At 41.1% G+C, this 57,671-nt stretch carries 47 protein-coding genes and 1 tRNA gene (2 of these 48 cut by a window edge); 39 read left to right on the forward strand and 9 right to left on the reverse strand.

Features of this window, described 5'->3' with window-relative positions; all coding sequences use genetic code 11:
* From BLO53_RS10000 to glf, 5 genes are all read left to right on the forward strand, one after another.
* A protein-coding gene (locus BLO53_RS10000; RefSeq protein WP_092061077.1) for a hypothetical protein crosses the window boundary here: on the forward strand, positions 1-975 show its 3' portion. Its footprint begins 774 nt before the window's first position; only the last 975 of its 1,749 coding nucleotides appear in the window; the start codon falls outside the window, past its left edge; its stop codon occupies positions 973-975.
* Positions 976-1,176: 201 nt separating this feature from the next.
* Positions 1,177-2,772 (forward strand): glycosyltransferase, encoded by a 1,596-nt coding sequence (locus BLO53_RS10005; RefSeq protein ID WP_092061079.1) that lies wholly within the window; start codon positions 1,177-1,179, stop codon positions 2,770-2,772.
* Between the two features lie 69 nt (positions 2,773-2,841).
* A complete protein-coding gene (locus BLO53_RS10010; protein WP_092061081.1) occupies positions 2,842-3,570 on the forward strand; it encodes a hypothetical protein in 729 nt (242 codons plus the stop codon).
* A gap of 328 nt (positions 3,571-3,898) precedes the next feature.
* Complete coding sequence (locus tag BLO53_RS10015; protein WP_026490486.1) at positions 3,899-4,243, forward strand: hypothetical protein; 345 nt, start codon at positions 3,899-3,901, stop codon at positions 4,241-4,243.
* Positions 4,244-4,360: 117 nt separating this feature from the next.
* Entirely contained in the window at positions 4,361-5,566 is a 1,206-nt protein-coding gene (gene glf / locus BLO53_RS10020; protein WP_092061083.1) for a UDP-galactopyranose mutase, read from the forward strand.
* Between the two features lie 168 nt (positions 5,567-5,734).
* Here glf and fliD read toward each other — a convergent pair whose 3' ends face one another.
* Positions 5,735-7,039: a flagellar filament capping protein FliD gene (fliD, locus tag BLO53_RS10025; protein WP_176757240.1), complete on the reverse strand. Its 1,305-nt coding sequence runs from the start codon at positions 7,037-7,039 to the stop codon at positions 5,735-5,737.
* Between the two features lie 315 nt (positions 7,040-7,354).
* Between fliD and rpmG the strand changes: the two genes are divergently transcribed.
* The 6 genes from rpmG (at position 7,355) to BLO53_RS10055 (ending at position 11,858) form a co-directional block, all read left to right on the forward strand.
* Positions 7,355-7,504, forward strand: a complete 150-nt coding sequence (gene rpmG / locus BLO53_RS10030; RefSeq protein ID WP_013281689.1) for a 50S ribosomal protein L33 — start codon at positions 7,355-7,357, stop codon at positions 7,502-7,504.
* A 44-nt stretch (positions 7,505-7,548) separates the two neighbouring features.
* A complete protein-coding gene (secE, locus tag BLO53_RS10035) occupies positions 7,549-7,827 on the forward strand; it encodes a preprotein translocase subunit SecE (RefSeq protein ID WP_092061090.1) in 279 nt (92 codons plus the stop codon).
* A 35-nt stretch (positions 7,828-7,862) separates the two neighbouring features.
* Entirely contained in the window at positions 7,863-8,507 is a 645-nt protein-coding gene (nusG, locus tag BLO53_RS10040; RefSeq protein ID WP_026490482.1) for a transcription termination/antitermination protein NusG, read from the forward strand.
* Between the two features lie 232 nt (positions 8,508-8,739).
* Positions 8,740-9,165, forward strand: coding sequence for a 50S ribosomal protein L11 (gene rplK, locus BLO53_RS10045; RefSeq protein ID WP_013281686.1), 426 nt, complete (start codon positions 8,740-8,742; stop codon positions 9,163-9,165).
* Between the two features lie 13 nt (positions 9,166-9,178).
* Positions 9,179-9,868, forward strand: coding sequence for a 50S ribosomal protein L1 (gene rplA / locus BLO53_RS10050; protein ID WP_026490481.1), 690 nt, complete (start codon positions 9,179-9,181; stop codon positions 9,866-9,868).
* A 661-nt stretch (positions 9,869-10,529) separates the two neighbouring features.
* Positions 10,530-11,858, forward strand: a complete 1,329-nt coding sequence (locus BLO53_RS10055; RefSeq protein ID WP_092061092.1) for a CapA family protein — start codon at positions 10,530-10,532, stop codon at positions 11,856-11,858.
* Positions 11,859-11,871: 13 nt separating this feature from the next.
* On the opposite strand, the gene BLO53_RS10060 is transcribed toward BLO53_RS10055, so the two are convergent.
* Positions 11,872-12,408: a flavodoxin family protein gene (locus tag BLO53_RS10060; RefSeq protein WP_176757241.1), complete on the reverse strand. Its 537-nt coding sequence runs from the start codon at positions 12,406-12,408 to the stop codon at positions 11,872-11,874.
* Positions 12,409-12,935: 527 nt separating this feature from the next.
* Between BLO53_RS10060 and trkA the strand changes: the two genes are divergently transcribed.
* The 5 genes from trkA (at position 12,936) to dtd (ending at position 18,784) form a co-directional block, all read left to right on the forward strand.
* Positions 12,936-14,297, forward strand: coding sequence for a Trk system potassium transporter TrkA (trkA, locus tag BLO53_RS10070; protein WP_092061098.1), 1,362 nt, complete (start codon positions 12,936-12,938; stop codon positions 14,295-14,297).
* Between the two features lie 3 nt (positions 14,298-14,300).
* Entirely contained in the window at positions 14,301-15,746 is a 1,446-nt protein-coding gene (locus BLO53_RS10075; RefSeq protein ID WP_026490478.1) for a TrkH family potassium uptake protein, read from the forward strand.
* A gap of 111 nt (positions 15,747-15,857) precedes the next feature.
* Positions 15,858-16,445, forward strand: coding sequence for a hypothetical protein (locus tag BLO53_RS10080; protein WP_026490477.1), 588 nt, complete (start codon positions 15,858-15,860; stop codon positions 16,443-16,445).
* A 93-nt stretch (positions 16,446-16,538) separates the two neighbouring features.
* A complete protein-coding gene (locus BLO53_RS10085) occupies positions 16,539-18,140 on the forward strand; it encodes a GH25 family lysozyme (RefSeq protein WP_092061100.1) in 1,602 nt (533 codons plus the stop codon).
* Positions 18,141-18,349: 209 nt separating this feature from the next.
* Positions 18,350-18,784: a D-aminoacyl-tRNA deacylase gene (gene dtd, locus BLO53_RS10090; RefSeq protein WP_092061102.1), complete on the forward strand. Its 435-nt coding sequence runs from the start codon at positions 18,350-18,352 to the stop codon at positions 18,782-18,784.
* Between the two features lie 680 nt (positions 18,785-19,464).
* Here the strand turns inward: dtd and BLO53_RS10100 are convergent.
* Entirely contained in the window at positions 19,465-20,271 is an 807-nt protein-coding gene (locus BLO53_RS10100; protein ID WP_176757242.1) for a TraX family protein, read from the reverse strand.
* A gap of 38 nt (positions 20,272-20,309) precedes the next feature.
* Positions 20,310-21,470, reverse strand: a complete 1,161-nt coding sequence (locus BLO53_RS10105) for a DUF3048 domain-containing protein (RefSeq protein WP_092061108.1) — start codon at positions 21,468-21,470, stop codon at positions 20,310-20,312.
* Positions 21,471-21,679: 209 nt separating this feature from the next.
* Between BLO53_RS10105 and feoB the strand changes: the two genes are divergently transcribed.
* From feoB to BLO53_RS10190, 17 genes are all read left to right on the forward strand, one after another.
* Positions 21,680-24,046: a ferrous iron transport protein B gene (gene feoB / locus BLO53_RS10110; protein ID WP_092061110.1), complete on the forward strand. Its 2,367-nt coding sequence runs from the start codon at positions 21,680-21,682 to the stop codon at positions 24,044-24,046.
* A 21-nt stretch (positions 24,047-24,067) separates the two neighbouring features.
* Positions 24,068-25,672: an MBL fold metallo-hydrolase RNA specificity domain-containing protein gene (locus tag BLO53_RS10115; protein ID WP_092061112.1), complete on the forward strand. Its 1,605-nt coding sequence runs from the start codon at positions 24,068-24,070 to the stop codon at positions 25,670-25,672.
* Between the two features lie 72 nt (positions 25,673-25,744).
* Positions 25,745-26,596, forward strand: a complete 852-nt coding sequence (gene thyA / locus BLO53_RS10120) for a thymidylate synthase (RefSeq protein WP_092061114.1) — start codon at positions 25,745-25,747, stop codon at positions 26,594-26,596.
* Positions 26,597-26,610: 14 nt separating this feature from the next.
* Positions 26,611-27,099, forward strand: a complete 489-nt coding sequence (locus BLO53_RS10125; protein WP_092061116.1) for a dihydrofolate reductase — start codon at positions 26,611-26,613, stop codon at positions 27,097-27,099.
* A 34-nt stretch (positions 27,100-27,133) separates the two neighbouring features.
* Positions 27,134-28,039, forward strand: a complete 906-nt coding sequence (locus tag BLO53_RS10130; RefSeq protein WP_176757243.1) for a diacylglycerol/lipid kinase family protein — start codon at positions 27,134-27,136, stop codon at positions 28,037-28,039.
* Positions 28,040-28,236: 197 nt separating this feature from the next.
* Entirely contained in the window at positions 28,237-29,427 is a 1,191-nt protein-coding gene (locus BLO53_RS10135) for a DUF362 domain-containing protein (protein ID WP_092061120.1), read from the forward strand.
* A 16-nt stretch (positions 29,428-29,443) separates the two neighbouring features.
* Positions 29,444-30,382 carry a leucine-rich repeat protein gene (locus BLO53_RS10140; protein WP_092061122.1) on the forward strand — a complete coding sequence of 313 codons (939 nt, stop codon included), beginning with the start codon at positions 29,444-29,446 and terminating at the stop codon, positions 30,380-30,382.
* Entirely contained in the window at positions 30,355-31,239 is an 885-nt protein-coding gene (locus BLO53_RS10145) for a TIGR01212 family radical SAM protein (protein ID WP_092061124.1), read from the forward strand. Before BLO53_RS10140 ends, BLO53_RS10145 begins: the two co-directional genes overlap by 28 nt.
* Positions 31,236-32,678 (forward strand): MATE family efflux transporter, encoded by a 1,443-nt coding sequence (locus tag BLO53_RS10150; RefSeq protein ID WP_242875357.1) that lies wholly within the window; start codon positions 31,236-31,238, stop codon positions 32,676-32,678. The genes BLO53_RS10145 and BLO53_RS10150 overlap by 4 nt, the downstream gene beginning before the upstream one ends.
* Before the next feature lie 67 nt (positions 32,679-32,745).
* The gene (locus BLO53_RS10155) at positions 32,746-34,068 is read left to right on the forward strand and encodes a replication-associated recombination protein A (protein WP_092061126.1); all 1,323 of its coding nucleotides are present in this window, start codon (positions 32,746-32,748) and stop codon (positions 34,066-34,068) included.
* Between the two features lie 17 nt (positions 34,069-34,085).
* A complete protein-coding gene (locus BLO53_RS10160) occupies positions 34,086-35,897 on the forward strand; it encodes a DUF5722 domain-containing protein (RefSeq protein ID WP_092061128.1) in 1,812 nt (603 codons plus the stop codon).
* Positions 35,898-35,912: 15 nt separating this feature from the next.
* A complete protein-coding gene (locus tag BLO53_RS10165; protein WP_092061130.1) occupies positions 35,913-37,076 on the forward strand; it encodes an NAD(P)-dependent malic enzyme in 1,164 nt (387 codons plus the stop codon).
* Positions 37,077-37,101: 25 nt separating this feature from the next.
* Positions 37,102-37,620, forward strand: coding sequence for a DUF4364 family protein (locus BLO53_RS10170; RefSeq protein WP_026490462.1), 519 nt, complete (start codon positions 37,102-37,104; stop codon positions 37,618-37,620).
* Between the two features lie 94 nt (positions 37,621-37,714).
* A tRNA-Thr gene (locus BLO53_RS10175) sits at positions 37,715-37,787 on the forward strand.
* 316 nt (positions 37,788-38,103) lie between these two features.
* Positions 38,104-39,888 carry an ABC transporter ATP-binding protein gene (locus tag BLO53_RS10180; RefSeq protein WP_051197352.1) on the forward strand — a complete coding sequence of 595 codons (1,785 nt, stop codon included), beginning with the start codon at positions 38,104-38,106 and terminating at the stop codon, positions 39,886-39,888.
* A gap of 14 nt (positions 39,889-39,902) precedes the next feature.
* Positions 39,903-41,690 carry an ABC transporter ATP-binding protein gene (locus tag BLO53_RS10185; protein WP_092061132.1) on the forward strand — a complete coding sequence of 596 codons (1,788 nt, stop codon included), beginning with the start codon at positions 39,903-39,905 and terminating at the stop codon, positions 41,688-41,690.
* Positions 41,691-41,833: 143 nt separating this feature from the next.
* Entirely contained in the window at positions 41,834-42,493 is a 660-nt protein-coding gene (locus BLO53_RS10190) for a PilZ domain-containing protein (protein ID WP_092061134.1), read from the forward strand.
* A 70-nt stretch (positions 42,494-42,563) separates the two neighbouring features.
* On the opposite strand, the gene glmS is transcribed toward BLO53_RS10190, so the two are convergent.
* On the reverse strand, positions 42,564-44,387 hold the full coding sequence (gene glmS / locus BLO53_RS10195) for a glutamine--fructose-6-phosphate transaminase (isomerizing) (RefSeq protein ID WP_092061136.1): 1,824 nt from the start codon (positions 44,385-44,387) through the stop codon (positions 42,564-42,566).
* A gap of 303 nt (positions 44,388-44,690) precedes the next feature.
* Here glmS and BLO53_RS10200 point away from each other — a divergent pair, with 303 nt between their 5' ends.
* Together BLO53_RS10200 and BLO53_RS10205 are read left to right on the forward strand one after the other, a co-directional pair.
* Positions 44,691-45,755 carry an SH3 domain-containing protein gene (locus tag BLO53_RS10200; RefSeq protein ID WP_176757244.1) on the forward strand — a complete coding sequence of 355 codons (1,065 nt, stop codon included), beginning with the start codon at positions 44,691-44,693 and terminating at the stop codon, positions 45,753-45,755.
* A gap of 252 nt (positions 45,756-46,007) precedes the next feature.
* Positions 46,008-47,318, forward strand: coding sequence for a sugar phosphate nucleotidyltransferase (locus BLO53_RS10205; protein ID WP_092061140.1), 1,311 nt, complete (start codon positions 46,008-46,010; stop codon positions 47,316-47,318).
* Between the two features lie 96 nt (positions 47,319-47,414).
* Here BLO53_RS10205 and BLO53_RS10210 read toward each other — a convergent pair whose 3' ends face one another.
* The 4 genes from BLO53_RS10210 to BLO53_RS10225 form a co-directional block, all read right to left on the reverse strand.
* Positions 47,415-48,284, reverse strand: a complete 870-nt coding sequence (locus tag BLO53_RS10210; RefSeq protein WP_092061142.1) for a carbohydrate ABC transporter permease — start codon at positions 48,282-48,284, stop codon at positions 47,415-47,417.
* Positions 48,284-49,333: a carbohydrate ABC transporter permease gene (locus BLO53_RS10215; RefSeq protein WP_092061144.1), complete on the reverse strand. Its 1,050-nt coding sequence runs from the start codon at positions 49,331-49,333 to the stop codon at positions 48,284-48,286. Before BLO53_RS10215 ends, BLO53_RS10210 begins: the two co-directional genes overlap by 1 nt.
* A gap of 103 nt (positions 49,334-49,436) precedes the next feature.
* Positions 49,437-50,774, reverse strand: coding sequence for an ABC transporter substrate-binding protein (locus BLO53_RS10220; RefSeq protein WP_092061146.1), 1,338 nt, complete (start codon positions 50,772-50,774; stop codon positions 49,437-49,439).
* A gap of 335 nt (positions 50,775-51,109) precedes the next feature.
* Entirely contained in the window at positions 51,110-52,123 is a 1,014-nt protein-coding gene (locus tag BLO53_RS10225; RefSeq protein ID WP_092061148.1) for a LacI family DNA-binding transcriptional regulator, read from the reverse strand.
* 223 nt (positions 52,124-52,346) lie between these two features.
* On the opposite strand from BLO53_RS10225, the gene BLO53_RS10230 reads away from it, so the two are divergent.
* The 4 genes from BLO53_RS10230 to BLO53_RS10245 form a co-directional block, all read left to right on the forward strand.
* Positions 52,347-53,327 carry an adenylylsulfate kinase gene (locus BLO53_RS10230; protein ID WP_092061150.1) on the forward strand — a complete coding sequence of 327 codons (981 nt, stop codon included), beginning with the start codon at positions 52,347-52,349 and terminating at the stop codon, positions 53,325-53,327.
* A 61-nt stretch (positions 53,328-53,388) separates the two neighbouring features.
* Complete coding sequence (locus BLO53_RS10235; RefSeq protein ID WP_092061152.1) at positions 53,389-55,047, forward strand: alpha-amylase family glycosyl hydrolase; 1,659 nt, start codon at positions 53,389-53,391, stop codon at positions 55,045-55,047.
* Positions 55,048-55,278: 231 nt separating this feature from the next.
* The gene (locus BLO53_RS10240) at positions 55,279-56,817 is read left to right on the forward strand and encodes a vWA domain-containing protein (RefSeq protein WP_176757245.1); all 1,539 of its coding nucleotides are present in this window, start codon (positions 55,279-55,281) and stop codon (positions 56,815-56,817) included.
* Positions 56,818-57,054: 237 nt separating this feature from the next.
* Positions 57,055-57,671, forward strand: the 5' end (the start) of a protein-coding gene (locus BLO53_RS10245; protein WP_092061156.1) for an ATP-binding protein. It continues 925 nt past the right edge of the window; only the first 617 of its 1,542 coding nucleotides appear in the window; it begins with the start codon at positions 57,055-57,057; its stop codon lies beyond the right edge, outside the window.

The following is a 57,671-nucleotide window of genomic DNA, read 5'->3' on the forward strand; positions in this document are numbered from 1 at the left end:
GGATATCTTTCAGCCTTTGCAAGACCTGAAGAGATAACTCTTTTCCAGTGGACGGATCTTTATGAAAATAAGCTTGTGACACCACTTGGGCTTCAGTTTTCCAGAATTGACAGAATGCTTGATAAATGCGGTGATCCTGTAGGAATTCCGGCTTATATACCATATGCGTCTCAAGGCGAGAATCATGTTGAAGACTTTCTTGGAATGCAGGGATTTGCTCTTAACCCAACTACAGTCTTTCCAAAAAGCGGTAAAGTTCTTTTGACCCAGAGCTCACTTTGCGATACAGAAATCTTTGCTAAGTTAAAAGAATTTCTTTTGGCTGGTGGACAGGCCTTTGTAACAACAGGATTTCTGGCAGATGCAGATAAGGATCAGTGGAAGGATCTAAGTAGTGTATACCTTACTGGACGTAAGCTTGCAGTCACAAGATATTATAAGACAGATGACCCTGCAGGATATCTTGAAAATGTGGAGCCGGTTTCTTTTGCGGACATCCAGCATTCCAACAATAGTTCCTGGTCTCTTTTAAATGGAGGAAGCGGAGAATATCATTCTACTCTTTTCCTCAAGGAAACTTATGGCAAGGGACAGATGTATATCATAAACATTCCAGAAAATCCATCAGATCTTGCAAAAGTGCCCCAGTGGGCTATGGATGCAATAAAACCAGTATTTAACTATGATGGGGTATATGTTTCTGCTCCTAATGTATCTCTTTTCCATTACGATAACGATACATTTATTGCCTATGCGCATGTGACAGGACAGGCCCATCCTATCCACGCTACAATCCATGTACAGAGCTCTGATGCCGGGCTGACACAACTCTTCCCTAAGAGACCACCATTTCTTAAAGATCAGATTAACGCTCAACAAAATAAATTTACCTATGACTTCAAGCCTATTGAAGAAAAGACCTTTGACCTCATCCTAAACCCTGGAGAATTCTATGAATTCAAGGTGGAGAGATGATTGATGAGACTGCCAAGACAGAAAACTAATGGTTAAAGCGAAAATATTATTAGGTATGGAATACAGAAAAATAGGATTCATGACGATATTACGTATAGTTAAATATTCTATATTGAATTATAATTATATCTATAATATCATTGTAAATTAGGCTATCGTGACCACAAATCTGGACTTTTGTACTTAATACGAGGTGAGAAGGTGTTTGAGAAGCTTGCAGAGCTTATAACAGAAGGAGAAATGCAAAAAGCCCTCTATGAATTTCAGGATGAGTACTTGCACATCCAGGAAATGCTTCCTTCTGATGCTTCAAAACTCTGCGTATTAGAAGCTTCTATCTGGGAAGCCTTAAACGATGGCACAGCAGAGCTTAAAGCCCTCTACAAGGGTCTTAACTACGACCACTCTAATTATGAGATTTATTATATGCTGGGTCTATATTACACAAATATAAACGTGAATTGGGCCTATTTATGCATGGAAATGGCTCTTGATCACTGCACAAATGAGGAAGATGCAAATGTGATCAGGAGCTCTTTTGATGGCATGAAAAACTCACCTGGCCTTAGAGTCAGGGGGACGACAGTCATGGTACTAAGTTACAATGATAAAGAGCTTATAAAAAAATGCCTTGAGTCAGTGGAAAACTATTCACCATCTGCGACTACCGAAGTGGTAGTTGTGGATAACTCATCCACTGAGAAGGAAGTTATTGACTATCTTAATGAAATAGAAGCAGGCACTATTAGTTACAAGCTGCCTATCAAGATCATATTCAGCCTGGAAAATCTGGGCTTTCCAAAGGGCTGCAATATTGGCGCAGACAAAGCTGATAAGGACAACGACATTTTCTTTTTAAATAATGATGCAATCCTTACGCCCCTTGCGCTTTTCTGGCTCAGAATGGGCTTATATGGCAACAGAAATGTGGGAGCTGTCAGTTCTTTTTCCAACAGCGCTTCATTACAGGAAATCGATCAGAAAGATCTGGAGAGATTTGTGACTGATAGCGTGGAACTTCAAAATGAAAAAGAAATTATTCTGAAAGCCCTTCAAAACGACGACGGTAAGCCATGGCACAAGGCTGTTGGCCCTGATATTGCCTATGAAGCTTTTAGTAAGTATTCACTTTCAAAAGAAATAGAGTATAAAAATCCCTATATCAAGACCTTCAGACTTACTGGCTTTGCTCTTCTTGTGGGGAGGAATGCTCTCGATGCGGTATCTATAGAGGGAAAAGTTTTTGATGAAGTTTTTTCTCCGGGATATTTTGAGGATGATGACCTTGGAATAAGGCTTGCATGCTCTGGATATGAGCAATATATTTGCAAGAACAGTTTTATCTATCACAACGGTGGCGGAGGATTTGAAGGCCATGCAGATGCTATGGAATGCGGAAGAGAGAAGTTTGAAGACAAGTGGGGCTTTGATATCTGGGGCTTTTCACTTCCATGGCAAAGCGCCTGCGATGAAGTAATAAGACTTAGCAGGCTCAATAAAGGAATATTAAAGGTACTTGATTTTAGCTGCGGGCTGGGAGCAAATGCTTCTTACATAAAGAGCATTGAACCAGATGTATATATCGCCGGGGTGTGCCCTAATTCTTTTGCTGCAGCTGTTGCTGGCAGAATTGCTGACGCCACAGCCTTTGGTGAAGCTAATACCACAAGACTTCCCTGGGCTGATCATTCCTTTGATGTAGTAATTGCTGAAAAGACTTTTGTCAGTAAAGGTCAGATAGGAAGATTTTTAAGGCCTTCCGGAGTTTCTATAAATGAGGATGTCTTTCCTTTATAGTTTCTTAATAATAGCATTATCGAAATTGTGTTATTATTGTATTAGATGTAAGTTTTAGGGAGAATGAGCATGAATTGTCCAAAATGTAATCATATACTTCCAGATAATATCAGCAATAAGATTAATTTCTGCCCCTTTTGTGGAGGGAAACTTTTTGAGGATGATAAGGATTTTATGATAGAAATAACCTGTACTGGTCAGAGAAATCTTGCCGGCGGTGTTATTATGCTCTTTTTGGATGATACTACTCTTTACGAGATACAGCCTGGTGAAAATAAATATATTACTGTGAGGGCTGGTTTCCACACAATGAAGTTCAGGCATAAGATCAGAAATAAGACCATTCATATACTGGTAACAAATAACTATTCTATAAGAGCGTACTACAACTCGCTTAGCGGACTTATAGAAACCGTGGTTTCTGAAGTGGATGATAAGCAATATGCCATGACCTTTGCAAATGCTATTATAGCCAAACCTACTATGGTGACTAATCAGGGAGAAAAAGGGCTGGATATTCTTCTTGGAGAGGATGAACCTGAGTATGAGATAAATGCGACATCGGGCTTTAAGGAGGGAATACTTCGCATCTATGCTGAGAGATGTGAGTTTAGCTGTGAAAAGGATTTTAATAAAGAAGTTGTTAAATATTCAGATGTTGTTGCAATAAAAAAGAAAATGGGCTCATTAGATATCCAATGTGTAGGAAATGTCCATAAAGTGTATAGTATTCCGAAAGATATCTACAACGAGGTTTTGTCATTTTTGACTAATAGAGTGGGTGCTCATAACATGTGATTATTTGGGTTTTTGCAAACAGTACTAAGGTACTGTTTGTTTTTTCGTACATGATTTTATAAATTGTAGCGAAAATTAATGTTCGTTAAAGCGTCATTTACGGTATAAAGTCTTTTATTTTAACAATGAATTGTGAAAAAAGTGTGAACACTTTCGTAAATTCTTGTGCTCTCTTACATTTTCGTTAAAATGCCAAAAATGAGTAGGCAATCTTGATAAATTTTTATTGGAAAATTCCCCTAAAAAGTGAATGACGAAAAATCGTCTATGTGGTAGACTAATGTGTGCAAAAGGAAAGAAATTCCATAAAGATTTAGGAGGTAGCGCCATGACAAAGGCAGAGATTTTAAAGAAGGAAATCTTACAGCAGTATAAGAGTGTCAGACAGTTCGCAATAGATATGTCTATACCATACAGCACACTTGTAACAGCACTTGATAGAGGAATCGAGGGAATGGCTTACGGCACAGTAATCAAGATGTGCGATCGTCTTAACCTTAACCCAGTTGATTTCTCAACACTTGAGCAGGGCTCAGAACTTGGCAAGAAGATTGTAGAGAACAGAGTAATGTCTCAGTATGTTAAGCTTAACAAGGCTGGACGCAAGAAGATCCTTGATATGATGGGAGACTTCTCACAGCTTGATAAGTACCAGGCAGAAGAGAACAACTAATTAGTTTTCAAATTGTAATGATTAGAAAGAGATGTGGTTTTTCCACATCTCTTTTTTCTATGCTATAATAGCAATTGTGCTATGCGCATAAAGATAATGGTTACAAGGAGAACAAATATGAAATACGATTACCTGGTTGTTGGAGCGGGACTTTTTGGAGCAGTATTTGCCCATGAAATGGCAGTTTTAGGCAAGAATGTTCTGGTAATTGATAAAAGGGAAAATGTAGCAGGTAATATTTATACTGAGAATAAGATGGGCATCAATGTTCACAAGTATGGTGCACATATCTTCCATACATCTGACAAGGAGGTTTGGGAGTACGCATGCAGATTTGCAGAGTTTAACAATTACATAAACTCTCCTGTTGCTGTATACAAGGATGAGCTATATAACCTTCCTTTCAATATGAACACCTTCAGTAAGATGTGGGGGATCAGAACTCCCCAGGAAGCTAAAGAAATAATAAAAGAGCAGGCCGACAAGGAAATTCAGCGCATTAACAGCGAGAAGGGGACTACAGAGTTTTCTGCAGATAACCTTGAGGAACAGGCTCTTTCACTGGCTGGACGTGATATCTACGAGAAGCTTATAAAGGGATACACTGAGAAGCAGTGGGGAAGAGATTGCAGTGAACTTCCTGCCTTTATCATTAAGCGTCTTCCTATGAGATTTATCTATGATAACAACTATTTTAATGATAGATATCAGGGTATACCAATGGGCGGCTACACCAAGATGATAGAGAAACTTCTTCTGATTGAAAAAGATGAAGAGCTTCCTTTCGTTTCAGGCAGCATCAAGGTTGAAACCGGCGTTGACTATTATGACTTTGTAAAGATGAGCGGTAATGTTCCAACCCAGCCTTTTGAATCAGTAAATGGAGATACCTTTGATAAGATTCTCTTTACTGGAATGATAGATGAGTTCTTTGGATATAAGCTTGGAACTTTGGAGTACAGATCGCTGAAGTTCGAAGTCGAGGAACTTCCGGATGTGGATAACTATCAGGGTAATGCAGTAGTTAATTACACAGAAAGAGAAGTACCTTATACAAGAATTATCGAGCACAAGCATTTTGAATATGGCCAGGGCAAGGGAACAATCATCACAAGAGAATACCCTGCTAACTGGAAACATGGCGATGAGCCGTATTATCCTATGAACGATGACAAGAACAATAAGCTTTACCAGGAATACAAGGACCTGGCAAAAGAGTTCCCGAATATTCTCTTTGGTGGAAGACTTGGCCAGTACAAGTATTACAATATGGATCAGGTTATAAGAGCAGCTCTTGATATGGTAAAAGAGTGTAATGCCTGATAGAACATAAAATAAAAAAATGGAAATGAAAAGAGCGGCGAGCCTTCTTGGCCTGCCGCTCTTTTGCCACTAACTTTCAGTGGCTTTTATAATATCAAACCATAGCCCTGCAGTGCTACGGCCCTTTCCCTGAGGCGCACTATTCGTTAATAATGTGGGTCAGGGTTTTTAGCAGTAGTTATTGAACATCATTCCTGAATATTCACTAGTTATATAAGGAGAGTTGAAGTCCTTATTATCAGGATTCTTGTAATTAACAACTGGTCTGTCTACATATTTCATAGGATCTACAGATATATCTTTTGCCTTATCAAGAAGTGCACCGGCAAATTTCTTGACAGGGGCAAGTGACTCATTGCTCTCTGCTCCTGATATTGCCTGGGTCAGAAGCTCGTCGTCAATAGAAAGAGTACCGTTTCCTTCTAATCTGATACCTGTATCCTCCATGTTGGCCATATGCTGCTTGGCAATGCCAACTATTTCAGATTTTAATTTGTCGCTCTTAAACTTAGGATTCTTTTCTCCGGAAGCATCAGTTACAAAGTCGTTATAGTTCTTTATAAGAGAAGCAATATGTTCTTTAAGAGCTTCATTATCTTTTTTGACACCGACAGAGATAGTTTCGCCTTCAGCTGTTGTGGACTTTAGCTGCAATTCAAACTTGCCACCTACAGTAAATCTGTTAGATACGGAAGCTTTTTCTTCGCCATTTAATGCAAAGTGTGCATTTGATGCAGGAGCAGAAATCTGGTCAAGTCCAAGATAAGAAACAGATCCGGTCTGAAGTCCGCTTGAGGATTCAAATACTTCAAACTGACTTGCCTCTCCAGCCTTGAGGCCTGTTCTTGTTGAAGATATTGTAAGAGCACTTCTTCCCTGGTTATCTTCCACAATTTCAGCCGATAGTCCGATACTTGCTTTGTTGACTAGCTTGGCAATTTTATCCTGAATGTCTATATTTCGATCATTTTGATATATACTAAACTGGAATTCAAATTCCTGTTTGTTGATACGTACATCAAAAGCGTAATTATCAGCTGCAAGTCCGGTGCCGTCCTTTGGAAGGAAACGTCCTGTGTTTACCTGGGCTGAAGCAAGAGATGAAACACTGATATCAAAACCAATATTGCCAACATCTTCTTCGGGGTTCTTTCCTATATAAGAAGCAGTTACTTTTTCCTCATCAGTAGTATAACCAGAAGAGTGATCTAACGAAGATTTATCCTCCTGATTGTTCAGTCCTATGATATTTCCCTGTAACTGTCTGGCCCTTTCCTTGATATCTATAGCGTCATTGCGCGATTTATCGTCATCAGTCAAAAGATATAGAGGGGAATTTTTATTGAGTTTTGCAATTGATTTATACACATCCCGAAGCTCTTCTTTACGATGAGTATCAGCATGTGTAACATCTTTGGATACATAATCCTGTATGAAATGGTTATAAGCACCATTTAAAGAGATGCCTGCCATAATGCCCCTCCTTTCTTCCATGATACGTACGAGTTGAATCTTCTGCCATTCCATTGACATCTGTCGCACGAGGGCACATTTAGCCACGTTTAGTTACCTTTATTCTACATAATACAATCGAAATGTCAATGAAATAATCATTAAAAATGCACGATTTAATAAAAATATTATAATTATGATTGAAAAAACGTTGACGAGACAAAGAGACTATGTTATAGTAGACAAGCGACATAAGATTTACGTCTTTTTTTTATGCAAAAAAATAATGTTTTGTGGCGCGAAGTATAGTAGATTAAAACGCCCGGAGGTGAGATAATGCGTACAAGAATTACACTGGCATGCACAGATTGCAAGAATCGTAACTACGACACAACTAAGGATAAGAAGACACATCCAGATCGTGTTGAGATGAAGAAGTATTGCCCATTCTGCAAGAAGCATACATTACATAAGGAAACAAAGTAATTTCTTATTTTATTTCCCTATTTTTCTAGGAGGTTTACAAGGGTATGGAAGAGACTAAGGCAGTACAGAACAGTTCCGAAACTTCTGAAAAGAAGTCTTCTGCCAAGAAGAGCAAGAAAAAAGAGGATGGTGTATTCTCTAAGATTTCTGGCTTTTTTGCTGGGGTTAAGGCAGAGTTTGGTAAGATTATTTGGCCTACAAGAGACGATATTGTTAAGCAGACAACTGCAGTAGTCGTTGTTTCAGCTGTTTGTTGTGCGCTTATTGCGTTACTTGACATTGTGTTTGAGTATGGAGTGAATGTTATTACTTCTATATTTTGAGTAGGACACATAGTTACATTTGAGAAGGAGATAATATGTCAGAAGAAATGGAAAAGGATCTTGGACAGGTGTCTGAGAATTCTGAAGACACAGTATCTGAAGAGGTATTATCAGATGCTTCTGTAGAACAGGAAGCAGGCGTAGAAGAGTCATCTGCTAGTGAGAATGCTCATTGGTATGTTGTTCACACATATTCAGGTTATGAGAACAAGGTTAAGGCAACTCTTGAGAAGACCATCGAGAACAGACACCTTGAAAATCAGATTTTTGAGGTAAGAGTTCCACTTCAGGATGTTGTTGAGGTCAAGAACGGTGCCCGCAAGAACGTCCAGAGAAAGATGTTCCCTGGTTATGTCCTTGTTAACATGGATATGAACGACGAGACTTGGTATGTTGTTCGTAACACACGTGGAGTTACTGGTTTCGTTGGACCGGGAAGTAAGCCTGTTCCTCTTACAGATGCAGAGATCAAACCTCTCGGTATTAAGACTGATACAATTTCTGTTAACTTTGGCGTTGGTGATGAGATTGCAGTTATTGCTGGCGTTTGGAAGGATACAGCAGGCGTTGTACAGAGAATGGATTTTGGTAAGCAGACTGCTACTATCAATGTAGATCTGTTTGGCCGTGAGACTCCAGTAGAGATTTCCTTTGCTGAAGTTCGTAAGATCGATTCATAATTTTGTTATTTAAGTGCGTGAGCACTTGAATATATAGTCTGCTTCGGCAGACATGTAACCGCTGAGTGGGAGCAATACTCAAAATGCGATTTTCGCATTTTGTTAGTATTGCCCCGGCGATAGGACTCGAATGAGCCAGACGTAAGTCGCAGCGAATTCGTCAGTCCGAACCGCGGGAGCAATTCTAGCAAGAGATAATTGCGCCGACCACATATTTTCAGGAGGTGCCATAATGGCAAAGAAAGTCGAAGGATATATTAAGTTACAGATCCAGGCTGGTAAAGCAACACCAGCACCACCAGTTGGACCAGCACTTGGTCAGCATGGTGTAAACATCGTTGAATTCACAAAGCAGTTCAACGCTCAGACAGCAGATAAGGGTGACGTTATCATCCCTGTTGTTATCACTGTTTATGCAGACAGAAGTTTCACATTCATCACAAAGACTCCACCAGCAGCAGTTCTTCTTAAGAAGGCAGCTAAGATCCAGAAGGGATCAGGAGTTCCTAACAAGACTAAGGTTGCAACTATTTCTAAGGAAGAGATTAGAAAGATTGCAGAGACAAAGATGCCAGACCTTAACGCTGTTGACATCGAAGGTGCTATGAGCATGATCGCTGGTACAGCACGTAGTATGGGTATCGTAGTAGAAGACTGATGGAGGATGAGAGATGAAACACGGAAAGAAATACGTAGAAGCTGCTAAGCTTATTGATAAGACTCAGCAGTATGAAGCTGCAGAAGCTATCGCTCTTGTTAAGAAGTCAGCTACTGCAAAATTTGATGAGACAGTAGAATTACACATCAGAACTGGTTGTGATTCACGTCACGCTGATCAGCAGATCAGAGGCGCTGTTGTTCTTCCTAACGGAACAGGTAAGACTGTTAAGGTTCTTGTATTCGCTAAGGGAACAAAGCTTGACGAGGCTCAGGCAGCAGGCGCAGATTATGTTGGTGGCGAGGAGCTTATTCCTAAGATCCAGAACGATGGATGGCTTGATTTCGACGTTGTAGTTGCTACACCTGATATGATGGGTGTTGTAGGACGTCTTGGTAAGGTACTTGGACCTAAGGGTCTTATGCCAAACCCTAAGGCTGGTACAGTAACTATGGATGTTACAAAGGCTATCGCTGATATCAAGGCTGGTAAGATTGAGTACAGACTTGACAAGGCTAACATCATTCATGTTCCAGTTGGAAAGGCTTCATTCTCAGAGGAGCAGCTTGAGCAGAACTTCAACGCTCTTATGGATGCTATCACAAAGGCTAGACCAGCATCTGTTAAGGGTCAGTACCTCAAGAGCATCACTCTTGCTACAACAATGGGCCCTGGTGTTAAGGTTGTATCTAACAAGTATTAATTATATCTAGAGCTTACAAGACCATCACGAAAGTGATGGTCTTTTTTGCTGCACAAGACCGGCAAGCGAATGGATGCTTGCATACAAATTCATTTGCCGGTCGTAAGAACATGGAGCACTAAGTGCGGAATGTTCGTGTGCGAAATCGAGTAGGAGTCAGCCTACTCGATTTTCGGTGGGGGGATTCTACTGCGCATGGATCTACAGGCCAAGTTACTAAGCGCATTTCGATGCTCGTAGTTCTGAACATTCCGACGAGCCAATGCATGGGCATTGTCTCGTCTCCATAGAACTAAAATCGCCTCGAATATGCACTTAGCTACCTTGGACTGCAGATCCAGCGCAGCAGAATCATCGCTTCGCGATGTGAAAAAACCGAAACTTTAGCGTTATATGAGAGAATAAACGCGAGAATATTCGGCATAAAAAGCAAATTGCTAACTTTTTAAAAAGCAGACATTTGGTTTGGGTAGATGCTAAACCATTAATGGTAAATATATTGTGGTTTCATAGTTAATAAGGTGAATATGTTGTGCTATACTTGAGAATATGAGAATTTGATCGGGCGAGAATCATAGTTATCACTGATATGAATAATTCATGATGAGTGCATTTTAAAAGTCATGAGATACTAATTGAGGTAGAATTATAGTTCATTGGTATGAGTAAGAGTAGGGGAAGAAGTAACTGGAATAATAAGAATAATAGAATAGAGACAATTGATAACTCAATTGTCAGTAAGGCAATCAGAGTTTTTTTGGTCACCTTATTTGTCGTTCTTGGAAGTGGAGTTCTGATACTATGCATAATTGCAGATAGAAAGGGACTACTTGGTGGAAAACCTACAAAAAACACAGAAAAAGTTAATTCCTTGTCACCACAGTGGGAAACTATTCCAGAGGCTGACAAGTTTTATATTGCAGGGAATGATGCTGGAAAAGATCCTGAGGAGGGAGCTGGAGGAGAGAAGACAATTCCGGAAATTCCTGAGGAAGATAAGGACTACACTCATATTATCCAGACTCTCGATGATAATGTGGTTACCATAGGATTTGCCGGAGATATTTTATTTGACGATAATTATGCTGCTGGTAATGCCTTTAAAAAACATGGAAATTCAGCAGTTGGAGTTATTGGTGACAGCCTTTTAGGCAAGATGATAAATGCAGATATCATGATGGTGAACAATGAGTTTCCATATTCCTATGGCGGGTCTCCTTGCGAGGGCAAGACTTTTACTTTTAGAGCAAGACCAGAATCAGCAGCAATTTTGAATACTATGGGGGTTGATATAGTAGGACTTGCCAATAACCACGCCTATGATTATGGACAGCAGGCTCTTATTGATACTATGAGTGCACTTGATTCTGTCGGTGTAGAATATGTTGGTGCGGGGCACAACATAGATGAGGCGTCTCATACTGTATACTATGTTACTGAGTCTGGTATGAAGATTGCTATAATATGCGCAACTCAGATTGAAAGACTGTCTAATCCAGATACCAAGGAGGCTACAGCAACCTCTGCAGGAGTGTTCAGGTGTCTTGATGATACCCTTCTTCTTGAGAGAATAAGAGAGGCAAGGGAAAAGAATGCGTACGTGATAGTTTATATTCACTGGGGAACTGAGAGTACTTCAGAAATAGATTATCTTCAAAGAGATCAGGCGGCTGAAATAGCTGATGCAGGAGCTAATCTTATAATTGGCAATCATCCACATGTGCTACAAAAAATAGACTACGTGAACGGAGTTCCTGTAGTCTATAGTCTGGGTAATTTCATGTTTAATTCTAAGACGCTTGATAGCTGCCTTGTTCTTGCAAGCCTTCACAGCGATGGCACGGTTAATCTTCAGTTTGTGCCTGCTATTCAAAGCGACTGCACTGTTACAGAAGCAACTGGAGGAGAAGCCCAGCGAATAATCGGATATATGAATTCAATGTCATCAACAGCTGTAATCGACGGAAACGGCTATATTAGCAGAAGATGACATCACAAAAAGGTCAGACAAGAGTTAGTGACTGTATTTTCTTTATACAGTTTTCGATAAACATGTGGGCCTTTAGCATATCAGTCCGGTCTGGATGATTCAAGGACTCATCGAAGTAGCTTAGGATAAGATCAATCTTGCTGTCACTCTTTAGTCCGCGGTAGGACTCATATTTTTCACGTATTGCGTCCTGCATTTGACCCTGACAGAAATATGAGCCAAGGTAATTATTACTGTCAGATATCCATACACAGGCATTTTGTTCTAGAGAAGCATAGTATTTATCTGTGTTTCCCATGCCACAGGTACCAAACAATGCAATATTTCTATGCTGAAGAGATGAGAGCAGATCTATGATCTCAAGACTGCAGGATCCTCTGTTAGCCCAGAATCCTACAAAATAATTCTCTGCATCTAATTTTCCATTCCAGGAGCGCACATTTACTATATCCTTTTCTCCCATAGAGGATGGAAGGATACTAAAGATTTCCTCTGCAAGTTTTTTGGTGTTGCCAGTTTCACTGGCATATACCACAAGATTTTTCAGCATAGGCATCACTTCTTTTTGAATAAATCGCGCAACTTATCTGTGTATCTCACAAAAATCTCGTTTTCTCTATATCGCTTGGTTATATTTTTGGAAAAGAGCCTCAAATAACAAAGAATCAAGTCGATAAAAGCTACATAATATAAAAAAGCTAAAGGCGCTATAGTTATAGAGAGCAAAAGCATAATAACTGCAAGAAGTAGAAGAAAACGAGTCAGTCTATCTGATCCATACGAACCATATCGTCCGTGGAACAACTGGCGTAACAAGTTTCTCATAATAATCTCCTTAAAAAACAATATAGCTGGAACAAGCCTAGCTACATGATAATTGTAGATTTGGAGTAGCTTAAATTCAATGAAAATGGGATAAATTTATCTTAAAAAACTATTATACGCATATATACTGAATGTTAACAAATATCAACTTGTCTTAGCAGGCATATCGGGGATTTAAAAGGCTTATTGCTTTAAAGAATTGTAGCGAATATAATGTAATGTGGATTTATATGTAATAGATGGAGGATTGTTATGCATATTCTTATTGTGGGCTGTGGTAATGTGGGTCAGGCAGTTACCCAGCAGCTCAGCAAAGAGGGACATAATATAACTGTAATAGAGGAAAAAAGTAGTGTTCTGCAGAATGTAGTTAATAACTACGACGTTATGGGTATCGTGGGTAATGGTGCCAGCTATTCCATAATGAAGGATGCTGGAATTGAATCAGCAGATCTGATGGTGGCTGTTACTGATTCAGACGAACTCAATCTCCTGTGCTGCCTAATAGCTAAGAAGGCTGGTAATTGTCACACTATCGCAAGAGTTCGTAACCCAATCTACAAAAAGGAAATCAACTTTATTAAAGAGGAACTTGGCCTTTCAATGGTCATCAACCCTGAAGAGGCCGCTGCTGCTGAGGCGGAAAGACTTCTTAAATTCCCGTCAGCTACTAAGGTGGAGACTTTTGCAAGGGGAAGAGCTGAACTTGTTAAGATGTTAGTTGATGAAGATTCCAGACTATGCGGTAAGGCTCTTAAAGATATACCTGCTGATCTTCGTAAGCAGGTACTTATTTCTGTTGTATCAAGAGGTAACGAAGTATTTATCCCAGATGGTAATTTTGTTATCAAGGCTGGTGACGAGATTACAGTTTTTGCTTCTAGTAGAAACACTATCAATTTCTTTAAAAAGCTTGGGCTTCCTACAGCCAAAGTTCATTCAACAATGATAATAGGAGGTGGAGAAACTGCTTTCTACCTTGCTCAGAACCTTCTTTCTCTAGGAATAAAGGTTATCATTTTTGAAAAAGATCCTGTAAGATGCAAGGAATTGTCAGATCTTCTGCCACAGGCACTGATCATTTGTGCTGATGGAACAGACAAGGATATGCTCCTTGAAGAGGGTGTAACAAGCGTTGAGTCTTTTGTTTCACTGACTAACCTTGATGAAGAAAATATCATGCTTTCAATGTATGTTAAGAGCATAAACCCCAAGGCCAAGCTGATCACTAAGGTTCATAGAGTTAATTATGGTGATATCATTGGTTCACTTAACATTGGAAGTATTATTTATCCCAAGAATATTACTGCTGAGCGAATTGTACAGTTCGTACGAGGCATGACGGCATCCAAGGATAGCAATATCGAGGCTCTCTACAAGCTCAATGATGAGAGAGTAGAGGCTCTTGAATTTATTGTTAGAAACGGATCACCTGTTATTGGAGTTCCTCTTTCACAGCTTAACCTTAAAAAGGAAATGCTGATTGCCTGCATCAACCATAATGGAGATATCATATCTCCAAGTGGAGACAGCGTTATAAGAGATGGTGACTCAGTTATTGTAGTAACTACACTGGCTGGATTAAAAGATATAAGTGATATTTTGGAGAAATAATAAATGAATTACTCGATGGTTAGATACACTTTATTCAGGCTCTTAAGGGTGATGGGGACATTATTTCTGCTTCCTCTTATAGTTGCACTTATCCACAGTGAGTTTGATAGTGCGCTTACATTTTTCCTGCTGGCAGTGATGTCAATTGTTGTAGGAACTATTTTTTCCCTTAAAAAGCCCAAGAACAAAGTAATATATGCTAAAGAGGGCTTTGCAATCACTGCTGTTGCATGGATTGCGGTGAGTATGATGGGGGCCCTTCCCTTTGTAATTACAAGAACTATCCCCAATTATATAGATGCATTGTTTGAGACTGTTTCCGGATTTACTACAACTGGAGGCAGCATTCTCACAACTGTGGATAATATTGAATACAGTGTACAGTTCTGGAGAACTTTTACTCACTGGATTGGTGGAATGGGAGTTTTGGTATTCCTTTTGGCTGTTATCCCTATGGCAGATGGCTATAGTATGCATCTTATGAGAGCAGAGTCTCCAGGACCTGTTGTAGGTAAGATAGTTCCCAAGGTAAAAGATACAGCTAAGATCCTTTACCTCATTTATATTGGAATCACATTTGCAGAGATAATATGCCTGCTTATTTCCGGCATGCCTTTATATGATGCCGTGACAATCTCTTTTTCCACAGTAGGAACAGGCGGCTTTGCAATCCACGATACTGGAATGATGGGCTATTCCGTTGTGAGCCAGGCTATCATAATAGTGTTCATGGCTCTTTGCGGCATTAACTTTACTGTTTACTATTTTCTTCTTAACAGAAAGCCCAAGGAAGCCTTTGCCATCGATGAAGTTAAGTATTACCTTGGAACTATAATTGTGGCCTCAAGCATTGTTGCTATTAACGTGTATAGATCAGGTATTGTTAATGACTCATTCATGGCTTTCCATCATTCACTGTTTTCAGTAGTGTCAATCATGACAACTACCGGATTTGGTACTCTTGATTTTAACCAGTGGCCAATGCTCTCCAAGGTTATTCTGGTCACACTTATGCTGATTGGTGCCTGCGCAGGTTCAACCGGCGGTGGATTTAAGTTTTCGAGAGCACTTATAATTATTAGAAATGCAAGAAATGAGCTTAATTATATAGTTCATCCAAAGGCAGTAAAGAGAGTATACATGGACGGACATTCTGTTGAAGGCACTACAGTCAAGTCTGTAACTGCTTATCTTGGAATTTATGTCATTACGCTTATCACATCAATACTACTTGTTTCACTGGACAACTTTGACTTTGATACAACAGTGACTTCTGTAATTGCTACACTCAATAATATTGGACCGGGTCTTGGTATGATAGGCCCTGCAGGCAATTATGCAGAGTTTTCATATCTTTCAAAGCTTGTTCTTATGTTTGATATGCTGGCTGGAAGACTAGAACTTTTGCCAATATTCATCATATTGAAGCCTAAGACATGGAAGAGATAAAAATCTAAAAATTCTATAAAAAAATAATAAAAAAACATTGATAATTGTGTCCAAAGTGTGATAAACTTGAGTAGGTTTTGTGAAAAACATATTATAACAGGGTGATTTTTTATGATAAAAGCAAGGAAGTTGTTGATATCTTTCCTTGTTACTGTATTGTGTATTAGTGCTTTATTTGCAGGTACTGTGATATATTCCAAGAGTCAGGCAAGCTCAGAGATGGAAGTTGATGCAGATGTTTATGACACTGCTGAGAATACTCTTAAATCCTTTTTGGGTTTGGAAGAGAGTAATACGGCTGGAGGAAGTGGTAATAGCGGGAATGTAAGCGGTTACACTGAAAATGGTGTCAGGATGACACAAAGAGTAACTGTGATGGATGAAAGCGGTGTATTGCCAATCAGCGGAACAGTTACCAAGTCTCAGGATGCCTATTATCCAGGTACCTATGAACTTAAATTCAGTAACAGGGCTATACTGACTACTAAGGCCAATATCTATGTGAAAATGGACGTTGAGCCAGGAGAGCAGGTATATATACTTACAGGAGACAAGGATAAGGGATACAAGCAGGTTGCGGTAGTGAGCGCTGAACCAGGTTGTGTAACGTTTGAAACAGCTCTTATACAGGACTATACATTATCCAAGACTGACATCATTAGTGCTCAGGCAGCAGTGGCAAGTGTTATGAAAGAATAAAGAGTGATTTTAAGAGCATGTCAAACAGACATGCTCTTTCCTTATGACTATAACACAAACATCATAGACCATATGACATAAAGAGGTAGATGTATGAAAAAAGATTTTGACAGCGATGGTTTTGACTTCGAGGAAAGAGGAGGTGCTACCCCAATTATCATTGGCGGAGTGGTGTTTCTGCTGATACTGGTAATAGGCATAATAGTTCTACTACTTTATAAGCCAGATAAGCAGGCAGAAGATGGCGACAACTTATTTGAAGAATTACAGTCAGGGCTAGAAATCAGCATGGAGGCATCTTCTGATGAAGGAACAGCTCTTTTGTCTATTGATAAGTCTTCTGAGAATAGTAGTGAGGAAGTTAGTAGCGGTGATACAGATAAAACTGCGACAGCTTCTAGTATGGATGATAATGATGGTGATCTTCAGGCAGCTGTTTCAGTAGATACAGGTGCTGAGGTAGATATATCACAGATAGTAAGCGCCAGTAATGTGGGAGAGAATTCTAATATCACAAATGGAATAGACGTTTCCAGATTTCAGGGAACAATAGATTGGAGTCAGGTTGCAGCAAGTGGTATTGATTTTGCCATGGTAAGAGTTGGCTATAGAGACTCCAAGACTGGGGAGATCAAGGCAGATTCAAATGCCAAATTCAACATGCAGGAAGCAGAAAAAAACGGAATAAAGGTCGGAGCATACTTTTTCTCAACTGCTGTAAGTAGTGCTGAGGCCCTGGAAGAAGCAAACTGGGTTACAAACTATATAGCTAAATATTCAATAACTTATCCTGTGGGCTATAACTGTGAAGGTTTTGAAAATGCTGCAAGCAGGCAGGTTAATCTGACTCAGGATGAGAGAAGTAATATAGCTATGACCTTCTTGGATGCCATATACAATGCAGGGTACACTCCTATTTTTTACGCTTCCCAAAGTGAACTTGCAGGAAACGCCAAGTGGAATACCACCCAGATCCAGCAGAAGTACAAGATATGGATGGCCTGGTATGGCCAGGATACAGGAAATCTGGCAAAGGGACCTTCCTATGACGGGCAGTGTGCTATGTGGCAATATACGAGTAAGGGCACTGTTCCTGGAATTAATGGTAAGGTGGATATAAACGTTGCCTATTTTGGATATAATGGAACTGAAAAAGCCAAGGATACATCTGAACGTGAAACAGTATCTGCCGATGTTGAAGCTCTTATGAGCTTCGAGGCAGTGGATGAAACAGTTACTGCCAAAAGTAGCACCAACCTTAGAAATAAACCAAGCCAGGGAAGCGACAGCACAGTTATGGTAACTCTTGAAAATGGCCAGACTGCTCAGAGAACAGGCATAAGCTCAAGTGGATGGAGCAGAGTTGTTTATGAAGGGAATACCTACTATGCTGTATCCAGCTTTTTGACAACAGACCTAAGCGCACCCAAGCAGGAAGTGGCGTCGCAGCCTCAGGAAACATCAGGTTTTAAGACAAAGTTTACTGAGTGTAGCGAAACAGTCACAGCCAAGGATGTAGTAAATCTGCGAAACAAACCAAGTGTAACAGATGAGGACTCACAGGTAATCGCTAGCCTGTCATCTGGCGAAACTGCGCTTAGAACTGGGATAAATGCTGAATATGGCTGGTCAAGAGTTGAATATAATGGTCAGACTTTGTACTGCGTAAGCAGCTATCTGAAAGTCGTGGAATAAAACTATGATTAGTGTACTGACTCATTCATAATTAACCAAATTGCTTGTATCTGAATTCATCTACTTCGTCACAAAATCTCGACAATGCCCGCATTGTCATCGATTTTATTTCCTTGTAGATAAACCCATATACTGCGCAATTTGATTAAAGATGAACAAGTCAGCACACTAGTGGGCCTGAATATAAATAAATTTTGGAGAGAATTGAAATGAGAGCAGTAATAACTAGAGTTTTATCCGCATCAGTGACAATTGATGGAAAAGAAGTAGCAGCCATCGACAAAGGGTTTCTCGTACTACTTGGTGTACACAAGGATGATACGAAAGAGCAGGCAATAAAGCTAGCAGATAAGATTTGTGGTCTTAGAGTATTTGAAGATGACAATGGCAAGATGAACATCAATCCCAAGGATGCAGGAGCTAAACTTCTGATAGTCAGCCAATTTACTCTCTATGCTGACTGCAGTTCCAGAAGACCTGGCTTTACCGACGCAGCAAGGCCAGAGATTTCCAAGCCCCTTTACGAACTTGTCGTTTCAGAATGCAGAAACAAAGGCTTCGAAGTGGGAACCGGCGAATTTGGCGCCGAAATGAAAGTAGCCTCCCTAAACGATGGTCCCGTAACCATCATCCTGGACGTCTAAGTATAGCGTGATCAGCGGCAGATATTTGCGATGTTCATAAAAGAGTTTTTTGTCGTAAGAAAGAGCTGGTGGATTTAAGAGCCTTCCAAAAGTGTCCCAAAATCCTGTTTACGAATTACCTGTCCGAAGCTCGATTCCAGAATCCCTGATTTTGGCAAGAGATTTGATCTTACTCACGACAAAGAAGTTCACATTTTCTTAGATGCTCCCGCAGCCTTTCTTTCAATGCGCATGTTGCAGCGTAAACTTGCAGGACGGATAATTAAATTACAATAGGAAATGCCATAGCCCGCAAAGCGGGCGTTAACAAAAAATGCGAAATCAATCTTTCAAGTAAACTTGAAGAAGTTGATTTCGCATTTTTTATGACGCAAGGCGTCAGATGGCATTTCCATATATAGTCTATTTCCGTCCTGCTTCAAACAACGCTTCGCATGCGCGGGAAAGGCTGCTTTGGGAGCATTAGAAAATGGAACTTCTTTATAACGCTCGCAAGTATCAAATCCACCCGCCAAAAGGATTCTGGAACGAGCTGAGTTTAATTCGTAGGATTTTGGGGCATCTTTTGGAAGGCCTTAAATCCCAGCGAAAGAACCGACAAAAAATCTTTTTGAACGAGCAACTTCTACTGCCGTGTACGGGTGATGGCGTTGAGGGGATGGGTGGCGCGGGGCGTAGGGTTAGCCGTAGATGAGGCATCTGCAGATGTAGATGGCTAGAAGGTGGACTGGGTAGAAGAGGTAGAAGAGGTATTTTAAGGCACCCAGATTGCGGCCTCTTTTGTGGTTATAGAGGGCCATGAGGATAAAGCCTGGGAAAGAGAAATACTCTGTGCCAAGCTGGGAAATGAAAAAGAAACCTATGAGGAGCCTTATGTATTCATGCTTCTTTAGGTAGTAGAAGATAACTATAAGGGTAACACCATAGATGTCATAGTCTGAGTTTATCTTGTAAGCTATAAGACATCCAAGTCCTGTTATTGCTATGGCAATGATCCATGAGATAGGAATCATTATCTCGGCCTTTTTGAAGCGAATCTTATCAAGGGCTGTATCAATTGCCCATACTACGAGAAGACCGATGAGAAGAGTGAAATAGACATTGCACTGATCACGTAAAAGATAATTATTGGCTCTTAGTGCATCCAGAATATTTATGTTGAATACATCTTCTCTTGCAAAGAACAAAAGATCAAAAGGAGCCTCGGAAATAATACCAAAAAGAAGCAAGCTAAGGGCGTATCTTAGCTTGCTTCTAGTATGTGTGAAGCCTTCAATCAAAAGAAAGCAGAAAATAGGAAAAGCTGTTCTGCCAACTCCTCTAAGGGCTCTATATATGATGTTTAACTGGTCGATAGTCAGAGACCCGGTATAAAGACCGTTTCTTACAACTGGAAGCATGATACCTGCAGTTAAGTGATCTATAAGCATAGATGTGCAGGCAATGATCTTTAAGGTATTTCCATTTATCCGCTTAAATCTGTTCATTATGTCTTCCATGGCAGTCTCGCTATCTTAAAAAGGGTTTACTGTAATGTGATGCTGTCCCATGAATCAGCTGGAATAAGGCTGATATAAGTCTTTCCTGTGTTGATCTCAATCTCGTTACCGCTCTCATCATAATACTTGGTAACACCTGTCTCACTTGTCTTGGACCATGAAATGATCTTGGCTTCGCCGTTTGTGATGTACCATCCGATCTCTCCAGGATTTACACAGTTATAAATGAGGTAACCATTATCATCAAGCTGATTGAAACTGCATTTCTGAAGAATAACGTTCTTGAAACTAAGAGGAGCGCCGTCCTCAGCATCTTCATGTCTGTCGCCGTACTCGTAATACTCATATTCCTTGGTATCAGTGTTATAAGCAAGCTGTGACTGGTTGTGCTTGAAAGGAAGTGAGATAAGTCCTGCTGGATATGTGTTGGAATATTTCTCGCTAAGTGTGAGCTCTGTGCCGTAAGGAACGAAGTTGAAGTGGCTACCCTCGTTTGCAAGTTCTGTGTATGTGGCTGAGATATTGAACTTCTCAAGGTCAGTCTCAAGATCACCTGGAAGAATATACTCTGTAAACTCTCTTGCCTTACCGTTGTTTACTCTTGAGAAGTATCCAGAGATATGATCCTTACCATAAGGCTGGGCAAAATATGCATCATTGTGGTATGGGCCTCCGTCGTGGCAAAGGATTGCGTTCCACTCAGAAGCAAGAATGATGTTAGTAGGACGAGTACTTCTGATACTGCCGAGCTGTTCAATATTGCCCCAGTCCTTAACAACGACCATAAGTCTTGTTATACGGTCATTGGCTGTACTGTTCATAAGTTCATATACAACATCAGCTTCACTTGTTCCGTAGTGTGGAAGAGCAGTTACTTCATTATCAACCATAGCTGCGATAGGACGCTGATCCTTGATGTCTTCACTGATAGGTTCGCCTGTAAGCTCGCTGAAATACATTCCCTCAGGAAGAACATAAGGCTCATTGGATGTTGTATCCTCAACAGAAGCTTCCTCTGATGAAGATGACTCAGTGTTATCATTAGTTTCTGTGATTGGCTCAAAGGATACAGATGCTGTAGTGTCGTCAGAACCCGTATCATCAGGACCACATGCTGCTACAGAAACTATCATTGAAGTGCAAAGGATAGCAGCAAGAAATTTTTTTCCATATGCTTTTATAAACATTGTCTTCTCCTTACTATAAACAAAAAAATCACCTATGAAATCGCATAGTTCAGCAATTTAATCAATAGGTAACCCTTATTTTAACAAAAATGGGCCAATAAGGCAACCTTGCATATTGAGCACGGACAGCATGGAGTGCAACTTTTAATTTGTGCATAAATGGGTTAGTATATATTTAGGTAGATTTATCTTAAGGAGATTTTTTTATTGTGACTCTCAGAGAATTAAAAGTAGGCGAGAAAGCCAGAATAATAAAGGTTGGCGGGGAAGGAGCTCTTCGCCAACATTTTTTGGATATGGGTGTAATACCAGGGGCTGAACTAGCTGTGATCAAGTATGCTCCTATGGGTGACCCGATAGAAATTGAGATACACGGATACAGATTGACTCTGCGTCTTGCTGAGGCCCAGGAAATTGAAATTGAGAAGATACCGGAATTTACAAAGCCAAAGGTATCTATAAATCCGGAAACTAATGCAGCTTCAGATAAAAAGAAAACTGCTCATCCAGGACTTGGTGAAACTGGTATTTATCATCCAAAGGGCAGCGGAAATCCTCTTCCAGAAGGAACTACACTTACCTTTGCCCTAGTTGGTAATCAGAACAGTGGAAAGACAACTCTTTTTAACCAGCTCACAGGATCCAAGCAGCATGTAGGTAATTTTCCAGGAGTAACAGTTGACCGTAAGGATGGCGAGATAAGAGGTTACAAGAATACACTTATTACGGACCTTCCAGGTATATATTCCATGTCACCTTATACCAGTGAAGAGATTGTATCCCGTAATCATGTGCTTGAGGAAAAACCAACAGCCATCATTAACATTGTAGATGCTACCAACGTAGAAAGAAATCTGTACCTTACAATGCAGCTTTTGGAAATGGATGTTCCCACAGTAGTTGCGCTTAATATGATGGATGAGCTCACAGGCAATGACGGTGCTGTAGACATAAATCAGATGGAAAAAATGCTGGGTACTCCTGTAGTTCCCATAGCAGCTGCCAAGAATCAGGGCGTTGACGAGCTTATAGCCCATGCGCTTCATATAGCTAAATATCAGGAGAAGCCTCTTGAACAGGACTTTTGTTCCAAGGATGACAACGGCGGTATTGTTCACAAATGCCTTCACGCGGTCATGAATCTTATAGATGACAATGCCAAAAGAGCAGGTCTTCCCCTTCGCTTTACTGCCAGTAAGGTTGTAGAGGGAGATGCACTTATAATTGAAAAGCTGGGCCTTGATGACAGTGAGAAGGAAACCATTGAACGAATTGTCAGCAATATGGAAAAAGAGCGCGGTCTTGACAGAAGTGCTGCTATAGCAGAAATGCGCTTTGAGTATATCAAGAAGGTCAGCCATCAGTGCGTGACCAAGCCAAAAGAGAGCAAGGAGCAGATAAGAAGTAACAAGATTGATAAGGTTCTTACTGGTAAATATACAGCTATTCCAGTATTTATCCTGATAATGGGACTTGTCTTTTTACTGACCTTTAATGTGATAGGCGCCTTTCTACAGGGACTTTTGGAAACAGGAATTGATGCGCTTAAGACTCTTGTGGAAGAAGCTCTTATAGCCGGGAATGTCAACCAGGTATTGCAGGGACTTATCATAGACGGAATATTTGAAGGAGTAGGAAGTGTTCTTAGTTTCCTCCCTATTATTATCATATTGTTCCTGTTCTTGTCCCTTATGGAAGATAGTGGATACATTGCAAGAGTAGCTTTTGTAATGGACAAGCTGCTCAGGAGAATCGGCCTTTCAGGGCGCAGCATTGTGCCGCTTCTTATTGGCTTTGGATGCACAGTTCCTGCGGTAATGTCCACAAGGACTCTTCCTAGTGAAAGAGACAGGAAGATGACTATAATGCTGACTCCATTTATGAGCTGCACGGCCAAACTTCCAATCTACGCCTTTTTTGTAAATGCCTTCTTCCCGGGAAAGGGTGGACTAGTCATAACAGCTCTTTATATATGGGGCATCGTAGTGGGCATACTAGTTGCCTTTGTTGCCAAAAAGACAATATTTAAGGGAGAGCCTGTACCATTTGTCATGGAGCTTCCAAACTACAGACTTCCAAGTCCCAGAAATGTATTGCAGCTATTATGGGAGAAATCCAAGGACTTCATACAGAGAGCCTTTTCAGTTATTTTTATTGCTACAATTGTTGTATGGTTCCTTAGCCATTTTGATCTTCACTTTAATTTGGTCACAGACTCCCAGAGCAGTCTTTTGTCACTTATAGCAGGAGTCTTTGTTCCTGTTTTTGTTCCACTTGGCCTTGGGGACTGGAGAATATGCACTTCCCTTATAAGTGGATTTATAGCCAAGGAGAGCGTTGTATCTGTTATGGAAGTTCTCTTTAGCGAAGGCGTAGAAGCGGCTCTTTCAACAGGCGCGGCCATTACAATGCTGATATTTAGCCTTTTGTATACACCATGTGTTGCTGCAATCGCAGCAGTTAAAAGAGAACTTGGCAGAAAATGGGCATTTTTCGTTGTTATATGGCAGTGCGCAGTAGCCTGGATCATTGCTTTGCTGGTAAGAATTATATTATTGGCGGCAGGAATTCAGTGATTAATAGGAGAGACTGAACATATGAAGCTTATCTTTGTAGGTGCTGATCACGAAGTGACAGGCAGCTGTCATTTTCTGGAAGCCTGTGGTAAAAATATTCTTGTGGATTACGGAATGGAGCAGGGCAAGGACTATTTTGAAAACGTTCCGCTGCCTGTTTCAGCTCCGGAGATCGACTATGTTTTTCTAACTCACGCCCATGTGGATCACTCGGGAAATCTTCCGCTTTTGTATGCCAAGGGCTTTCGGGGCAAGATTTATGCTACAGAGGCTACGGTAGATCTTTGTAACATCATGCTCCGTGACTGTGCCCATATTCAGATGCAGGAAGCTGAGTGGCGCAACAGAAAGGCCAAGAGAACAAGAGATATCTCACAGATAGAGCCAGCTTATACCATGGAAGATGCGGAAAAAACAATCAAGGCCTTTGTTCCATGTGCATATGGCCAGGAGATAGATATCTGCGAGGGCGTAAAGATCAGGTTTACAGATATAGGGCATCTTTTGGGTTCTGCAAGCATAGAGGTATGGCTAACAGAAAAAAATGTCACGAAGAAGCTTGTCTTTTCCGGAGATATTGGCAATAAGCGCCAGCCACTTATAAGAGACCCGCAGAAGACTTCTGAGGCAGACTACTGCATCATGGAGTCTACCTATGGCGACAGACTTCATGGGACTGAGAGACCAGACTACGTAAGAGATCTGGCAGATATACTTGATAGAACCTTTAAAAGAGGCGGCAATGTTGTCATTCCTTCCTTTGCAGTGGGAAGAACTCAGGAAATGCTGTATTTTATCAGGAAGATAAAAAAGGATGGCCTGGTAAAATCTAACCCTAACTTCCCTGTATTCGTGGATAGCCCGCTTGCTGTGGAAGCTACAGAAATCTTTGAAGATAACCAGTATGAGTGCTATGACGAAGAGGCAATGGAACTTGTCAAAAAGAGGATAAATCCCATTACCTTCCCAGGACTTAACCTTGCTATCACAACTGAGGAGTCAAGGGCTATAAATGAAGATCCGGAGCCCAAGGTGATTATTTCAGCTTCCGGAATGTGCGAGGCCGGCCGTATCAGGCACCATCTCAAGCACAATCTGTGGAGAGAGGAATGTACAATACTCTTTGTTGGTTATCAGTCAATAGGAACCACTGGTAGAGCAATCATAGACGGCGCTGAGCAGATAAAGCTCTTTGGTGAGACAATAGATATTAAGGCCGACATTTGCAAGATGGAGGGACTCTCTGGCCACGCTGACAAGAACGGCCTTATTGAGTGGATATGTGGCTTTGATAAAAAGAGACCCAAAAAGGTCTTTATAGTACATGGGGAAGACAGTGTATGCAGCTCTTTTGCCAAGTGCCTTAGGGATGAGTATGGATTCGATACTTACGCGCCTTATAGCGGAACTGAGTTTGACCTGATATCTGGTCAGATTGTAAAAGAGGGACTGCCAATACCTGTTAAAAAGAAAGAGGCCACACTTGTTTCTGATGTTTATGCAAGACTCAAGGCAGCAGGTGCCAGACTTATGGGCATCATAGCAAGGAGTGAGGGCATGACCAACAAGGACAAGGCCAAATTTGCAGATCAGATAATCGCACTGTGCGATAAATGGAGTAAATAAGAAAATACATAGAGCATACTTGATTAGAAAGCAAGTAAGTTTACATAAAATATTAGTCAGGAGGAGCAAGGGATGAGTAGAGCAGATGATATTTTTATTGGTATGTGCAGGGACATTCTTGAAAACGGCACATCAACAGAGGGGGAAAAGGTAAGACCTCATTGGCCTGACGGAACACCGGCCTATACAATAAAGAGATTTGGAGTAGTCAACAGATATGACCTTTCTAAGGAGTTTCCTATCATGACTCTTAGAAAGACTGCTCTTAAGAGCGCTACTGATGAGGTTTTGTGGATATATCAGAAAAAGAGTAATAATATAAATGACCTTAACAGCCACATCTGGGATGAATGGGCTGATGAGACAGGCTCAATTGGTAAGGCTTACGGTTATCAGATTGGTCAAAAGAGCATCTACAAAGAGGGCGAGTTTGACCAGATGGACAGGGTTATTTATGACCTTAAGAACAACCCATTTAGCCGCCGCATCATGACAAATACCTATGTGTTTTCTGACCTTCATGAGATGCATCTTTACCCTTGCGCCTATTCTGTAACCTACAATGTAACCCAGAAAAAGGGCGAGGACAGACTTACACTTAATGCTATCTTAAATCAGAGATCTCAGGATGTTCTGGCTGCCAATAACTGGAATGTTGTGCAGTACGCAGTTCTTGTTCATATGATCGCACAGGTCTGTGACATGAATGTTGGAGAACTTGTGCATGTTATTGCAGATGCGCATATTTACGACAGGCATGTTCCGCTTATCAAGGAACTCATAGAGCGCAAGCCTCTTCCAGCACCTAAGTTCCACTTAAATCCTGATGTAAAAGATTTCTACAAGTTCACTCGCGATGATGTATCCCTTGAGGGCTACGAAGTTGCAGGTGAGCAGCTTAAAAATATACCTATAGCCGTGTAAAAAGAGGAGACCACATGAAAGCAATCGTAGCAGTAGACAGTAACTGGGCAATTGGCAACAAGGGACAGCTCCTTGTCAGCATACCAGCAGATCAGAAGAATTTCAGAAACGAGACCATAGGAAAAACAATAGTCTATGGCAGAAAGACCCTGGAGACCTTTCCGCAGAGAGTAGTCCTCCCAGGTCGCAACAACATTATCCTTTCAACCAAAAAAGACTACACAGTCAAGAACGCCGCTGTAGCTCATTCCAAGGAAGAACTTTTGAGTCTTGTTTCTGATCTTGATACAGATGAGGTGTATATCATTGGCGGATCAAGCGTATATGAGGAGTTCCTTGATCAGTGCGACACAGCAATCGTAACCTTCATAGACAAGGAATTTGAGGCAGATTCCTATTTCCCTAATCTGGACAAAAATCCAGAGTGGGAGCTTGTGGATGAAAGCGACGAGCAGGTCTACTTCGATCTCACCTATACCTACAGAACTTACAAGAGAATTTAAGCAGATATCAATATAATTACAGGAAGTGATAATTGTGGAAAAGAGAAAGAAAGCTCTTGTTTTGATAAATAAAACATCAGGAGTTGGGAAGGCAGGAAATGATACTCTTGAAATATCGACTACCCTTGCCAAAAGAGGATATGAACCTATTATATATCCGATAATTCCTGGTACAGATCTGACATCAGAAGTTCTGGTAGAAGAATATGGAGAAGAAGCAGATCTTATTTTGTGCAGTGGCGGAGATGGAACACTTAATCACGTGATGAATGCAATGATGAACCTTGAAAAAAAGCCACTTCTTGCCTATATTCCATCAGGCAGCACCAATGATTTTGCAAAGGGGCTTGGAATACCAAGCGTACGCTCAAAAGCTCTGGAAGTAGCTGTATCAGGCAAACCAATCCAATATGATGTTGGCAGAATGAATGATTCCTACTTTAACTATGTTGCAGCCTTTGGTGCTTTCTCCAAGGTAAGCTACGCAACTGACCAGGATCTTAAAAATGTTCTGGGCTACGCAGCCTATGTCATAAGCGCGATAGCTGAACTTCCGCAGAACATAGGCTATAGTTGCCATATGAAGATTGAGGCTGATGGAGTCGTGGAAGAAGGGGATTATCTCTTTGGCGCAGTCAGTAACTCTGCCTCTGTAGCAGGCATGACACTTTTTGCAGATGATGATATAAAGCAGGACGATGGGCAGATGGAGCTACTGCTTATCAGGGCGTCCAAGAATCTTGGAGAATTCAATGCTATTCTTGCAGCCCTTGCTGTAAGAGAGCCGGATAACCCATACATCATCTACAAACAGGTCTCTAAGGTCAGCTTAAAGTCAGAGGAAGAGGTTGAGTGGACTCTTGATGGAGAGTTTGGCGGATCCTTTAAAGAGACTTCTATAGAAGTCATAAATAAGGCTATAACTATAATGTCCAAATAATATTTTAGCTGTAGTTTGTGCAGAAACGATTTAGGATTTGTTCACACAAAAATAATTTGACAATCATGTAGAGCATTAGAGAGAATGATAGGGTGACAACATCTGTTGCCACCTTTTGTGTTGCACAAAATTTGCGGGTTTATGCCTGTGAGAATGCAGATTCATTTGAATAATTAAAAACGAGATAAGGATGAAATATGTACGAAAAAGTTTCTATAGAAAAATGCCCCTCCTACGATGCTGAGGCTGTGAAAAGCTCCTTGGATAAAGTGCTAGACAGTATAGGCGGCCTTGATTTTGTTAAGCCTGGAATGAAGATTGGAATAAAGGCCAATCTCGTGGCGGCCATGGATCCTGACAAGTCAGCAACTACTCACCCTATGGTACTTAGAAGGCTCTGTGAGCTTCTACTTGAGAGAGGAGCTACAGTCGTAATAGGAGACAGCCCGGGAGGAATCTATACTGAAGGGTTCCTTAAGGGAGTTTACAGGACCTGCGGTCTTGAAAAGCTGGTAAAAGAGCTTGATCCATCAGGAGTGAAGGTCTCTCTTAACCAGGATTTTTCAGTTAAGAATGCAGAGTTCATGGATGCTGTGTCCATAAAAACTTTTATCTATACAGGCTGGCTTGATAGTATGGATGCAATCATAAATGTTTCTAAGCTCAAGACCCACGCCATGATGGGCATGAGCTGCGCAGTCAAGAACATGTTTGGTACTATTCCTGGGACTACCAAGCCTGAGTATCACATGAGATTTCCTGAGGAAAAGGCCTTCGCCAACATCATGGTGGACTTAAACGAGTTCTTTAAACCAGCTCTTTACGTGGTAGATGCTATAGATGGTATGGAGGGCAACGGTCCAACTGCTGGAGAAAAGAGACATATAGGCGCGGTTCTTGCTTCCAAAAAGCCCTATGCTCTTGATATGGCATGCGCTGAGCTTATAGGAATGGGCTATGCAGATGTTGGAACTTTGGTGGCAGCAGGTGAGAGAAAACTTGGCCCCAAGGATATCAGCGAAGTGGAAGTTGTAGGCAGTGCTTTATCAGATCTTAAGATAAGCGACTTTAAGAGAGCCACCATTCACCAGAGCATTACCTTTGAGGGAAAAGGAATATTTGGCAAGATTGAATCGGTTGCCCTTAAGATTGCCCTCACTACCAAACCCCTTGTTAAAAAGGATGAGTGTATAGGCTGCAAGAAGTGCTTTGAAACCTGCCCTGCTAAGGCTATAACCATGGTAGAAGGCGGTAAAAACGGCCTTCCGCAGATAGACAGGAGCAAGTGCATAAAGTGCTTCTGCTGTCAGGAATTTTGTCCAAAGGGCGCCATGAAAGTGCACTATAACCTATTGGGCAAGCTTGTAAATAAAGTAAATCACAGCTGACAGAGATCAGGTAAATATGTTTTTATACGAAAAAGAAACAGACAAAAAAGATAATCACGAATATATAGTAATTACAGGCTTTGAAGGTAGTGCCAAAGAGCTGATAATACCTGACCATATTGATGATTTTCCAGTAGAAGCTATAGGAAGTCATGCCTTTTCATCAAGACAGGATATTGAGAAAGTTGCCCTTCCGTCCACTATCAGAACTCTTAGAAGTTATGTTTTCCACAATAGCAGGAGCCTTAAAAAGATATCTCTTTTTGACAGTATAGATGACTACTATGACGGCGTATGCAGACAGTGTGACAGCTTAGAGGACGTTGAGATCACTATTGAGAGAAACTGGTATGAGGTCATAAGAAACTTCCTATCCGATACGGACAAAGCCCTGCGCTTCCAGATTCATATAAGTTCCCAGGAAAAAGAGGACGTGGAAGCCTGCCTTTCTTTTCCTGGTTATGTCTATGACTTTAACGAGAACACCATGGCAAGGACGATACAGTTTTCCATAGCAGGTTCTGGCTATGCTTACCGCGAATGTGTGGACCGCAGGAAGATTGACTACAGGCAGTATGACAATCTCTTTTCCAAGGCCAGGATAGATGGTGGCAGCATTTGCGAGGATATTGCAATCGGAAGACTGTTATATCCTGTGGAACTTGAAGAGAGATTTAAAAAAGAATATGAGAATTATGTAAGTGATAGCGGCTTTGCCATATTAAAAAGGCTCATCGATAGAGCTAAAGATAGCGATGACGCCCAAAAACTGCTTGGAAGTGTGCTTGATCTTAGAAGACAAGGAGATTTCGGATCAGAGAGTCTTCTTACTTTTGAAGATCAGGACAAGGCCATGGAATATGCGACATCAATAGGAAACCCCAGAGTTACGTCACTTCTAATGGAAAAAGGTCGGAATGATAGCTTATGCCAGTCAGATTATCTACATTTTTAAAAAATAAATATGGTGAAAAGGTCTATAGACTGGCCCTATCATCTGGCTGCGGATGCCCTAACAGGGATGGAACCTGTGGGACAGGCGGATGCACCTTTTGTTCTGAAGGAGGCTCTGGAGAATTTGCCACAACCATCTTTGAGGAAGCCAAAGAGAAAATAGCTGGTAAAACCGATGCAAGGAAGTTTATTGCTTATTATCAGTCTTTTACCAACACCTATGGGGATGTGGAGCGATTAAAAGCGCTTTACACAGACGCCATAATGAGGGATGAGGTAGTAGCTCTTTCCCTTGGAACAAGACCAGACTGCCTGGGCCCTGAAGTTATGGATATGTTAAAAGAGCTAAACGGCATCAAACCTGTATGGATAGAACTTGGGCTTCAGACAATACATGATGAAACTGCAAGGCGTGTAAACAGAGGGTATGATCTTTCTGTATTTACAGATGCCTATAAGAGGCTTAAAAATGCTGGCATCACGGTCATTGTCCATGTTATCTTAGGCCTTCCCGGCGAGTCAAAAGAGATGATGCTTGATACAGTCAGATTTTTGTCAGAGTTAACACCAGAGCTAGATGGAATCAAACTTCAGAATTTACAGATCCTGAAGGGAACAGTAATGTATCAGGAGTACTTAAAAGCCGCACAAGAAGGCACCAGCGATTTCTGTGTGATGTCTATGGAGGAATATACAGATCTTGTGGCAGAGTGTATAGCTCTTTTGCCTGACAACTGTGTAGTTCACAGGATGCAGGGAGACGGTCCCAGAAAGCTCCTTGTAGAGCCCATATGGAGCCTTGATAAAAAGCGTGTTCTTAACAGGCTAAATGCTAAGACAAAGGATTTATTTGAATGAGAGAAATGTTTGAAACTGGAAACAGACAAGAAGCAATTAAATATAAATTTGGATTAAAAGAGGCGCTTATCGGCGATAGAAACTTCTATTCACGAGTAGCTATGGTTGTTGTGCCTATGATCATCCAGAATACCTTATCTAACATCGTTGGACTTTTGGATAATATCATGGTGGGCCAGGTGGGAACCCTGTCCATGTCATCTGTAGCAATAGTAAATCAGATTCTCTTTATCTTTTACCTGTGCATTTGGGGATCTCTTGCGGGAGCAGGAATCTTTAGCACACAGTTCTTTGGAAAAGGAGATATGGAGGGCGTAAGGGCTGCCATTAGATTTAAGCTGATAACAGCCATAACTATCCTGATAATTGCAGCTATTATCCTTATGAATTTTGGAGGAGACCTTATTGCACTTTACATTTCATCTGATACCTTTCCGGATGAGAGAGCAGAGACTTTAAGACTTGCAGGCGGATATCTGAGGATAATGATCGTTGGTCTTATACCCTTTAGCCTTACTCAGGTTTATGCAAGTGCCATGAGGGAATCCGGCAAGACAACCCTTCCTATGATAGCAAGTATGGTAGCCATGGGAGTTAACTTTGTATTTAATGCTCTTTTGATCTTTGGACTTTTTGGACTTCCTAAGATGGGAGTTTTTGGAGCAGCCGTTGCTACTGTGATTTCAAGATTTACAGAGCTGTTTATAGTGGTATTTGGAGCCCACAGAAGAGGTACAAGGTATGAGTTTTTCAGAGGGCTATACAGTAACTTTGTTATTCCGGGTAAGCTGGTAGTTCCGATGCTCATAAGGTCACTTCCGCTTCTTTGCAATGAGTTTTTGTGGAGTCTTGCTCAGGCGACTCTCTTGCAGGCATATTCACTTAGAGGAATAGCTATAATTGCTGCAATGAATATCAGTGGCACTATATCACAGATATTTAATGAGGTTTTCTTATCCCTTGGAAATTCTGCAGGAATCATTGTCGGGCAGGAACTTGGAGCTGACAGGCTTGTAAATGCCAGAAGAACAGCCTTTAGGATGGCGGCGCTAAGTGTTGCAAGTACATTTGTGATGGGAACGCTCCTTGCCTGTGCAGCGCCTTTTATACCAAACTTTTATAATACAGAGCCTGAGATAAGAGCCCTTGCTACAAGGTTTATCTGGGTTGTGGCAATTTGCATGCCAATAAATGCTTATGCTAATGTTTCTTACTTCACAATGAGGTCTGGAGGCAAGACAGCAGTTACATTTTTGTTTGACAGCTGCTTTTCCTGGGCTGTATCAGTTCCAACAGCCTATGTACTGAGCCGCTATACAGCACTTCCTGCGCTTTTTGTGTTTGCGATAGTATCACTTACAGAGATTTTAAAATGTCTTATTGGATTTGCGCTTGTAAAGAGCGGAGTCTGGGTTCGTAATATAGTAAAATCTGAGTAAATTTACTTTGTTTTTATAGGCTTATTTATTTGTACAATAAGGGGAAAAATAGTACAATCGTAGTGTTATGGATTTATTTGAGTATATGAGAGAAAACAGCAAAGAGAAAGAGTCTCCGCTTGCCGCAAGAATGCGCCCCCGCACACTGGATGAAGTTGTGGGACAGCAGCACATCATTGCCAGGGACAAGCTTCTTTATCGTGCAATTTCTGCAGATAAATTAAGCTCTATCATATTGTATGGACCTCCAGGAACTGGTAAGACTACACTTGCCAGAGTCATTGCCGGAACTACCAAGGCAGAGTTTATGCAGATAAATGCCACAGTAGCTGGCAAGAAGGATATGGAAGAGGTTGTTGGTAAGGCCAAGGACAACCTTGGAATGTATGGCAAGAAGACGATTCTTTTTATAGACGAGATCCACAGATTCAATAAGGGGCAGCAGGATTATCTTTTACCCTTTGTTGAGGATGGAACGGTGATCCTTATTGGTGCTACTACAGAGAACCCTTATTTTGAGGTTAATGGAGCGCTTATTTCAAGGTCTGTTATTTTTGAACTTAAGCCGCTGACTGCAGAAGATATCAAGGTCCTTCTTAATAGAGCAGTAACTGACAAGGAGAGGGGAATGGGAGCGTATAGAGCGGTCCTTGAACCTGATGCTGCAGATTTTCTGGCAGATCTTGCTGATGGCGACGCAAGACATGCCCTTAATGCCATAGAACTTGGAATTCTTACTACTGAGCGAAGTAGTGACGGACTTATCCACATTACAAGGGACGTTGCTCAGGAGTGTATCCAGAAAAAGGTGGCCAGATATGACAAGGATGGCGACAATCACTATGACACCATTTCTGCCTTTATCAAGAGCATGAGAGGGTCAGATCCCGACGCGGCAGTTTACTATCTTGCAAGGATGTTAAATGCTGGCGAGGATCCCAAGTTTATCGTCAGAAGGATGATGGTCTGTGCCTCTGAGGATGTTGGAAATGCAGACCCGCAGGCACTTCAGGTGGCTGTTGCAGCTTCTCTTGCAGTTGAGAGGCTTGGAATGCCAGAGGCCAGGATAACTCTTGCTCAGGCTGCAAGCTATATTGCTACAGCACCCAAGAGCAACGCGGCAATTTGTGCTATTGACGATGCTATGGCCACAGTGAGGGAAACAGGGAATCTTCCTATTCCTTCTCATTTACAGGATGCACATTATAAGTCTGCGGCCAAGTTAGGCCACGGAATTGGTTATAAATATGCTCATGATTATCCCAACAATTATGTGGAGCAGCAGTACCTTCCATATGAGCTTAATGGCAAGGAATTCTACAATCCATCAGGTAATGGATATGAGGTCAAGATAAAGGAGCATATGAAAAAGCTCAAGGGGCAGAAATAGTTTTATTTGGGGGATAGATGAAAAAGAGAAAGCGTAGGATACATTCTGGAGCGAAAGCCCGCAGGGACAGGCGTCTTGTTATACTAAGCAGTATTGTAGCTGTTCTTGCTTCTGCTTTTGTTCTTGGAATGATTTTGTTTGTTATTTTCGGAATGAATAAAGGAAATGACGAGGGTGCCGAGGATGTAGCTTTGTTCGAGGCATCTTTTGCTGAGCCTGTAGAAGATCTCTATGAGTCAGAGTATATAAGTCCTGACACAATAAGGGCTATTGTTGATGGAGGCAAGTCTGTTGCAGACGAACTTTCAAAGAGGCCTGCAACAGTTGAGATGAATGCAGATACAAGGTCAACCTTTGCAACCATAAGTGAGTGCCATATTGTAGATGGGGGCAAGGTACAGATAGATGTAACCTCCGAGGGAATTCCTAAAAGCGACGACAAATACTACTACCTTTTTGAAGAAGCTACCTATCAGGATGCAATACCAGAGGGAGCTGAGCCCTTAAGTAAGATCTACAAGGATGATGAGACCTCTTTTACCATAAACCTTAACAAGGGCGATGCATCGTCCAAATTGTTTTCAAAATTTACAGTTGCTGTAAAACTTGGTGGAGAGTATGTTTCCATCAGCCATGCCAAGTATATAACAAATCCGGGAGCCTGTGCTTCCTACAACTATAGCGGGATGAAGCACACATCAATAAAGGGAATCCTGCCGGATCCACTTAGGATTGGCGAACTTCCAGATCTGGGAGTCAGCTATTGTGCCTATAATATTCCCCTTTCACATATCCTTACTACTTCAGGAGGAATTGCTTATAGCTACGGAGGAGTGACCTATCACTTCAATAAGGGCGCTATCGATACCTATGACTATCTCTTTAAGAGACTTAACAGCATGGGAATTGATGTAGCAGCTATTGTTTTAAACGACGCAAGTACATCCGCTTATCCAGACCTTACTCATCCAGATGCAAGAGGGTCATCTAGCGCACCATATCGCATGTTCAACGGAGCGACTGATGGAGGAGTCAAGGCCTGCGCAGCAGTTGGAAGTTTTCTGGCAGGAAGGTATTCTGGTTCTGGACATGGCAATGTCAGCATGTGGATCATTGCCAATGAGGTAAACGCGAGAAAAGAGTATAACTACATGCCCTATGTGGATGTTAATACCTATACAACGGCGTTTGTCCGCTGCTTCCGCGTATTTTATAATGCAATTAAGAGCCAGAATGCAGGAGCCAAGGTCTATTTTTCCATAGACCAGAGATGGACCCTCAATTCAGAAAAAACTGGAGACTATGATGCCAAGGATTTTCTGGACATTTTCGCCTCCTCAATAAATGATTACGGCAATATAGACTGGGGCCTTGCAGCGCATCCTTATTCATATCCTAATGGAAATACAGCTTTCTGGAAGGCTACCAAATATACTAATCATGATGTTTCTACTCCCGTTATTTCCATGGATAACCTGGAAGTTTTGACCAATTACATGCAAAGACCTGAGATGCTGGACTCTTCTGGCAATGTCAGATCAATAATCCTAAGTGAGATGGGCTATTCCTCTTCTTCAGGAGAAACACTTCAGGCTGCAGCTTTTGCCTATGCCTATGTCAAGATGGAGCAAAATGGTTACATTGACGCTCTTATGTTCTCGAGGCAGACAGATGCAGGTGATGAGATAGCTGCGCTGGGACTTGCACTTGGACTTCAGACTACAGGTGGTCATCACAAATATATTTATAATGTGTTCAAATATATTGATACAGACAAGAGAAATGATGTAATATCATTTGCGTACGATATTGTTGGAAAAAGGTTCTAGAGGAGAGTAAAAATTATGACAAACGCCGAAAAAGCCCTTAAAATGCACGAAGAGTGGCAGGGAAAGCTAGAGATCAGGTCCAAAGCGGAGGTTAAATCCAAAGAGGATCTGGCTATCGCCTACACACCAGGAGTGGCCGAACCCTGTAAATTAATAGCAGAAGATAAGAGTCTTGCTTATAAGTACACCATTAAATCCAATACTATAGCTGTTGTTTCCGATGGTTCTGCAGTTCTTGGACTTGGAAACATTGGACCTTATGCAGGAATGCCTGTTATGGAAGGCAAGGCAGTACTTTTTAAGGAATTTGGCGGAGTTAATGCGGTGCCTATTTGTCTTGATACTCAGGATACAGAGGAGATCATCAAGGCAGTCACATACCTTGCTCCTGGCTTTGGTGGCATTAATCTTGAGGACATTTCTGCTCCTAGATGTTTTGAGATAGAAGAGAGATTAAAAGAAAAGCTTGATATCCCTGTTTTCCACGATGACCAGCATGGCACTGCTATTGTAGTTCTTGCAGGCGTTATAAACGGTCTTAAGGTTGTGGGCAAGAAAAAAGAGGATTGCAAGGTAGTAGTTAATGGTGCAGGAAGTGCCGGAATTGCTATTACCAAGCTCCTTTTAAGATATGGCTTTAAAAATGTTACTATGTGCGATAAATCAGGAATTCTTTCCAAGTCTTCAACTGATCTTAACTGGATGCAGGAGAAGATGATGGATGTGACAAACCCTGATCAGTTAAGCGGCTCTTTAGCAGATGCCCTTAAGGGAGCGGACGTATTTGTCGGAGTTTCAGCTCCAGGAATTGTTTCCAAGGAGATGGCTCAGCAGATGAACAAGGATGCTATCATGTTTGCAATGGCCAATCCTGTTCCTGAGATCATGCCAGACCTGGCAAGGGGGGCAGGAATCAGAGTAATAGGAACAGGAAGAAGTGATTTTCCTAACCAGGTCAACAACGTACTTGTTTTCCCTGGAATCTTCAGAGGAGCCCTTGAGTGCGGAGCAAGACAGATCACTGAGGAAATGAAGCTTGCTGCAGCCAATGCTCTTGCAGGCCTTGTCCCAGAAGATGAACTTAGCGATGTAAATATATTGCCAGCTGCCTTTGATCCAAGATGTGCAGATGCAGTAGCAGATGCGGTCAAGAAGTGCTATATGGCTGAGAATAATTAAGAAATAATTTTTTTGGAGGAGTCCTGTGAGTTCTAAGTATCTTACTTTATACAAGATGATAGTTCTGTATATGTTAAAGCGCTGCGAAGTGCCTCTTAGCAAATCTCAGATCTATGATTTTATTTTGGAAAAAGAATATACAACATTCCTTACACTGCAAGAGGTTTTCAGTGAGATGGCTAATTCTGAGCTTATTCATGAAAAGACAGTAGGCAATAGAACCTATCTTGAGATCACAGCAGATGGTGAGGAGGCCCTTAAGTTTTTTGGCAACAGGATCAATCCTACAATCAAACAGGAAATGGATGAATACCTCAAGGACAACAGTATGAAGCTAAGGAATGAAGCCTCTATCCAGGGCGACTATCAAAAGACTGCTGAGAATGAATACACAGTCAGGCTTGTTGTCAAGGAAAATGGACAGAACCTTGTAGATATAGCTCTTTCTGTTCCAACTGAGGAAATTGCCCAGAATATCTGCGATAACTGGCAGGAAAAAAATGCAGATATTTATCAGTATCTTATCTCGCAGCTTATGAGCTAAAGCGGCTCATAAGCGCAGATACTAATATTGAGTTTATGATTGACACTAGTATAGCTAGTTGTTATAATAACCTTTGTGACTCGAAAGAGTACAAGCTGTTGTAGCACAGTCGGTAGTGCGTCGCATTGGTAGTGCGGAGGTCACGGGTTCGATTCCCGTCAGCAGCTTTTTTTCATGCCTTAAAATAGTATTCTATAATATTTAAAGTGATGATCAGTAACTATGTTGGATTAACTATTATCCTAGGGTTGCTGATTTTTTTGTGGATAATTCTTTCTGCAAAATTAATTCTTTAACTCAAATATTTATCTTTATAGTGCACATGAAATGCACAGGAATAGCCCCTTTGAACTAAGTAGCAATTAATGAACATAACTTGGTCGAAAATAGTAGGAGAATTGCGCAAAATCATATTGTAAATAAAAAATCATGGGATTAGAATCAAGATAGTAGAGCATTTTATTACTAGGTAGGGGAAATATTATGGGAAAGAGAGACAAAAAGTGGAAGTATCCCAGGACCAGATTACAATGGCTTTGGGATAACATGGAAGGACACAGATTTATCTATGTCCTGGCAATGCTAGGTACTGTAGTTTACAACATGTTGCAGCTTACAGTACCTTATTTTTCTGGAAAGATTGTGGATAACTTTCTGACTGGAGAGAATGCAAGTCAGAATCTGACGGAGCATCCTGATCTTTTTATTCAGAACCTGGCACTTATGGTGGGACTTACAATCTTTAGATGCATCATTGTGTATGTAGATTGTATGGCCTATGAGTATGTGTCTCAGGCAGTACTTTTCAGAGTACGTAATTACCTTTATGACAAGATCCAGAGACAGGACATGAAGTTCTATAGTACCTATAGAACTGGTGACCTTATGACCAGAGTAACAGGTGACCTTGATGCTGTAAGACACATGGTAGCCTGGGTTGTGAGAATGGTCATGGAGGCTGTTGCCCTTGTTTCATTTACATCGATTTACTTTATCATCATGGATTGGAAATTGGCCTTCAATCTTTTAATTGTTGCGCCACTTATTTTCTTTATCATCTATGTGTTCAAGCTCCTGGTTGCGCCAATGCATGCACTTCTTCGTGAGAAGCTTGCCAATATGAATACAATAGCTCAGGAAAATATTGCAGGAAACAGAGTGGTCAAGGCATTTGCAAGAGAAGACCATGAAATTGAAAAGTTTGATGACTGCAATACAGACTATAGAGATACTAACAAAAAGACTGCTGGAGTATGGCTTAGATTCTTCCCATTTGTGGAGACTCTTGCAAACCTTTTGTCAGTCATACTTCTCCTTGTTGGCGGTACTTTCCTTATAAGAGGAGATATGTCCATGGGTGAATATGTTGCATTCTCAGGACTTATCTGGGCAATAGCAAACCCTATGAGACAGCTTGGTAACGTAATGAACGAGTTCCAGAGATTTTCTGCTGCTTCTGCCAAGGTCATGGAAATCTACTATTCTGAGCCTGAAATTGTAGATGCAAAAGATGCAGTTGATAAGCCAGACAGATTTAAGGGTGAAGTAGAGTTTAAAGATGTTTCTTTCCAGTATGCAGATGCCAAACTTCCCGTGCTTGAGCATATCTCTTTTACTGCCAAACCAGGGCAGACAATTGCCATCATGGGTGAGACAGGTTGTGGAAAAACTTCACTTATCCACCTTATTCCAAGGTTCTATGAGCCTACAGAGGGTGAAATCCTTGTGGATGGAGTCAATATCAATAAGCTGAAATTAAACCAGCTTCGAAAGAACATAGGACTTGCAACACAGGACGTGCTTCTTTACTCAGATACAATTGATGGCAACATAGCTTACGGAGACAGCAATATCAGTAAGGATGAGGTTGTTCGCTTTGCTAAATACTCAGCAGCGTCTGACTTTATTGCCAAGATGCCTGAGGGCTATGAGACTATAGTCGGAGAAAGAGGAGTAGGCCTTTCTGGTGGTCAGAAACAGAGGATTTCTCTTGCAAGAGCACTTGCAGTAAGGCCATCAATCCTTATCCTTGATGATACAACCTCAGCTGTTGACCTTGAAACGGAAAAAGAGATTCAGGAAAGCCTAAGACACCTTGACTTCCCATGCACTAAGATCATTATCGCCCAGAGAATATCTACTACCAAGGACGCAGATCAAATCCTTATCATGCAGCATGGCGAGATCACAGAGAGAGGAACCCACGAGGAACTCATAAAGAAGGGCGGCTATTACGCTGAACTTGTTAAACTCCAGGCGGGCGCCTGAAAGGAGGAGAAAAAATGGCTAGAAGAAATACATATAAAGAAGACGAAATCTTAGAAGAGCCTTTTGATATACGACACCTTTTAAGGGCCTGGGTGTATATTAGAAAACATGCTGGCAAGATGGTTCTTGCACTTATTCTGTCAGCACTTGGCGGAGCGGCAGCTCTTGTGAGCCCTATGATTGTTCAAAAGGCTCTGGACGTTGCTGTCCCTAATGGGGATATGGCAATGCTGTACAGACTTGTGGTTTATGTAGCTGCATTTTTTGTAGTGAGCGTTATCTTTACTACAATTCGTTCCTACATCATGATCAATGTCAGTCAGGATATAATCTATCAGATAAGGGCAGATCTTTTTAAACATCTTCAGAAGCTCCCTTTTCAGTATTATGATGACAGACCTCAGGGAAAAATCCTGGTAAGAGTAGTTAACTATGTAAACTCAGTGTCAGATATGTTAAGTAACGGTCTTATAAACGTTATCCTTGAGATCATCAACCTGATCTTCATTGTGGTGTTTATGTTTGCAGTTGATGTGAAACTGAGCCTTGTTGTTATGGCAGGTGTACCATTTCTTATGGTCTTCATGTTCTGGATAAAGAATAAGCAGAGAAAGGCCTGGCAGGCAGTTTCCAACAAGAACTCAAACCTTAATGCTTACCTTCAGGAAAATATAGTAGGAGCAAGGATCACACAGATCTTTGCAAGAGAAGAAGAAAATGCTGAGATTTTTAAGACCCTTTCAGGTAACTGCAGAAAGACCTGGATGACAGCTGTTGGCTACAGTACACTTGTGTGGCCTGGAATCGACACTATATCAGTTCTGGTCCGTGCTTCAATCTTCCTCTTTGGACTCCTTATCTTTTCACAGGGAAGCGAGACTCTTGGTACTATTGTGGCTATATCCAGCTATGCATCAAGGTTCTGGCAGCCTATCATGAACCTTGGCAATATCTTTAATGGCTTTATCAACAATATGGCTTATCTTGAGAGAATTTTTGAGACTATGGATGAGCCTGTAACTGTAGATGATGCTCCTGATGCTGTGGAGATGGAGAAGGTTAAGGGCGAGGTTACCTTTGAAAACGTATCCTTCTCCTATGAAAAGGGAAAAGAAATACTCCATAACGTATCCTTTAGTGTTAAGCCAGGAGAGAGTGTTGCTCTCGTAGGACCAACTGGTGCCGGAAAGAGTACTATTGTCAGCCTTATTTCAAGATTTTATAACGTGGATAGCGGAAGAATCCTGATCGATGGCCAGGATATTTCAAAGGTTACTCTTAAGTCTCTTCGTTCTCAGATGGGAATCATGCTTCAGGACAGCTTTATCTTCTCAGGAACGATTGAGGATAATATAAGATACGGCAAGCTTGATGCCACAGAAGCAGAGATCAGGAGAGCCAGCAAGACTGTTTGTGCCCATCCTTTCATTAAGGGCATGCGTGACGGCTATAGAACAGAGGTAAAAGAAAGAGGTGCGCTTCTTTCTCAGGGACAAAAGCAGCTTATCTCTTTTGCCAGAACTCTTTTATCAGATCCTGCAATTCTGGTTCTTGATGAAGCAACCTCAAGTATCGATGTACAGACTGAAAAAGCCCTTCAGCAGGGCCTTGATGCAATGCTTGCTGGAAGAACAAGCTTTATCATTGCTCACAGGTTATCCACAATCACAAGATGTGACAAGATCATGTACATAAACGAGGGTGGCATAACTGAGTGTGGAAGCCATGAAGAGCTTATGGCCAAGAAGGGAGATTACTATCATCTGTATACTGCACAGATGGAAGGCCTTGAAGTTAGCTAAAACATTGCATACAACGGAAACTAGGATATATAATTACAGTTTCCACATTTTTGGTTGAAATTTTGTTGATAAATCAACAAGAATACACAAAGAGTTCACACTTTTTTCTTGTGATTTTTGACGAAAAAAGATAATATACCGGTATGAAAATATACGACATACCGCAGGCAACAAAAATAACCATCAATTTGGTTCATAACAATCAGAACAAGACTGTTGATGCAACTGTTCTTACCCGTTACGGTGACGGAATTTTGATCACACCAGTCATGGTGGATGGTCGCCTTATAGATATTTGTTCTAATGCTCATTTCGAATATGTGGAAACAATTTGTGGGGTTAAGCATGTATTCCAGGCTGATACTATCAGCAGGGTTGATTTTGCAGGGACAGATTTCCATGTGATAACAGGAAAGGAAATCTTACTTGGAAACCATCAGCGAAAGGCAGAGCGTTACAGTGTTCAGCTTATGGGCAATGCTGTGATAAACAAGACAAGACATATAAGCGTAGTGCTTCACGATATCTCTCTTCGTGGTTTTTCACTTATGGTCGGTAAGAATACAGGCTTTAATGTAGGCGATAAGGTCAAGCTTGAATTTATGAAAAATGAGCTCAGCCCCAAGCTTGTATTAAATGGCGTAATAGTCAGAAAGTTTAGCATAAGCGGCTACAATGCCATTGGCTGCGAGATTGAGAATATTAACCCAAGAGTCCTGGGCTTTATAATGGAAAAGAAGGCTGAAAAGCTTAAATTTTCTAAAACATCAGCCAAGGGAAGCGGAGCAGTTAACTTCGCATAAAAAGAAAAAATAAAGAGCTTTCACTTTGAATCATATCAATCAAAGTGAAGGCTCTTTTTATTGCGTTATATTATTCTACTGTTACAACCTTGGCAAGGTTACGTGGCTTATCTACATCGTAGCCCTTGGCAAAGGATGTGTAATATGCGATCAGCTGCATTACTACTGCTGCAGGGAATGTCATGAACAGATCATCCATTTCAGGAAGGATAAATGTATCTTCCTCAGGAATGTTCATATCCTTGTAAAGTGATTCCCTTGTTATTAGTAGAACGCTTGCTCCACGAGACTGTACCTCGCGGATGTTTGAATATTCCTTGGAGGCAAGTGCTGTCTGAGTTACAAGAGCAACTACAGGAATTCCGTCAGTAATAAGAGCGATAGTACCATGCTTTAACTCGCCGGAAGCATAAGCCTCTGAGTGAATGTAGGAAATCTCTTTAAGCTTAAGTGATCCCTCAAGAAGAAGTGAGTAGTCAAGTCCACGGCCAATCATAAATGCCTGATCGTGAGAGAGGAACTTGTTGGTCATCTTCTGAACGATAGACTTCTTCTCAAGAATCTGGCTGATGATTTCAGGAACTCGTGTGAGCTCGTCAAGGTAGTGGCTTACTTCTTCTGTTGAAAGAAGACCGTTAAGTCTTGCTGCATGTATAGCAAGAAGATAGAACACTGACGCCTGGCTTGTGAAAGCCTTGGTGCTGGCTACGGCAATTTCAGGGCCTGCATGTGTATAAATGCAATAATCACTGTTATCGGCAATTGTAGAGCCCTTTACATTTACAATAGAAAGAACCTTGGCGCCCTTCTTCTTGGCAAACTTGATAGCTTCAAGTGTATCAATTGTCTCACCTGACTGTGAAACTGCGATCACAAGAGTGCCTGGCTTGATAACAGGGTTAGTATAAGTAAACTCAGAAGCTATTGCTACATCTGTGTGGATGTTTGCAAGAGTGTGGAAGAGCTGCTGTCCGATAAGTCCGGCATGCATAGCTGTTCCGCAGGCAATAACTACGATGTTCTGATTTTCTCTAAAGAGTGAATCAGGGATTCCCTCCTCTGCAAAGGATGTCTTACCATTTACAATATGAGGTGAAACAGTGTCCTTAATAGCGTCTGGCTGTTCGTGAATTTCTTTTTCCATATAGAAAGGATATCCACCCTTGCCACCGCGGCTTGTATCCCAGTCGATTGTCATAAGCTGAAGCGGTACTTCATGCTTCTTCTCGTCGTGAACAAGGATTCCCTTGGATGAAAGGCATGCAATATGATACTCAGGAAGAAATGCGTATTCCTTGGCATGCACACCAAGAGCAGCTACGTCAGATGCAAGAAGTGCACCGTGATCTGTCATGGCAACAACGATTGGGCTTACATTACGTACAGCGTAAATTTTGCCAGGCTGATCTGAAAAGAGAATAGCAAAAGCGAAAGTTCCCTTAAGTACGTTTACTGTCTCCTTGATAGCCTTTTCTGGGTCACCATCATAAAAGTGATCAAGAATAGAAGCAGCAACCTCAGTATCTGTCTCTGAAAGAAGCTTGCCCTTAAGATCGTACTCCTTGATAAGTTCCTTGTAGTTCTCGATGATACCGTTGTGTACAAGTGTTACCTTGCCATGATGATGTGGATGAGCATTGGCATCGCTTACTCCACCGTGTGTAGCCCAACGTGTATGTCCGATTCCTGCACAGGACTCCTCTGTAACATCCTTGCAGACCTCTCTAAGGTTAGATACACGTCCTGCGATCTTTCTTACTATAGGCTCATTCTCGCCCTCTGGAAAAAGAGCTATTCCAGCACTGTCATAGCCTCTGTACTCCAAAAGCTCAAGTGAATCCAGAAGGATCTCTTTAGTGCTTCTCTTACCAATATAACCAATTATTCCGCACATAATTTCTCCTATCGTTTTGCGTCATTTTGTTCTATATTAATATTAATAAGTTTCTGTGATCATTGATCCGTATTTATAGATCCTATGATCCAATTTATTGTACCTGTTTGGCAAGTATTTGAACATGCTCAAAAATAGGCATGTTATATTATAAGAGGTTGATACTTTTTAGTCAAATTTGACATATTGTTACGTCTAATGTAAAATTTGTGAGGTTGAGGGAATAACTTTTATATTTGGCGAGCTGTTTACTGATTATATTTACTACTTAAGGCTCGTAATGAACATGGTGATATTATGAACATGCACAAAGAAAAAAAGAAAAACCTAATCATACTTTTTGCATTTGCAGCAATTCTTTCAGCAGCTCTTATCATTGGAATCAAAGGAGACAGGGCTCAGACAGTAGCTACTGCCATTATTAATGATAGAAGTGATCTGATGGCCGCAGAGAATGCAGATACTGTAGTATACGAATCTGAGAGCGGAGTGCAGGCTGTTTGCCTTAATGCGGATGGAACAGAAACTGCCTTATCTGATGACATTGAAGAGTCAGCTGGCTTGGAGGATTCAGAGACAACAGTTGTTGAGGCCAAGGAAAATGCAGCAGAGCTTTCACTTACAGCTTTTACCGTAACAGAGTATGAGACTGTAGCCAAGATGTTTGCAAGCGATACTGTAAATGTTCGTTCAGGAGCAGGTACAGACTATGACAAGCTTGGTAAGGTGACCTGGGGAACTGAGATTTCAGTTACCGGAGTGACCGACAATGGTTGGTTTGAAGTTCTTTATAATGACCTTATTGGATATATTAGAGGCGATTATATGGTAAGCGAGATGCCAGGAGTTCCATTCCTTTTTGTTGGAGATTCCAGGACTGTACAGCTTCAGAACGCAGTTGGATCAACTGACAAGGCCTATATTGCCAAGATTGGTGAGGGATATAGCTATTTCAAGAATACAGCTCTTCCTGCTATTCCTGAGTATGCAGGCCAGGGAACAGTCATGATCATTAACTTTGGAGTCAATGACCTTGCCAATGCTAATAAGTATATCAAACTTGTTAATTCAAACATTGGTGCCTGGACAAGTGCTGGAATTACTGTTTACTATGCTTCTGTTACTCCTGTTGGAGCAGGCTGCGCAAGTGTATCCAATGCCCAGATTGAGAGCTTTAATAATAAGCTCAAGGAAGGTCTTGATCCAAGGGTACAGTGGATTGACAGTTACTCATATCTTTCACAGGCTGGATTTAGCTCTTCAGATGGTCTTCACTATAGTAAGGATACTTACAAGAATCTGTATGCTTATTATGTTTCTGTGATACAGCAGAATCAGGACAACATGGTTGCAAGCAGCGCTCAGTAATAATATAGCTTTAAGTATTTGCACGAAGTAAGCAATGGACCTAGCAGTAAATTCTAAGATATAGTTTAAAAGCGATGACTTTATAATTTGCACCCTGGAAGAGAAGATTTTTACAAATTTCTCTTTCAGGGTCTTATAAATTAATGGTATAGTGTCATGTGGCATAAATGTTGCTGTATTTAGCCCGAGATTATCACGGATGATTTTCTCTTTATGCACATAATAAATAATAAGGAAGAAGTAAGGAAGAAAATGAATATTGTACTTTTGTCCGGTGGCTCAGGAAAGCGCCTTTGGCCACTTTCAAACGATATCAGATCTAAGCAGTTTATAAAGATCTTTAAAAAGGAAGACGGATCCTATGAATCCATGGTGCAGAGAGTTTATCGTCAGATAAAGCGCGTGGATCAGGATGCTACAGTAACTATAGCAACTAGTAAGGCCCAGGTTTCATCTATCCACAATCAGCTTGGGGAAGATGTAGGTATTTCAATCGAGCCATGCAGAAGGGATACTTTCCCTGCAATTGCTCTTGCTACAGCATATCTTGTAGATGTTCAGGGAGTTGATCCTGAAGAGTCAGTTGTTGTATGTCCTGTAGATCCTTATGTTGAGGATGACTATTTTGACGCTTTAAAGGCCCTTTCACAGCAGGCTGATAAGGGAGAGGCCAATCTTGTACTTATGGGAATTGAGCCCACATATCCTTCTGAGAAATATGGTTATATCATCCCTGCTTCCAAGGATGAAGTAAGCAGCGTTTCTACTTTTAAGGAAAAGCCTTCAATGGAAGTTGCTAAAGAGTACATCAGCCAGGGCGCACTTTGGAACGGTGGTGTTTTTGCCTACAAGCTCAAGTACGTTCTTGATAAGGCTCATGAACTTATTGATTTTACAAACTATCAGGATTTGTTTGAGAAATATGATACTCTTACCAAGATTTCTTTTGACTATGCAGTAGTAGAAAAAGAGGACAAGATCCAGGTTATGCGCTTTAGCGGACAGTGGAAGGATCTTGGAACCTGGAATACTCTTACAGAAGCCATGGAAGAGAGCGTTGTAGGTAAGGGCGTTTTAAATGAGACCTGTAAGGGTGTACATATTGTAAATGAAATGGATGTTCCTGTACTTGCTATGGGACTTACAGATGTTGTTATATCTGCTTCTCCAGAGGGAATCCTTGTTTCTGACAAGGAACAGAGCTCATATATCAAGCCATTTGTTGACAGCTTTGAGCAGCAGATCATGTTTGCTGAAAAGAGCTGGGGTAATTTCAAGGTTATTGATGTTGAGCCTGGTAGCATGACCATTAAGGTTACATTAAATGCCGGTCACTCTATGAACTATCACAGCCATAACCACAGAGATGAGGTTTGGGTTGTGATTTCAGGAACAGGTAGAACTGTTGTTGAGGGAATAGAAGAGAAGGTAGCTCCTGGGGATGTTATCAAGATGCAGGCTGGATGCAAGCATACAGTATTTGCAGATACAGAACTCAAGCTTATTGAGGTTCAGATTGGTGAATCTATCAGCGTAGAGGATAAGGTTAAGTATTCACTTTGACCCTAACAAATATAGTGTCAAGAAATAAAAAAAGAGGCTGTCAGCGACAGCCTCTTTTCTATATTTGAGATTAACAGGGAACCTTAGCAAGGTTTCTTAGCCCTTTACAGCACCTTCGATCATTCCATCCATGATCTGACGCTGAGCGATAAGGAATACAATCACCATTGGTACGATTGCAAGAAGAGCAGCAGCAAGGATCATGTTCCACTGCTTAACATAAGATCCAACGAAAGCCTGAACTGCTACAGGAAGAGTCTTAACTGCACCATTCTGACCAAGCATCATGGAAGGAAGAAGGTAGTCATTCCAGATCCACATACCATTAAGGATTGAAACTGTTGTGATAACAGGTGTCAGAAGTGGGAAGATGATCTGGAAGAAGGTCTGCTCAGGTGAGCAACCATCGATAGATGCAGCTTCCTCAAGATCATAAGGAACTCCCTTGATAAATCCGTTAAGGATAAATACTGTCATGGCTCCGCCGAAGCCAAGGTATGCAAATACAATACCTGGCACGGACTGAAGCATAGGAATACCAATAAACTTACCAACATCGCGGAAGGTAGATATAAGTGGGAGCATTACTACTTGGAAAGGTATTATCATGGATGCGATGAAGGTAAAGTAGATAACTGTTGACCAAACTGTCTTGTTACGGCAGATGACCCATGCAGCCATTGCTCCAAATAAAGCAAGAAGTACAAGGGAAACTACTGTAATAAGAAGTGAATAACCAAATGCCTGCCAGAACAGGAAGTGTGTGTTACCGATAACATCCTTAAGGTTACAAAAGAGCTGTTCAAAACTTGCTCCATTGAAGCCTATAGGATTTCTTGTTATATCATCTGTCTGCTTGCAGGAGTTGATAACAACAAGGAAGAATGGGAATAATACATAAATAGCAATTATAATAGCGATAATAAGTCTTATTACTACGCTGGATGTTTTCTCTTTTCTATGCATTATAATTCCACCTCCTTCTTATTAGATATACGTACCTGAACTATTGAAACAGTTGCAAGTATTATGAAGAACAGAACGGCCTTGGCTTCACCGAAGGCATATTCGTTGTTGATAACTGCTGTGCTGTAGATGTTAAGTGCCAGCATTTCTGTACCGTTTGTCAGATAGTTTCCAAGGAAATTAACTGAACCAGTACCATTTGTGAGTGCAAGGTTTACATCGAACTGTTTGAAAGCAGATGTAAGTGTAAGGAAAGTACAGATTGTGATTGTAGGTGCAATCATAGGAATCTTGATGTTAAAAAGAGTCTGAGTAGGATTAGCACCGTCAATGGCAGATGCTTCAAGTACATCGCCTGGAATAGTGTTAAGACCAGTGATGTAGATCAGCATAATATAACCTGCGTACTGCCAGATATATACGATAATGATAGCCATGAAGGCTGTCTTTGTATCCGAAAGCATTGAATAAGTTCCAGTAAACTTAGTAACTACGTTACTGAAAATGAACTGCCAAATGTAACCAAGTACGATTCCACCAATAAGGTTTGGAAGGAAGTATGCTGCTCTGAAGAATCCGAGGCCCTTGATCTTGGAAGTGCACAAAAGAGCAAGCAGGAAAGCAACAAGGTTAACAAGAATCATGTTAAATACTACAAATAAGAATGTTATGAGAATTGACCATAAAAAGCTCGGCTGCCTGAACATTCTGGCATAGTTGGCAATACCAACAACATTTTTGATTCTGATTCCATTCCAGTCAGTAAATGAGTAACCAATACCAAGAACAAGCGGTATTATGACTGTTACTGCGAATGCAAACAGAAGAGGAAACAGGAATATTATGTTTATGATTGTGCGGTGATGTTTAAGTGTTGGAAAAAGATATAGTCCCCAAAAGAAAAGTAAAACGCCACACACAAGTACTGCGCCCCTGTAGCTTTTACCCTGGCCTAGTATAGCAAGGATAAGTCCCCCGATTGCAAGCGCAATTCCCGCGATGAGGCTTACAAAAGAAGTTAATTTTCTTGTCATAGAAAAAGTACTCATGTGTAATTCCCCTTTCGTGAGTAAAAAGAAAGTTCAAAAATCTAGTGGAAAGTTAGTTAAAAATGGGCAGGGCATTAAGCCCTGCCCCCTAAGTTCAACATTATTAGTTGTTGTAGTAGCTTGTGATAACCTGAGAAATTGTAGAAGTGAAGTCCTCAGCTGTTGCAATCTTGCCCTTTGCATAGTCAGCAAATACCTGGCAAGTTGTGTTCTGAAGGCCGTCCTTCTTGAGCATTGTGTGCCATCCTGAATAGTTACCAGCATCGATGTAGCTCTTCATGCTCTTATAGAATGGGTTAACAGCCTCGTACTGGCAATCATCAAATGGAGAAACAAGACCAGCGTCATTAACAAGAATGTTCTGAGCTGAGTCGCCTGCGCACCAGTTAAAGAATGCTTTAGCACCATCAACATTACCCTCAGAGTAAGCTACCCAGTATGAAGGTGGTCCAGCGATGATTGTGTTGATTCCATCCTCAAATGCATAAGGAGCGAATCCGCACTCGAATGATACGTCATCAGGAGATGTTACGCACCAGTTACCCTGTGTGATAAATACATATTTGCCATCCTTGAAGCCAGCAACCTGATTATCATATGTGCCGTCTACAAGAAGAGCAGGATCTGAATACTGGTTCATCATGCCGATGAACTCAGCAAACTTTGTCATTCTCTCTTCGTCGATCTTACCACCGTCGTTAAGAAGGTCGATGTATGTTGTGTCATCAGCCTTAAGTCCAGCGTCAAGATACTGACCAAATACGTGTGTACCTGAAGACCATCCAAGGTTTGCAGGCTCTGCGCACCAACCAAATACAGCTGTGATTCCAAGCTCATCCTTCTTGGCATCAAGTGTTTCGCAAGCTGCCTTCCAAGCATCAGGGCTTGTAAGTGTTGAAGGATCTACGCCAGCCTTAGCAAGAAGGTCAGCGTTGTAACCAAGAGCTGTAGCCTCAACAGTGTAAGGGAATCCGATTGTTCCCATGCTGGCATCTACAAGTTCGAAACCTGTCTTGCCTGTCCATTCGCAATCTGAAAGATCTGCAAGCATTCCGTCCCAAGTAGCTGTCTGGTTAGCTTCGATAACGAAGATATCTGGCATGTTATCTGCCTGATACATTTTCTTGAGCTCATCAGAAGCATTTGTGTCACCGCCGATTGTCTCAACTGTGAGAACATTACCTGTCTCTTCCTGGTACTTAGCTGCAAGAGCCTGCATCTGAGCATCAATCTCAGGCTTACCATTAAGAAGACGAACAGGCTCAACAGATGCAGTTGCATCAGTTGTCTCTGCAGCAGGTGTCTCTGCAGCAGGAGCTTCTGTCTGTGACTCTGTGTTGTCAGATGAAGTTGTTGTTGTGTCAGCAGCTGTCTCGCCGCAAGCTACAAGTGAAGCAGCCATAGCGCCAGCTAAAAGAACTGACATGAGTTTCTTTTTCATTTTGTAATCCTCCTTTTGTGCATTTTGCCATAACACATTAAAAAATTGGTGGTTCCTTTTGCGCATAAGTTGTACGCTAATTTCAAAATACCACACAAATGCACAAAAAACAAGCCAAAAACGCAAAAAAACTAGAACACAAAAATGCAAAAAACCGCAAAGCCACATATGACAAGCTCTGCGGGTGTATAAATTTTTTATTAAAATATAAAATAATAATAAACAAATATACGCAATATAGCGAAAAAACAAAACTTATGCGCAAAAGTCAAATTGTACAAAATGTACAATGCAAAGTATCAGAAATAGTCTGTAAAACAAAAAAGGTTAACCATTCAGTTAACCTTTTTTACTGTATCTCTTATGATGAGCTTTGTTGGAAGCTGTATCTGATTAGGAGTTTTCTGACCTGACAACTGTTTAAGCAGCGTATCAGCGGCAGTAACTCCTTTTAACTTGATATCCTGATGAACTGTTGTCAGAGCTGGCCTGTGGTATTTACCCAGCATATTGTCATCAAAACCGACAATCGAAATATCATCTGGAACAGAAATGCCGCGATCTTCAAGGGCTGCCATAAGTGTTACAGCATAAAGATCTGATACACAAACGATAGCGGTAAAGTCTTTGGATCTCTTGCAGATTTCCTCCAAACTTTCCTCGATGTCTTCAGTTCTGGGACGGATCTTTAAGAAGTTGTCAGGCTTGTATTTGAGTCCTGCATCTGCAAGCGCTTTCTGGTAACCGTTCAATCGGGCAAGATCGACACCTGTCATATTATCTGAGAGGAAGGCTATTTTCTTGTGACCTTGCTTGATGAGATAGTTTGTGATGTCATATGTTCCCTGTTCATCATCCAGTCCAACATTGGTGAAATGCTTGAGCCCCTCGATACTGTATGTGTCTATGCAGACAATTGGCTTTTTATATTTCTCACTGACACGGATGCCATCATCACCAATCATACCAAAAAGAATCAGGCCATCTACATTCCAGGTAGAGACATGGCGCATGATTTCTGTAGTGTCACTTGAAATGTACAGCATCATGAAGTAACCGGCATTTCTGATGGTTTCCTCCACACCACCTATAAGTTCTGAAACGAAAGGATCCATGATCAGGTTCTCATATTTGTCAGCCCTTGCCTTCAGGGCAAGCCCTATGATCTTGGACTCGTTCTGCGCCAGATTTCGTGCGCTTATGTTTGGGACGTAGTCAACCTTGTCTAAAAATTCCTGGACCTTCTTTTTTGTATCATCAGACACTTCGCTGGTTTTTCCATGGATAACATTTGAAACCGTCGTAGTGCTCATATTTAGTTGTTTTGCAATCTCTTTTATTGTGATCATAAATTATTTTGGTCTTTACAAAGAAAAAAAGTTATTGTATCTTGTGTTCAAAATAACACGGTGGGACATAAGTTGTCAAAAACATAAGTTGTGTTCAATGTATATTTATGCATTTTGAACAGGAAAAACGTTTGGCGTTTGGTACAATTGCACGCAATTCAATTTATGGGTGGTTCTATTATTGGATCATGCAAAGTGCCTTTTTTAAAGAAAGAGGAGAATTATGAACAAACAATACAATAGAATAGCAGCTAGTTCCGATGAAGTAATTGCAAAGCTTTCCGGAGCAAAAGAAAAAGTGGCAGCAATTACAATTCCTGCCGATATTCCACATGGTGATATGCCTGGAGATAAAGTTGAAATTGGTGATAGTCATACAGCCAAGGCTAAGACTATCTTTTCTAAATTAGTAGATGAACTTGAAAAGACTTTCAAGGAAAACAAGTACGGACGAGCAGTAATTGCTGTCTGCGGTGGTTCTGGAGTGGGGAAATCTGAAATTGCGTCATGCCTGTCATATTTGCTCGAGCAGATGGGAATAGGCAGTTATACAATGTCTGGAGATAATTATCCACATCGTATTCCTATGTACAATGATGCTGAAAGACTTCATGTATTCAGAGAAGGCGGCATAAGAGCAATGGTTGACGCAGGTGTCATGTCTGCTCAGAACATGGAAGTATTGAAGAAATGGCAGATTGCAGAAGACGACGCTAATGCTGCACATGCAGAAACTGACACATGGTTTGGAAGCTACCTTGAGGGCGGCAGAAAGTGCCTTGATGAATATCTTGGAACTCCAAAGGAGACAGACTTTGAGGAAGTTGATCAGATCATGAAAGCCTTCAAGGATGGTGCAGACAAGCTTTTCCTTAAGAGAATGGGAAGGGATGAAGCTTCTCTTTGGTACGATGAAGTAGATATGTCTCAGAAACAGGTTCTTATTGTTGAGTGGACCCATGGAAATAGCGACTACATGACACAGGTGGATATCCCGGTTCTTCTCAACAGCACTCCACAGGAGACACTTGAGCACAGACGTAGCAGAAACAGAGATGGTAAGCTTGACAGCCCATTTACTATGATGGTTCTTGAGCTTGAACAGAACAAACTCGTAGCACAGGCTCACAAGGCTAAGATCATTATCACTAAGGCCGGTGAACTTATAAGTTATGAGGATTTCAAGAAACTATACAACCTCTGATTTTTAGCTGATGTTGCATATTTCAAGCAGAGTGCCGAAATAGAGAAAATAGGAGATTTTAATGAGTAAGAATTTAGTGGATAACGGACCTATGCTCAATGCTTATCCAGATAGCATGGGCGGAACATTATCAGATATAGTATCAGTTCTTTCTAAAAAAGAGTTTGAGGATGTATTTCAGTCTTTTTACATCCTTCCAAGTATCTTTAATACTGATCTTGACCGTGGCTTTTCAGTTATAGACTACGGAATCAATGAAGAACTTGCAGACAAAGATGACCTTGCAAAGCTGGATAAACTTGGAATTAACCTAAAGCTTGATTTTATCTTAAATCACGCGTCAGTTCTTTCACCACAGTTCCAGGATCTTGTTAAAAACGGTGAGAAGTCCAAGTATGCTGACTTCTTCATCAACTGGAATAAGTTCTGGGAAGGCTGCGGAGAGATGACTCCTGAAGGCTATATTCAGCCAGATCAGAAGTACATTAAGGATATGTTCTTTAGAAAGCCAGGACTTCCAATCCTCATGGTGAGAATGCCAGATGGCAAGGACGTTCCTTACTGGAACACCTTCTATCAGGAGGTTCAGTATAAGCGCCCTGATGCCCAGGACCTTATGGACAAGATTGATATTCAGTATCTTGCAGCTCAGAGACTTTCTGAGAGAGTCTGCAAGGGACTTGATGAAGGCAAGAAACCTTCAGAAATAGACTTCACAGGATATGAGAAATACAAGGATGCAGTAGTTGACCTTCTTGAGTCAGAAAGACGTTACCTGGGACAGATGGATCTTAACATCAAATCTGATCTTGTATGGGAGCACTACCGCAATACATTAAAGACTCTGTCTGGATATGGCGCAAGAATAGTAAGACTTGATGCCTTTGCCTATGCACCCAAGGAGCCAGGCAAGAAGAACTTCCTCAACGAGCCAGATACCTGGGATGTGCTTGAAAAGGTCAAGAAGCTTGCTGATGAGTTTAATGTATCTCTTTTACCTGAGATTCATGCAAGTTACAAGGAAAAGATCTATGAAACAGTTGCAGATAAGGGCTATATGACCTACGACTTCTTCCTGCCAGGACTGCTCATCTATGCAATTGAGCACAAGGACGGAGAAGTGCTTGTAAAGTGGGCTAGAGAGATTCAGGAAAAGAAAATCCGCGTAGTCAACATGTTAGGCTGCCACGATGGTATTCCTCTTCTTGATCTTAAGGGAATCCTGTCTGATGAAGATATCGAAGAGATGATCCAGACTATCGTTGGAAGAGGCGGATTTGTCAAGGATCTTCACGGAGCCAAGAACATGTACTATCAGGTAAATGCTACCTACTACAGTGCTCTGGGAGATGATGACAAGAAGATGCTCTTTGCAAGGGCAATCCAGATGTTCATGCCAGGTAAGCCACAGGTTTGGTATCTTGATCTTTTTGCTGGCAAGAATGACCATGAAGCAGTTAAGCGCGCTGGAGCCGGTGGACACAAGGAAATCAACAGAACAAACCTTAGCCTTCCACAGATAGAAGAAGCCATGAAGAAGGATGTAGTGCAGAAGCAGCTTGAACTATTAAGACTTCGTAACACAAATCCTGCCTTTGGCTTTGATGCACAGCTTGATATTCAGACAAACGGAAGTGTTATGACCTTTACTTGGACTAATGGAGGGCACAAGATCGCGCTCAAGGCAGATTTTAGTGATTATTCATTCGAAATAATTTAAAAGTTTTTCAATAATTGAGGGTATTTAATTTAGGGGTATAGTTATATTGGCGCCGCAGGAGTTTTTCCTGCGGCGCTTTTGGCTATAAAAGAACGGCAAGTGAATACGCTGATGTGTTATGCACACCACGCTTTCATGTGCTATCATGTTTAAGGGGTATGTCTCCATTTTATAAACTTAGAGAAAACATATTTTCTGAGTAGGAAAAGAGATAAAAACATGAGGGTGACGATGATACCCAATAAGAGATTAGAACTTGAACAGGCAGGCAAGCGTGTTCTTGAGGCTTCAAGGACAGAGCTTTATATAGATATGCGCTTTTTTGGCGGGGCCCTTAATAGTCTGGGCTACGAGATGGATCTTTCTACAACTACGGTAGGAACTGATGCAGTGAGCATTAGATTTAATCCAAACCACGTGCTGCGGCTATTTGTGGAGGAACCAGGCAAGCTAAACCGCACCTATCTTCATATGCTTCTTCATTGCATATTTATGCATATGTATACATCAGCAAGGTATGAAAATGAGAGACTCTTTGATCTGTGTGCGGACATAGTTGTTGAGTCTATCCTGGACGGAATGGACTATCAGTGCATTTACAGAGTATCCTCTGACTACAGGGATAATTGGTACGCATTACTTGAAAAAGAGATAAAGGTTCTCACAGTTGAACGGCTGTATAAATATTTTTCTGAAGATCATGAGCTTGATGTTTTTGAACTGGAAAAACTTGAGAGAGAGTTTAAACTTGATGACCACGGCTTCTGGACAAGGCTACAGGATGTAGAGGATGATTCTGATCAAAGTGGTGAGCAGGATAAAGATAATGACAAGGCCAGGGATAAGGATATTCCGCCCATGGATGATTCTGACAGCCCTGATATAAAAGAAAATAAAGACAATAAAGATAAAGGCAGCAAAGATAAAGACAATAAAGATGAGGATAATGATAGGAATGATCAGCTTCAGGGAGGCGGACAAAATCCTGATAATGACACTGACAGGAAGAAGACCAAATATATAAATCCCCGCAGACTTCAAAAAATCAAGAATGCTCAGAAAAACTGGGACAAAGAGGGAAAGCGCATCCAGACTGAAATAGAGACAATTGGAAAAGAAAACAGTGACAGACTTGGAAAACTATCCTGGCTACTAAAAATACAAAACACCTCACATACAGACTACAAGGAGTTTTTAAACAGGTTCAAGGTTCTGCGTGAGGAAGGCGGGATAGATCTTGATAGCTTTGATTATGGAATGTATTCTTTTGGCATGGATTTTTACGGAAACATGCCTCTTATAGAGGAAAATGAGTTCCGAGAAGTCAAAAAGATACAGGAGCTTGTCATAGCAATTGACACCTCAGCATCCTGCAAGGACATTCTGGTTCAGCGTTTCCTAAATGAGACAGCGGCTCTTCTTTTGGGAGGAGATAACTTTTTCCAGAGGATAAAAATCTGCGTGATCCAGTGCGACAACCAGATCCAGAGGATAGATTTTATAGAAAATAAGGATGAGATGTATAAATATTCGTCAGAAGTTCATGTGGAAGGTGGCTATGGAACCGACTTTAGACCTGTTTTTGAACAGGTAGAAGAACTAAGACAGCAAAAGAAATTTGAAAACCTTAAAGGTCTTATCTATTTCACAGATGGATTTGGAATATATCCGGATAAGCCAACCACCTATGATACAGCATTTGTATTTGCGCAGGATGAGGATTATGACGATGAAAAAGTTCCGGACTGGGCACTGAAACTATATATATGATATAGGTGTCAAAAGTCAAAATGCGTACATGCTTGCATGTTAAGCATTATGACTTTATGACCCGAACAAATATGAGGAATTAGCAATTTACGCAGTAAATTAGCGGTTTCCGAATATTTGTAGAATTGCGAGAATGACGTAAGTCATGGAGCAATTCGTATATCATATAGGTGTCAAAAGTCAAAAGTCAAAATGCGTACATGCTTGCATGTTAACAAAAATAGTAGGAGAACAACCATGAACATAGATCAGGCAAAAGAAGAAATTAAAAATGCAGTTCGTGCTTACCTTGAAAAGGATGACGCAGGACAATATGAGATTCCAACAGAGAAACAAAGGCCAATTCTTCTTATAGGACCTCCCGGAATTGGTAAGACAGCAGTTATGGAACAGATTGCCCATGAACTTTCTGTTAATCTGGTTTCATACACCATAACTCACCACACAAGGCAGAGCGCAATAGGCCTTCCAATGATTTCTGAAAAAGAATTTGGTGGAAAAAAATATTCTGTGACGGAATACACCATGAGCGAGATCATCGGAGCAGTTTATGAGCAGATTGAAAAAACTGGGATAAAGGAGGGAATTCTTTTCCTGGATGAGATCAACTGCGTCTCTGAAACACTTGCTCCAACTATGCTTCAGTTTCTTCAGTATAAGACCTTTGGAAGTCACAAGCTCCCAGATGGTTTTGTTATTGTAACTGCCGGAAATCCGCCTCAGTACAATAAATCTGTGAGGGACTTTGATATTGTTACCCTTGACCGTGTCCGTCAGATAAATATTGAGGAGGACTTTGAGGCCTGGAAAAATTACGCCTATAAGGCTGGCGTTCATGGTTCCATAATAGCTTA

The organism is Butyrivibrio sp. INlla14 (genome assembly GCF_900102515.1).
Classification (GTDB): Bacteria; Bacillota; Clostridia; order Lachnospirales; family Lachnospiraceae; genus Butyrivibrio.

Excerpts from the sequence above, each read along its gene's own strand:
- BLO53_RS10010 (WP_092061081.1), top strand. The coding sequence starts at position 2,842 with ATGAATTGTCCAAAATGTAATCATATACTTCCAGATAATATCAGCAAT.
- BLO53_RS10015 (WP_026490486.1), top strand. The coding sequence starts at position 3,899 with ATGACAAAGGCAGAGATTTTAAAGAAGGAAATCTTACAGCAGTATAAG.
- glf (WP_092061083.1), top strand. The coding sequence starts at position 4,361 with ATGAAATACGATTACCTGGTTGTTGGAGCGGGACTTTTTGGAGCAGTA.
- fliD (WP_176757240.1), bottom strand. The coding sequence starts at position 7,039 with ATGGCAGGCATCTCTTTAAATGGTGCTTATAACCATTTCATACAGGAT.
- rpmG (WP_013281689.1), top strand. The coding sequence starts at position 7,355 with ATGCGTACAAGAATTACACTGGCATGCACAGATTGCAAGAATCGTAAC.
- secE (WP_092061090.1), top strand. The coding sequence starts at position 7,549 with ATGGAAGAGACTAAGGCAGTACAGAACAGTTCCGAAACTTCTGAAAAG.
- nusG (WP_026490482.1), top strand. The coding sequence starts at position 7,863 with ATGTCAGAAGAAATGGAAAAGGATCTTGGACAGGTGTCTGAGAATTCT.
- rplK (WP_013281686.1), top strand. The coding sequence starts at position 8,740 with ATGGCAAAGAAAGTCGAAGGATATATTAAGTTACAGATCCAGGCTGGT.
- rplA (WP_026490481.1), top strand. The coding sequence starts at position 9,179 with ATGAAACACGGAAAGAAATACGTAGAAGCTGCTAAGCTTATTGATAAG.
- BLO53_RS10055 (WP_092061092.1), top strand. The coding sequence starts at position 10,530 with ATGAGTAAGAGTAGGGGAAGAAGTAACTGGAATAATAAGAATAATAGA.
- BLO53_RS10060 (WP_176757241.1), bottom strand. The coding sequence starts at position 12,408 with ATGCTGAAAAATCTTGTGGTATATGCCAGTGAAACTGGCAACACCAAA.
- trkA (WP_092061098.1), top strand. The coding sequence starts at position 12,936 with ATGCATATTCTTATTGTGGGCTGTGGTAATGTGGGTCAGGCAGTTACC.
- BLO53_RS10075 (WP_026490478.1), top strand. The coding sequence starts at position 14,301 with ATGAATTACTCGATGGTTAGATACACTTTATTCAGGCTCTTAAGGGTG.
- BLO53_RS10080 (WP_026490477.1), top strand. The coding sequence starts at position 15,858 with ATGATAAAAGCAAGGAAGTTGTTGATATCTTTCCTTGTTACTGTATTG.
- BLO53_RS10085 (WP_092061100.1), top strand. The coding sequence starts at position 16,539 with ATGAAAAAAGATTTTGACAGCGATGGTTTTGACTTCGAGGAAAGAGGA.
- dtd (WP_092061102.1), top strand. The coding sequence starts at position 18,350 with ATGAGAGCAGTAATAACTAGAGTTTTATCCGCATCAGTGACAATTGAT.
- BLO53_RS10100 (WP_176757242.1), bottom strand. The coding sequence starts at position 20,271 with ATGAACAGATTTAAGCGGATAAATGGAAATACCTTAAAGATCATTGCC.
- BLO53_RS10105 (WP_092061108.1), bottom strand. The coding sequence starts at position 21,470 with ATGTTTATAAAAGCATATGGAAAAAAATTTCTTGCTGCTATCCTTTGC.
- BLO53_RS10115 (WP_092061112.1), top strand. The coding sequence starts at position 24,068 with ATGAAGCTTATCTTTGTAGGTGCTGATCACGAAGTGACAGGCAGCTGT.
- thyA (WP_092061114.1), top strand. The coding sequence starts at position 25,745 with ATGAGTAGAGCAGATGATATTTTTATTGGTATGTGCAGGGACATTCTT.
- BLO53_RS10125 (WP_092061116.1), top strand. The coding sequence starts at position 26,611 with ATGAAAGCAATCGTAGCAGTAGACAGTAACTGGGCAATTGGCAACAAG.
- BLO53_RS10135 (WP_092061120.1), top strand. The coding sequence starts at position 28,237 with ATGTACGAAAAAGTTTCTATAGAAAAATGCCCCTCCTACGATGCTGAG.
- BLO53_RS10140 (WP_092061122.1), top strand. The coding sequence starts at position 29,444 with ATGTTTTTATACGAAAAAGAAACAGACAAAAAAGATAATCACGAATAT.
- BLO53_RS10145 (WP_092061124.1), top strand. The coding sequence starts at position 30,355 with ATGCCAGTCAGATTATCTACATTTTTAAAAAATAAATATGGTGAAAAG.
- BLO53_RS10150 (WP_242875357.1), top strand. The coding sequence starts at position 31,236 with ATGAGAGAAATGTTTGAAACTGGAAACAGACAAGAAGCAATTAAATAT.
- BLO53_RS10155 (WP_092061126.1), top strand. The coding sequence starts at position 32,746 with ATGGATTTATTTGAGTATATGAGAGAAAACAGCAAAGAGAAAGAGTCT.
- BLO53_RS10160 (WP_092061128.1), top strand. The coding sequence starts at position 34,086 with ATGAAAAAGAGAAAGCGTAGGATACATTCTGGAGCGAAAGCCCGCAGG.
- BLO53_RS10165 (WP_092061130.1), top strand. The coding sequence starts at position 35,913 with ATGACAAACGCCGAAAAAGCCCTTAAAATGCACGAAGAGTGGCAGGGA.
- BLO53_RS10180 (WP_051197352.1), top strand. The coding sequence starts at position 38,104 with ATGGGAAAGAGAGACAAAAAGTGGAAGTATCCCAGGACCAGATTACAA.
- BLO53_RS10185 (WP_092061132.1), top strand. The coding sequence starts at position 39,903 with ATGGCTAGAAGAAATACATATAAAGAAGACGAAATCTTAGAAGAGCCT.
- BLO53_RS10190 (WP_092061134.1), top strand. The coding sequence starts at position 41,834 with ATGAAAATATACGACATACCGCAGGCAACAAAAATAACCATCAATTTG.
- glmS (WP_092061136.1), bottom strand. The coding sequence starts at position 44,387 with ATGTGCGGAATAATTGGTTATATTGGTAAGAGAAGCACTAAAGAGATC.
- BLO53_RS10200 (WP_176757244.1), top strand. The coding sequence starts at position 44,691 with ATGCACAAAGAAAAAAAGAAAAACCTAATCATACTTTTTGCATTTGCA.
- BLO53_RS10205 (WP_092061140.1), top strand. The coding sequence starts at position 46,008 with ATGAATATTGTACTTTTGTCCGGTGGCTCAGGAAAGCGCCTTTGGCCA.
- BLO53_RS10210 (WP_092061142.1), bottom strand. The coding sequence starts at position 48,284 with ATGCATAGAAAAGAGAAAACATCCAGCGTAGTAATAAGACTTATTATC.
- BLO53_RS10215 (WP_092061144.1), bottom strand. The coding sequence starts at position 49,333 with ATGAGTACTTTTTCTATGACAAGAAAATTAACTTCTTTTGTAAGCCTC.
- BLO53_RS10220 (WP_092061146.1), bottom strand. The coding sequence starts at position 50,774 with ATGAAAAAGAAACTCATGTCAGTTCTTTTAGCTGGCGCTATGGCTGCT.
- BLO53_RS10225 (WP_092061148.1), bottom strand. The coding sequence starts at position 52,123 with ATGATCACAATAAAAGAGATTGCAAAACAACTAAATATGAGCACTACG.
- BLO53_RS10230 (WP_092061150.1), top strand. The coding sequence starts at position 52,347 with ATGAACAAACAATACAATAGAATAGCAGCTAGTTCCGATGAAGTAATT.
- BLO53_RS10235 (WP_092061152.1), top strand. The coding sequence starts at position 53,389 with ATGAGTAAGAATTTAGTGGATAACGGACCTATGCTCAATGCTTATCCA.
- BLO53_RS10240 (WP_176757245.1), top strand. The coding sequence starts at position 55,279 with ATGATACCCAATAAGAGATTAGAACTTGAACAGGCAGGCAAGCGTGTT.